This is a genomic window from Renibacterium salmoninarum ATCC 33209 (genome assembly GCF_000018885.1).
Lineage (GTDB): Bacteria > Actinomycetota > Actinomycetes > Actinomycetales > Micrococcaceae > Renibacterium > Renibacterium salmoninarum.
The window spans coordinates 2,734,913-2,789,309 of the sequence record NC_010168.1; the positions used below are offsets into that span (position 1 = coordinate 2,734,913).

Annotated in this window: 55 protein-coding genes, 3 tRNA genes and 12 pseudogenes (2 of these 70 cut by a window edge); 30 read left to right on the forward strand and 40 right to left on the reverse strand. The window is 56.7% G+C overall.

Annotated features, from left to right (window positions below; all coding sequences use genetic code 11):
- Positions 1–123 carry the final stretch of an OFA family MFS transporter gene (locus RSAL33209_RS13460; RefSeq protein WP_041685820.1) on the forward strand. It extends 1,254 nt beyond the left edge of the window, so only the last 123 of its 1,377 coding nucleotides appear in the window; its start codon lies off the left edge, out of view; its stop codon occupies positions 121–123.
- Positions 124–245: 122 nt separating this feature from the next.
- On the opposite strand, the gene RSAL33209_RS19380 is transcribed toward RSAL33209_RS13460, so the two are convergent.
- The 3 genes from RSAL33209_RS19380 to soxR are packed head-to-tail and all read right to left on the reverse strand — an operon-like array spanning position 246 to position 1,592.
- Positions 246–536, reverse strand: coding sequence for an SDR family oxidoreductase (locus RSAL33209_RS19380; protein WP_267895908.1), 291 nt, complete (start codon positions 534–536; stop codon positions 246–248).
- Positions 490–1,107, reverse strand: a complete 618-nt coding sequence (locus RSAL33209_RS13465) for an SDR family oxidoreductase (protein WP_267895909.1) — start codon at positions 1,105–1,107, stop codon at positions 490–492. Before RSAL33209_RS13465 ends, RSAL33209_RS19380 begins: the two co-directional genes overlap by 47 nt.
- A gap of 23 nt (positions 1,108–1,130) precedes the next feature.
- Positions 1,131–1,592, reverse strand: coding sequence for a redox-sensitive transcriptional activator SoxR (gene soxR, locus RSAL33209_RS13470; RefSeq protein ID WP_012246428.1), 462 nt, complete (start codon positions 1,590–1,592; stop codon positions 1,131–1,133).
- 245 nt (positions 1,593–1,837) lie between these two features.
- Here soxR and RSAL33209_RS20115 point away from each other — a divergent pair.
- The 3 genes and pseudogenes from RSAL33209_RS20115 to RSAL33209_RS13485 form a co-directional block, all read left to right on the forward strand.
- A pseudogene (locus tag RSAL33209_RS20115) lies at positions 1,838–2,116 on the forward strand (MFS transporter); the annotation flags it as partial.
- 52 nt (positions 2,117–2,168) lie between these two features.
- Entirely contained in the window at positions 2,169–3,122 is a 954-nt protein-coding gene (locus tag RSAL33209_RS18955) for an MFS transporter (protein WP_012246429.1), read from the forward strand.
- 350 nt (positions 3,123–3,472) lie between these two features.
- Positions 3,473–4,546, forward strand: coding sequence for an IS3 family transposase (locus RSAL33209_RS13485; RefSeq protein ID WP_012243778.1), 1,074 nt, complete (start codon positions 3,473–3,475; stop codon positions 4,544–4,546).
- 27 nt (positions 4,547–4,573) lie between these two features.
- Here the strand turns inward: RSAL33209_RS13485 and RSAL33209_RS13490 are convergent.
- Positions 4,574–5,270, reverse strand: a pseudogene (locus RSAL33209_RS13490) (carbohydrate ABC transporter permease); the annotation flags it as partial.
- Positions 5,271–5,288: 18 nt separating this feature from the next.
- Positions 5,289–6,647 carry an ABC transporter substrate-binding protein gene (locus RSAL33209_RS13495; RefSeq protein WP_012246433.1) on the reverse strand — a complete coding sequence of 453 codons (1,359 nt, stop codon included), beginning with the start codon at positions 6,645–6,647 and terminating at the stop codon, positions 5,289–5,291.
- 178 nt (positions 6,648–6,825) lie between these two features.
- Between RSAL33209_RS13495 and RSAL33209_RS13500 the strand changes: the two genes are divergently transcribed.
- The 7 genes from RSAL33209_RS13500 to RSAL33209_RS13530 all read left to right on the forward strand — a co-directional run bounded on the left by RSAL33209_RS13500 (position 6,826) and on the right by RSAL33209_RS13530 (position 13,743).
- Positions 6,826–7,866 (forward strand): LacI family DNA-binding transcriptional regulator, encoded by a 1,041-nt coding sequence (locus RSAL33209_RS13500; RefSeq protein ID WP_012246434.1) that lies wholly within the window; start codon positions 6,826–6,828, stop codon positions 7,864–7,866.
- 25 nt (positions 7,867–7,891) lie between these two features.
- Entirely contained in the window at positions 7,892–8,713 is an 822-nt protein-coding gene (gene nadE / locus RSAL33209_RS13505) for an ammonia-dependent NAD(+) synthetase (protein ID WP_012246435.1), read from the forward strand.
- Positions 8,704–9,615: a hypothetical protein gene (locus RSAL33209_RS13510; protein ID WP_012246436.1), complete on the forward strand. Its 912-nt coding sequence runs from the start codon at positions 8,704–8,706 to the stop codon at positions 9,613–9,615. The genes nadE and RSAL33209_RS13510 overlap by 10 nt, the downstream gene beginning before the upstream one ends.
- 129 nt (positions 9,616–9,744) lie before the next feature.
- A complete protein-coding gene (locus RSAL33209_RS13515; protein WP_041684822.1) occupies positions 9,745–10,434 on the forward strand; it encodes an ABC transporter ATP-binding protein in 690 nt (229 codons plus the stop codon).
- Positions 10,431–12,062 carry a DUF6297 family protein gene (locus RSAL33209_RS13520; protein WP_012246438.1) on the forward strand — a complete coding sequence of 544 codons (1,632 nt, stop codon included), beginning with the start codon at positions 10,431–10,433 and terminating at the stop codon, positions 12,060–12,062. The genes RSAL33209_RS13515 and RSAL33209_RS13520 overlap by 4 nt, the downstream gene beginning before the upstream one ends.
- Positions 12,063–12,107: 45 nt before the next feature.
- Entirely contained in the window at positions 12,108–12,911 is an 804-nt protein-coding gene (locus RSAL33209_RS13525) for an exodeoxyribonuclease III (protein WP_012246439.1), read from the forward strand.
- 1 nt (position 12,912) lies between these two features.
- A complete protein-coding gene (locus RSAL33209_RS13530) occupies positions 12,913–13,743 on the forward strand; it encodes a DUF8083 family protein (RefSeq protein WP_012246440.1) in 831 nt (276 codons plus the stop codon).
- A gap of 3 nt (positions 13,744–13,746) precedes the next feature.
- Here RSAL33209_RS13530 and RSAL33209_RS13535 read toward each other — a convergent pair whose 3' ends face one another.
- From RSAL33209_RS13535 to RSAL33209_RS13560, 7 genes and pseudogenes are all read right to left on the reverse strand, one after another.
- Complete coding sequence (locus tag RSAL33209_RS13535) at positions 13,747–14,181, reverse strand: DoxX family protein (protein ID WP_049759002.1); 435 nt, start codon at positions 14,179–14,181, stop codon at positions 13,747–13,749.
- A gap of 101 nt (positions 14,182–14,282) precedes the next feature.
- A pseudogene (locus RSAL33209_RS19795) lies at positions 14,283–14,585 on the reverse strand (substrate-binding domain-containing protein); the annotation flags it as partial.
- Between the two features lie 12 nt (positions 14,586–14,597).
- Entirely contained in the window at positions 14,598–15,410 is an 813-nt protein-coding gene (locus RSAL33209_RS13540; protein ID WP_325050061.1) for a LacI family DNA-binding transcriptional regulator, read from the reverse strand.
- Positions 15,352–15,606 (reverse strand): hypothetical protein, encoded by a 255-nt coding sequence (locus RSAL33209_RS13545; RefSeq protein WP_012246444.1) that lies wholly within the window; start codon positions 15,604–15,606, stop codon positions 15,352–15,354. Before RSAL33209_RS13545 ends, RSAL33209_RS13540 begins: the two co-directional genes overlap by 59 nt.
- Positions 15,603–16,472: a carbohydrate ABC transporter permease gene (locus tag RSAL33209_RS13550; RefSeq protein WP_012246445.1), complete on the reverse strand. Its 870-nt coding sequence runs from the start codon at positions 16,470–16,472 to the stop codon at positions 15,603–15,605. The genes RSAL33209_RS13545 and RSAL33209_RS13550 overlap by 4 nt, the downstream gene beginning before the upstream one ends.
- Complete coding sequence (locus tag RSAL33209_RS13555; RefSeq protein WP_012246446.1) at positions 16,469–17,509, reverse strand: carbohydrate ABC transporter permease; 1,041 nt, start codon at positions 17,507–17,509, stop codon at positions 16,469–16,471. Before RSAL33209_RS13555 ends, RSAL33209_RS13550 begins: the two co-directional genes overlap by 4 nt.
- 80 nt (positions 17,510–17,589) lie before the next feature.
- Positions 17,590–18,877 (reverse strand): annotated as a pseudogene (locus RSAL33209_RS13560) (ABC transporter substrate-binding protein).
- Between the two features lie 315 nt (positions 18,878–19,192).
- Here RSAL33209_RS13560 and RSAL33209_RS13565 point away from each other — a divergent pair.
- Positions 19,193–20,796 (forward strand): annotated as a pseudogene (locus RSAL33209_RS13565) (glycoside hydrolase family 13 protein).
- A 144-nt stretch (positions 20,797–20,940) separates the two neighbouring features.
- On the opposite strand, the gene RSAL33209_RS13570 reads toward RSAL33209_RS13565, so the two are convergent.
- Genes RSAL33209_RS13570 through RSAL33209_RS13590 form a run of 5 tightly spaced genes read right to left on the reverse strand, consistent with a single transcriptional unit; the run spans position 20,941 to position 23,228 of the window.
- On the reverse strand, positions 20,941–21,552 hold the full coding sequence (locus RSAL33209_RS13570) for a hypothetical protein (protein WP_012246452.1): 612 nt from the start codon (positions 21,550–21,552) through the stop codon (positions 20,941–20,943).
- A complete protein-coding gene (locus RSAL33209_RS13575) occupies positions 21,549–22,220 on the reverse strand; it encodes a DUF6286 domain-containing protein (protein ID WP_012246453.1) in 672 nt (223 codons plus the stop codon). The genes RSAL33209_RS13570 and RSAL33209_RS13575 overlap by 4 nt, the downstream gene beginning before the upstream one ends.
- Positions 22,217–22,606, reverse strand: coding sequence for a hypothetical protein (locus RSAL33209_RS13580; protein WP_012246454.1), 390 nt, complete (start codon positions 22,604–22,606; stop codon positions 22,217–22,219). Before RSAL33209_RS13580 ends, RSAL33209_RS13575 begins: the two co-directional genes overlap by 4 nt.
- Positions 22,603–22,794: a DUF2273 domain-containing protein gene (locus tag RSAL33209_RS13585; RefSeq protein WP_012246455.1), complete on the reverse strand. Its 192-nt coding sequence runs from the start codon at positions 22,792–22,794 to the stop codon at positions 22,603–22,605. Before RSAL33209_RS13585 ends, RSAL33209_RS13580 begins: the two co-directional genes overlap by 4 nt.
- Positions 22,791–23,228, reverse strand: a complete 438-nt coding sequence (locus RSAL33209_RS13590; RefSeq protein WP_012246456.1) for an Asp23/Gls24 family envelope stress response protein — start codon at positions 23,226–23,228, stop codon at positions 22,791–22,793. Before RSAL33209_RS13590 ends, RSAL33209_RS13585 begins: the two co-directional genes overlap by 4 nt.
- Positions 23,229–23,424: 196 nt before the next feature.
- On the opposite strand from RSAL33209_RS13590, the gene RSAL33209_RS17650 reads away from it, so the two are divergent.
- A complete protein-coding gene (locus tag RSAL33209_RS17650; RefSeq protein WP_012246457.1) occupies positions 23,425–23,625 on the forward strand; it encodes a DUF6191 domain-containing protein in 201 nt (66 codons plus the stop codon).
- On the opposite strand, the gene RSAL33209_RS19800 is transcribed toward RSAL33209_RS17650, so the two are convergent.
- The 4 genes and pseudogenes from RSAL33209_RS19800 to RSAL33209_RS13600 form a co-directional block, all read right to left on the reverse strand.
- Complete coding sequence (locus RSAL33209_RS19800) at positions 23,622–23,786, reverse strand: 3-oxoacyl-ACP synthase (RefSeq protein ID WP_012246458.1); 165 nt, start codon at positions 23,784–23,786, stop codon at positions 23,622–23,624. The genes RSAL33209_RS17650 and RSAL33209_RS19800 overlap by 4 nt on opposite strands.
- Positions 23,779–23,904, reverse strand: coding sequence for a 3-oxoacyl-ACP synthase (locus RSAL33209_RS19805; RefSeq protein ID WP_012246459.1), 126 nt, complete (start codon positions 23,902–23,904; stop codon positions 23,779–23,781). Before RSAL33209_RS19805 ends, RSAL33209_RS19800 begins: the two co-directional genes overlap by 8 nt.
- A gap of 66 nt (positions 23,905–23,970) precedes the next feature.
- Positions 23,971–24,837 (reverse strand): annotated as a pseudogene (locus RSAL33209_RS13595) (beta-ketoacyl-[acyl-carrier-protein] synthase family protein).
- A gap of 112 nt (positions 24,838–24,949) precedes the next feature.
- Positions 24,950–25,318 carry a hypothetical protein gene (locus RSAL33209_RS13600; protein WP_041684823.1) on the reverse strand — a complete coding sequence of 123 codons (369 nt, stop codon included), beginning with the start codon at positions 25,316–25,318 and terminating at the stop codon, positions 24,950–24,952.
- Here RSAL33209_RS13600 and RSAL33209_RS13605 point away from each other — a divergent pair.
- A complete protein-coding gene (locus RSAL33209_RS13605) occupies positions 25,317–25,544 on the forward strand; it encodes a hypothetical protein (protein WP_041684824.1) in 228 nt (75 codons plus the stop codon). The genes RSAL33209_RS13600 and RSAL33209_RS13605 overlap by 2 nt on opposite strands.
- Before the next feature lie 102 nt (positions 25,545–25,646).
- On the opposite strand, the gene RSAL33209_RS13610 is transcribed toward RSAL33209_RS13605, so the two are convergent.
- The 3 genes from RSAL33209_RS13610 to RSAL33209_RS13620 form a co-directional block, all read right to left on the reverse strand.
- Positions 25,647–25,722: transfer RNA gene (locus tag RSAL33209_RS13610), tRNA-Phe, on the reverse strand.
- 39 nt (positions 25,723–25,761) lie between these two features.
- Positions 25,762–25,835, reverse strand: a tRNA-Asp gene (locus RSAL33209_RS13615).
- Positions 25,836–25,891: 56 nt separating this feature from the next.
- Positions 25,892–25,964 (reverse strand) — tRNA-Glu (locus tag RSAL33209_RS13620).
- 123 nt (positions 25,965–26,087) lie between these two features.
- Between RSAL33209_RS13620 and RSAL33209_RS13625 the strand changes: the two genes are divergently transcribed.
- From RSAL33209_RS13625 to RSAL33209_RS13635, 3 genes are all read left to right on the forward strand, one after another.
- Positions 26,088–26,627 carry a GNAT family N-acetyltransferase gene (locus RSAL33209_RS13625; protein ID WP_012246463.1) on the forward strand — a complete coding sequence of 180 codons (540 nt, stop codon included), beginning with the start codon at positions 26,088–26,090 and terminating at the stop codon, positions 26,625–26,627.
- Between the two features lie 38 nt (positions 26,628–26,665).
- A complete protein-coding gene (locus RSAL33209_RS13630) occupies positions 26,666–27,070 on the forward strand; it encodes a metallopeptidase family protein (protein WP_012246464.1) in 405 nt (134 codons plus the stop codon).
- A 163-nt stretch (positions 27,071–27,233) separates the two neighbouring features.
- Positions 27,234–28,646: a C40 family peptidase gene (locus RSAL33209_RS13635; RefSeq protein ID WP_012246465.1), complete on the forward strand. Its 1,413-nt coding sequence runs from the start codon at positions 27,234–27,236 to the stop codon at positions 28,644–28,646.
- On the opposite strand, the pseudogene RSAL33209_RS13640 reads toward RSAL33209_RS13635, so the two are convergent.
- Positions 28,643–29,092, reverse strand: a pseudogene (locus RSAL33209_RS13640) (universal stress protein); the annotation flags it as partial. The gene RSAL33209_RS13635 and the pseudogene RSAL33209_RS13640 sit on opposite strands and share 4 nt — an antisense overlap.
- On the opposite strand from RSAL33209_RS13640, the pseudogene RSAL33209_RS13645 reads away from it, so the two are divergent.
- Positions 29,090–29,379, forward strand: a pseudogene (locus RSAL33209_RS13645) (NCS2 family permease); the annotation flags it as partial. The pseudogenes RSAL33209_RS13640 and RSAL33209_RS13645 overlap by 3 nt on opposite strands.
- Before the next feature lie 64 nt (positions 29,380–29,443).
- Here the strand turns inward: RSAL33209_RS13645 and RSAL33209_RS13650 are convergent.
- A complete protein-coding gene (locus tag RSAL33209_RS13650; RefSeq protein WP_049759003.1) occupies positions 29,444–29,977 on the reverse strand; it encodes a DinB family protein in 534 nt (177 codons plus the stop codon).
- A 427-nt stretch (positions 29,978–30,404) separates the two neighbouring features.
- Here RSAL33209_RS13650 and RSAL33209_RS13655 point away from each other — a divergent pair, with 427 nt between their 5' ends.
- The 3 genes from RSAL33209_RS13655 (at position 30,405) to RSAL33209_RS16580 (ending at position 36,093) form a co-directional block, all read left to right on the forward strand.
- Positions 30,405–31,679 (forward strand): hypothetical protein, encoded by a 1,275-nt coding sequence (locus RSAL33209_RS13655; RefSeq protein WP_145962094.1) that lies wholly within the window; start codon positions 30,405–30,407, stop codon positions 31,677–31,679.
- Positions 31,680–31,779: 100 nt separating this feature from the next.
- A complete protein-coding gene (locus RSAL33209_RS13660; protein ID WP_012246471.1) occupies positions 31,780–33,474 on the forward strand; it encodes a beta strand repeat-containing protein in 1,695 nt (564 codons plus the stop codon).
- Between the two features lie 84 nt (positions 33,475–33,558).
- Positions 33,559–36,093, forward strand: coding sequence for a hypothetical protein (locus RSAL33209_RS16580; RefSeq protein WP_145962095.1), 2,535 nt, complete (start codon positions 33,559–33,561; stop codon positions 36,091–36,093).
- A gap of 173 nt (positions 36,094–36,266) precedes the next feature.
- Here RSAL33209_RS16580 and RSAL33209_RS13690 read toward each other — a convergent pair whose 3' ends face one another.
- The 5 genes and pseudogenes from RSAL33209_RS13690 to RSAL33209_RS13705 form a co-directional block, all read right to left on the reverse strand.
- Positions 36,267–37,016 carry an SDR family oxidoreductase gene (locus RSAL33209_RS13690; RefSeq protein WP_012246473.1) on the reverse strand — a complete coding sequence of 250 codons (750 nt, stop codon included), beginning with the start codon at positions 37,014–37,016 and terminating at the stop codon, positions 36,267–36,269.
- A gap of 25 nt (positions 37,017–37,041) precedes the next feature.
- A pseudogene (locus RSAL33209_RS13695) lies at positions 37,042–37,882 on the reverse strand (spermidine synthase).
- Complete coding sequence (locus tag RSAL33209_RS19810; RefSeq protein ID WP_012246476.1) at positions 37,846–38,031, reverse strand: O-methyltransferase; 186 nt, start codon at positions 38,029–38,031, stop codon at positions 37,846–37,848. The pseudogene RSAL33209_RS13695 and the gene RSAL33209_RS19810 overlap by 37 nt, the downstream one beginning before the upstream one ends.
- A 30-nt stretch (positions 38,032–38,061) precedes the next feature.
- Complete coding sequence (locus RSAL33209_RS13700) at positions 38,062–38,508, reverse strand: O-methyltransferase (protein ID WP_325050063.1); 447 nt, start codon at positions 38,506–38,508, stop codon at positions 38,062–38,064.
- Between the two features lie 2 nt (positions 38,509–38,510).
- Complete coding sequence (locus RSAL33209_RS13705; protein ID WP_012246478.1) at positions 38,511–38,813, reverse strand: thiamine-binding protein; 303 nt, start codon at positions 38,811–38,813, stop codon at positions 38,511–38,513.
- Positions 38,814–38,870: 57 nt separating this feature from the next.
- Here RSAL33209_RS13705 and RSAL33209_RS16585 point away from each other — a divergent pair, with 57 nt between their 5' ends.
- Positions 38,871–39,074, forward strand: a complete 204-nt coding sequence (locus RSAL33209_RS16585; RefSeq protein ID WP_012246479.1) for a TetR family transcriptional regulator — start codon at positions 38,871–38,873, stop codon at positions 39,072–39,074.
- A gap of 12 nt (positions 39,075–39,086) precedes the next feature.
- On the forward strand, positions 39,087–39,446 hold the full coding sequence (locus RSAL33209_RS16590) for an SbtR family transcriptional regulator (RefSeq protein ID WP_012246480.1): 360 nt from the start codon (positions 39,087–39,089) through the stop codon (positions 39,444–39,446).
- A gap of 27 nt (positions 39,447–39,473) precedes the next feature.
- On the opposite strand, the pseudogene RSAL33209_RS17230 reads toward RSAL33209_RS16590, so the two are convergent.
- The 3 genes and pseudogenes from RSAL33209_RS17230 to RSAL33209_RS13730 form a co-directional block, all read right to left on the reverse strand.
- Positions 39,474–40,739, reverse strand: a pseudogene (locus RSAL33209_RS17230) (IS3 family transposase).
- 103 nt (positions 40,740–40,842) lie between these two features.
- On the reverse strand, positions 40,843–41,235 hold the full coding sequence (locus tag RSAL33209_RS13725) for a DoxX family protein (RefSeq protein ID WP_012246481.1): 393 nt from the start codon (positions 41,233–41,235) through the stop codon (positions 40,843–40,845).
- A gap of 12 nt (positions 41,236–41,247) precedes the next feature.
- A complete protein-coding gene (locus RSAL33209_RS13730; RefSeq protein WP_012246482.1) occupies positions 41,248–43,080 on the reverse strand; it encodes a glycoside hydrolase family 15 protein in 1,833 nt (610 codons plus the stop codon).
- Between the two features lie 84 nt (positions 43,081–43,164).
- Between RSAL33209_RS13730 and RSAL33209_RS13735 the strand changes: the two genes are divergently transcribed.
- Entirely contained in the window at positions 43,165–44,172 is a 1,008-nt protein-coding gene (locus RSAL33209_RS13735) for a LacI family DNA-binding transcriptional regulator (protein ID WP_041684831.1), read from the forward strand.
- 78 nt (positions 44,173–44,250) lie between these two features.
- Positions 44,251–45,294 (forward strand): NAD(P)-dependent alcohol dehydrogenase, encoded by a 1,044-nt coding sequence (locus RSAL33209_RS13740; protein ID WP_049759005.1) that lies wholly within the window; start codon positions 44,251–44,253, stop codon positions 45,292–45,294.
- Here the strand turns inward: RSAL33209_RS13740 and RSAL33209_RS13745 are convergent.
- Positions 45,280–46,143, reverse strand: a pseudogene (locus RSAL33209_RS13745) (glycerophosphodiester phosphodiesterase family protein). The gene RSAL33209_RS13740 and the pseudogene RSAL33209_RS13745 sit on opposite strands and share 15 nt — an antisense overlap.
- Positions 46,144–46,195: 52 nt before the next feature.
- Between RSAL33209_RS13745 and RSAL33209_RS13750 the strand changes: the two are divergent.
- Positions 46,196–47,467, forward strand: a complete 1,272-nt coding sequence (locus RSAL33209_RS13750; RefSeq protein WP_012246488.1) for a DUF445 domain-containing protein — start codon at positions 46,196–46,198, stop codon at positions 47,465–47,467.
- A gap of 7 nt (positions 47,468–47,474) precedes the next feature.
- On the opposite strand, the pseudogene RSAL33209_RS20120 reads toward RSAL33209_RS13750, so the two are convergent.
- From RSAL33209_RS20120 to RSAL33209_RS13780, 5 genes and pseudogenes are all read right to left on the reverse strand, one after another.
- Positions 47,475–48,328: pseudogene (locus RSAL33209_RS20120) on the reverse strand (5-oxoprolinase subunit C family protein).
- Positions 48,325–48,951, reverse strand: a complete 627-nt coding sequence (locus RSAL33209_RS13760; RefSeq protein ID WP_233494214.1) for a 5-oxoprolinase subunit B family protein — start codon at positions 48,949–48,951, stop codon at positions 48,325–48,327. The pseudogene RSAL33209_RS20120 and the gene RSAL33209_RS13760 overlap by 4 nt, the downstream one beginning before the upstream one ends.
- Entirely contained in the window at positions 48,935–49,699 is a 765-nt protein-coding gene (locus tag RSAL33209_RS13765; protein ID WP_041685838.1) for a LamB/YcsF family protein, read from the reverse strand. Before RSAL33209_RS13765 ends, RSAL33209_RS13760 begins: the two co-directional genes overlap by 17 nt.
- A gap of 863 nt (positions 49,700–50,562) precedes the next feature.
- Positions 50,563–50,982, reverse strand: a complete 420-nt coding sequence (locus RSAL33209_RS13775) for a hypothetical protein (RefSeq protein WP_012246493.1) — start codon at positions 50,980–50,982, stop codon at positions 50,563–50,565.
- Positions 50,983–51,023: 41 nt separating this feature from the next.
- Entirely contained in the window at positions 51,024–51,659 is a 636-nt protein-coding gene (locus tag RSAL33209_RS13780) for an alpha/beta hydrolase (RefSeq protein WP_012246494.1), read from the reverse strand.
- Positions 51,660–51,754: 95 nt separating this feature from the next.
- Here RSAL33209_RS13780 and RSAL33209_RS19815 point away from each other — a divergent pair, with 95 nt between their 5' ends.
- The 4 genes from RSAL33209_RS19815 to RSAL33209_RS13795 form a co-directional block, all read left to right on the forward strand.
- Complete coding sequence (locus tag RSAL33209_RS19815; RefSeq protein WP_325050064.1) at positions 51,755–52,228, forward strand: cation diffusion facilitator family transporter; 474 nt, start codon at positions 51,755–51,757, stop codon at positions 52,226–52,228.
- Complete coding sequence (locus RSAL33209_RS19820; protein WP_325050065.1) at positions 52,191–52,766, forward strand: cation efflux transmembrane domain-containing protein; 576 nt, start codon at positions 52,191–52,193, stop codon at positions 52,764–52,766. The genes RSAL33209_RS19815 and RSAL33209_RS19820 overlap by 38 nt, the downstream gene beginning before the upstream one ends.
- Before the next feature lie 214 nt (positions 52,767–52,980).
- Positions 52,981–53,796: a type IV toxin-antitoxin system AbiEi family antitoxin domain-containing protein gene (locus tag RSAL33209_RS13790; protein WP_041684832.1), complete on the forward strand. Its 816-nt coding sequence runs from the start codon at positions 52,981–52,983 to the stop codon at positions 53,794–53,796.
- Positions 53,797–53,978: 182 nt separating this feature from the next.
- Positions 53,979–54,397, forward strand: the 5' portion of a protein-coding gene (locus RSAL33209_RS13795) for a helix-turn-helix transcriptional regulator (protein WP_233494215.1). The gene runs 478 nt beyond the window's last position; only the first 419 of its 897 coding nucleotides appear in the window; its start codon is at positions 53,979–53,981; its stop codon lies off the right edge, out of view.

A 54,397-nucleotide genomic window follows, 5' to 3' on the forward strand; every position in this document is an offset into this window, starting at 1 on the left:
AACTATCAGCCCGCCTTATTCACCATGGTGGTGCTGCTCGTTATCGGCTTCGCCGCCAACCTTCTTGTTCGACCCTTTGCCGCAAAATTCCATGAAACCCCCGTTACTCAGGAGTCAGTATGAAAACTTCATCACCGGCGCTTATTACCTTGGCGTGGCTGCTCGTTGGCGCACCACTTGTTTAAGGCATTGTGCAGAAGCTCATCAAAGTTGCGGCCCTTTTCCACTAGCCAGCACTTAGAGCGCTAGAGCCGAAAACCGCCTTCTGTGCTGAGTATCTGCCCCACCATCCAACGACCTTCGTCGCTGGCCAACCACGCAATTAATCGTGCCGGATCCTCTGGGACACCGACGCGGCCAAACGGCAAGGTCTTCAGATAAGCGTCGAAATCGCCCAGCGGGCGGTCCGATGTTTCCGGATCCATATAACCGGTATTTACCGGGCCAGGATTTACCGTGTTGAGGATAATTCCGCGACTAAGCAGCTCGCTAGCTACTGTGGCCGTCAGCCCGGCCAGCACAGATTTTGAGGCCACATAGGAGACTTCGCCCGGCCGCGGGCCGAGTGATCTGGCCAGAGGTCAGCCAGATCACTCGGCCCGCGGAAAACTCATCTTGTGGCACTCGAATCTGCTGCACACCCGGCTGGGTTCGCATTGCTTCCCGTGGCGCGAACTGCTCGGCAAAGTATCGAGTCAGCAAGAGCGGCGATCGGGCATTGACCGTCCAATGCGCGTCCAAGGTCTCCGCCGTCATGTCAAAAATCGAACCGTCTTGCCCGGTACGCGCGTGATTGCAGATCAGAATATCTAAGCGGCCTAACGCTTCGGCACCAACTTCGATCAGTTCAGCAGCCGACGTCGGCTGGCTCAAGTCTGCGCTCAGGTCACCGAAAAGCGCGCCTGCTATCTGCTCGGCCCGAATTCCAGCACACACTTGGGCAAGATCGTCGCCACCCCATTGCTGTTGCTCATCATGCGCCCGGTAATGCTGAATGAAGATCTTAGCTCCGTCGGCAGCAAACCTGCGTGCGATCGCATAGCCAATGCCACGCCGTCGAGAAACACCAGTGATCAGTACATTGCGTCCTTGCAACGGAAAGTTCATAACAATCACCCTAGCGTTGCGAGCTAGCTTTCTAGATCTAGCGGCGGGAGCTTCCGCGCGCCAGGGCCTTCCTGACTCAACGCATCTCCAGGGTTAATGACTCGACAACGACTCAGAGACAAACAACCGCAACCAATACAGCCAGTCAGCTCGCGCTCAAGTTGCTCGATTTCCAGCCGACGCGTTTCCAAATGCTTTCGCCAACGGGCCGAGATCCGCTGCCAATCGCGTTTTGCCGGCATCCGATCATCTGGCAGCGCTTCGAAGACTTCAGCGACCTCGGCAAGGGGAATACCCATCCGCTTAGCCACTTGAATCAATGAAATTCGCCGTAAGGTGTAGCGCCGGTAGCGCCGCTGATTACCGCTTGTTCGCTGTGAGGAGATCAGCCCTAGACTCTCGTAAAAGTGCAGCGCAGACACTGCAGCCCCGGTTCGCTCGGCCACCTCGCCTACGCTGAGCAGATCTGTTGGTGTTAGGCGCATTACGACCTCTTGACCTCAAGTTAGCTTGAGGTTCTAGATTAGCAGACATGACTGATTCTCTCGTTTCGAATGATCCCAATGGGCCAGGCCCAAGCGGTACCGCTCAAGCTCCTCGGTCTCCGAAGAAGCAGGCGAGCCCCGGCAGTTGGGCAGACTTGCTCGGACCACAACATTTAGCCGCGGCATTGGTACTTGCTGGCGGCGTAGCGCTCTACGCGATGAACGTCTACGTCACTGCCGCGTTGATGCCATCGGCAATTTTAGAGATCGGCGGCAACGAATACTATGCCTGGGTCGCCACTTCGTTCTTGGCAGCTTCCGTTATTGCATCGATGTTAGTCAATCGGCTGCTTAGCTCGTTCGGGCCGTCAAAGGCCTATGTGATTGCCTTTCTGATTTTTTCCGCAGGTTCTTTGATCAATGTGCTGAGCCCGAGCATGCAGATCTTCCTGCTGGGCCGGATCGTGCAAGGCTTCGGCGGTGGATTATTGGCTGGCCTTGGTTTCGCAGTGATCCGCTCGGCACTCCCCGCCCGCCTTTGGACTAGAGCAGCGGGTCTGGTCTCAGCCATGTGGGGTGTGGGGCGTCGGCAACCTCATTGGGCCAGCTTTGGGTGGCTTGTTCGCGCAGCTTGGTTGGTGGCGTGGTGCCTTCGGCTTACTCGTCGTCGTCGGCTTGGTCTTAGCTTTCCTCTCCAGAAGCGCTTTATCGCATCAAGCCGATGCGGGAACTCAACACCCGCCGCTACCGTGGCTGTCGCTTATCCTGCTCACGCTGGCAGCCGGTATGTTCAGCGTTACCTCGGTACTCCCCCGGGGTTTGTGGACCATCGGTGGGTTACTCGCTGGTGTTGCGCTGATGGTCGTCTTTGTGTTGCGAGATCGCACAGCAAGCAGCACCGTGTTGCCAAAATTTACCTATCTCAAAGGCAATAAGCTCAAATGGATTTACCTCACATTGGCTGCTTTGAGCGCGGGCGCAATGACCGAAGCTTTCATTCCACTCTTTGGCCAGGAATTAGGCGGCCTCATGCCGTTGCTAGCCGGGTTCCTGGGCGCCGCACTATCGGTAGGTTGGACTATTTCGCAACTGTTCAGCGTCAATTTGGACTCCGCAAAGGCAAAGCGAGCCGTCCGACTACTGGGTCCGCTGCTGTTAGCTCTCGGTTTGCTGGCCTACGGCCTGCTAAAACAGCAATCAGCGGATGGCTGGCTTGTGCTGCTTTGGGCGGCAATATTGTTTGTTTCCGGTGCCGGTATTGGTATGTCATTCCCGCACTTCAGCGTCGCCGCAATGAGCAGCACTGACGATGAAGAGGAAGGCCGCAAAGCCGCAGCGGGCATCAGCACTACTCAATTGATTGCCAATGCAGTTGCTTCAGCCTTTGCCAGAATCTTGGTCAACCTGGGTGCGCCGTCTGTAGTCGATTCAGCTCGCTATATGGCATTTGGCATCGCGGCCGTTGCGCTCCTTGGTGCCATCGCCTCCTTCGTTTCCCTCCGTCACTCGAAGCCCAACTCGAGCGTCTAAAGCGGCTTCAAGGAGAAATTAGGCCAAAGCAGAGTCAATTTTCAGTGAGAACTGTTTTCATCTTCTCGTTAGGCACACTGAATCCACTCATGACGAAAGATGGGTCTCTGAACCGTTACCGGTTTTATGCCGCTTCCTTTTGAGTTTGGAAGGAAGTATTGATGGTTATGAATCGGAAGTTTTCGCGGGAGGTTCGGGACAGGTCGGTGCGGCTGGTTTTGGATCATCTCCAGGAGTATCCATCGTTGATGGCTGCTTGTGCTGCTGTGGGCGGCAAAGTCGGGGTTGGGAAGGAATCCCTACGTCGTTGGGTGAGGCAGGCCTAAATTGATGCCGGGACCAGGGTAGGGATGTCCACGACGGAATCGGAGCAGGTACGTGCGCTCAAACGTGAGAATCGTGAGCTGCGTGAGTCGTTAGAGATTGTGAAGGCTGCGTCGGTTTTCTTCGCGGGGGAACTCGACCCCCGCGAAGCATTGATCAGGGGATTCATCGATGAACAACGCTTCCTTGGCTGGGCAGTCGAGGTGATCTGCAAGGTCCTGCGTGGCCAGGGCTTAACGGTCACTGCCCGGACCTACCGTAGTTGGAAGGTCTCCACCGCTTCGGTCCGGGACATGGCAGAGGCTTCGGTTATGGATGCGTTGCTAGGAACGGTAGGGACACCGGAGGGAATGTACGGGAGGAGGAAAATGACGGCTTGGCTGCGTCGGAAAGGATTCGAGGTCTCTTACCGGCAGGTGAACCGGCTCATGAGCTTGTTGAGTTTGAAAGGCCGGGTACGGGGCAAAGGTGTGCGCACCACGGTGCCGGACCGAAACCATGACCGTGCCCCGGATTTATTGGATCGGTGCTTCACCGCAGCTGGCCCAAATCAGCGCTGGGTTGCGGACTTCACCTATGTGCGCACCTGGGCAGGTTTCGTCTATGTCGCGTTCATCATTGATTGTTTCTCCAAGTACATCGTGGGCTGGAACATCTCCACGATCAAGGACACCGCCCTGGTGAGCACAGCACTCAGGATGGGCTTATGGCAGCGGACACGCACCAGGCATCCGGTCGCAGAAGGGCTGATCCATCATTCCGCCGCCGGGTCCCAGTACACTTCCTTGCATTTCGGGGAAACCCTGACTCTGGAGGGCATCGCAGCATCAATCGGCTCTGTCGGGGACGCCTACGATAACGCCTTGGCCGAGTCCACCATCGGCCTGTTCAAGACTGAAGCCGTCCGAGAAGATTCTCCCTTCCGCAACGGGCCGTTGAAAACCATCGATGAGGTTGAATGGGCCAGCTTGGCCTGGATCGATTGGTACAACAACGACCGCCTACACACCAGCATCGGAGACATCCCACCGACAGAACACGAAGTAGTGTATTACGCTAAAGAAACCATCCCGGCCCAACCGGTGCAGGGACTCGCATAAAAGCGGCAAGAAACCGGTAACGGTTCACAGTACAAAGGGCAGTGTGAAGTTATTGATGTGGTGCAACAGCCCCACCAGAATCGCTAGCGAAAGCGGCCCCTTGAGATAAGGGAAAATAACGTAACGCAGTTTTCGCCACCACAGTGCACCATCGAGTGCCGCAGCCTCATGCACTTCGTGATCCACCGACTGCAGGCCGGTCAGCGCCAACATGTAAATGAACGGCCAGGAAGCCCACACCTGAACAATCACCAAGGTCCAATAACTATTGGGCCCGTTGAGCCAAAGACCGGCATTGATGCCAACGCCACTCAGGGCATGGTCGATCACACCGCCAGGCTGGAACATGGTCCGCCATACTGTTGCCACCACGAAGGCCGGCAACACATCAAGGAATCAAAAAGATCGAACGAACCAAGCCGCGGCCGCGAAACTTATTCTGCGTAGCTAACGCAGCGGCAATTCCCAAAGGCAGCGTAATAATCATCACCAGTACCGAGTAAGAAACACTCAGCCAAACCGAGTGCAATAACGGCGTGGCGGTAAGCGCCTCAACGATGTTTTGAATGCCAATAAATGGCGCACTTATCCATTTGCGAATCGTGTACTGATCTAGATCTAGCGTCGCCATATAGATGCTGAGCAAAAGCGGCAGCAGAATGATAAAGACCATGAGGACGCCACCCGGCGCTAGCATCCACAGCGGTCGATTCCGCTGACTAAGCGGTTCATTCGGCATTCCTTAGCCTTTTCCAGCACGATCGAGAGATTTCTGCGCCTTCGACTGCGCGTCCTGTAGACGCTGCTTGAGTACCGATTCGCTCACGCCGCCGCCGGAAAGTTCCGGAATTGATTGCACGACGACGTTGGTCAGCGCCAATTGGATGTTTCCCCAGGCTCCGGTGAACGGCGTCGCATGCGATTTAGTCGCGGCATCAGTAATCAGGCCAAACAAGGGGTTGTCGATGGCCTTCAGACCATCAGCATTTGCCGGCAAGTCACCGAAAATCTTGTTGTAATTCAGCTGCTCGTCCTTGGACGTAATGAGCTTGATGTAGGCAAAAGCCAAATCTTTGTTCTTCGAGTAATCTGCAACCACCAAGTTGTCGCCGGAGAGAATGCTGGCCGCTTCGACGCCGTTACTTGGCCGTTCGGTCTGCCCCGGCGCTACCGTCGGCATCAGCGCGAACGCGTACTTATCCTTGATCGGTGAGGCATCGAGGGTTCTGGCCGCGGTCGCCGTCGTCATGGGGAAGAGCCCGGTCTTGCCTTGCGCGAAGGCAGCGAGCGCTTGGCTGTTATTCCAGCCGATTGAAGCCGGGTCAACCACTTTGTCTTGGTTTAGCCAACCAAAGTAGCTCTCATAAGCCTTCTGCACGGCCGAGTCGTCAAGCTTTGCCTGGTTACCGTCCACCAACGGATGTCCGGCTTCAGCAGCCATGGCCCAAATGAATTTCCAGGGATCAAACCCGTCCTTATAGCCCACCGCCATGCCGAAATTTCCATTACCAGTGAGTTTTTTGGCTTGTTCGGCCAAGCCATCCCAAGTGCTTGCGGGCTTATCCAGCCCAGCTGCTTTGTACAGTTCGGTGTTGTACGCCATCACAAACGGCCGACTAACGAAAGGCACACCAACTTGGTTCTTTTCGTCCGGGCCAGAAATGCCAAGAGTTGCCGGGTTGAACCGGTCCTTGCCGCCCACTTTTGCCCATTCGGCGTCGCCAAGCTTCACAAAGGCACCGGTGGCGTATGCGGTCGGTGTAAACGTAGTGCCCAAGCTGTAAACATCGGGGCCCTGACCTGAGACCACGGAGGTCTGAATCTTGGTCAGTTCATCATTGGCACTGGCGAAGGTCTCAAACTTTAGTTCCGCCCCAGTCTGCTGTTTGAACTTGGCCGCGATATCCGTCATCCAGTTCTTTTGCTCTTCGGGATAGCCGGTGTTTACGTTGACCAGAACATCGAGAGTCTGGCCCTTGCCGTCAACAGCTGCGTTGCTGTCCGTTGTGCTACCTGATCCACCACAAGCGCTCAGCAACAGTGCTGAGGCCGCCACGGCAGCGATCAAGGTGAAGCTTTTCTTGTGTAGGACTTTCTTCACATTCGCTCCTCGGTTGAGGGGGATTTCCCCCGGAAACCGGCCGAATTCGGTGCGAGGGATGACTCCGGCCGTTGCCCGAGTCTAGAAATGCCCGACAATTCATGGCAAGCGTTTGCCATAAATTGCCATTTGCCTTTCGGGGTGTTTCGATTGGCTCACCGATAGAAGGTGGCAAAGCATGGCACACCCCGAACGACCCGGATCAGAACCGGTCACCATCAAGGACATCGCGGTAGCCGCTGGCGTGGCCACATCGACTGTTTCTCGGGCTCTGAGTCGGCCGGATCGAGTCAACCCGCGCACTCGAGAAATGATTGAAACTCTTGCCGCCGAGATGAACTATGTGCCAAGCACCCAGGCGCGAGCACTAAGTTCGGGCCGCACTGGCGCTGTTGAACTCCTCGTGCCAGATGTGACGAACCCGTTTTACTTTGACATCATTCGGGGCACCCAACATCAGCTCAAGGCAGCTGGTTACACTCAACTGCTCGTAGACACTGAAGAGTCTGCTGAGGTGGAGTCCGAGGCCTTAGCTAAGCTCCGGCGGACCTGCGACGGCGTCGTCCTCGTTGCCTCTCGGTTGAGCGATGCGGCAATCATCGAGGCCGCCCAGCTATCGCCGATCGTGACGATCTACCGCGGCATTCATGGTGTACCGACGGTCATCATTGATACGCCTGATTCAGTGGGTCAAGCATTGGAACATCTCGCGTCTTTAGGGCATCAACACATTGCCTACGCCGCCGGGCCGATCGGTTCTTGGTCTAATGCGCGTCGGTTACGTGCTGTTGAAGAGCACGCCGCCCGACTCAATCTTCGCATCAGCCGCTTGGGGCCCTTTGCGCCCAAAACGACGTCGGGCGCTGCGGCGGCAGATGCGGCTTTGCACTCGGGCGCGAGCGCAGGCATCGCTTTCAACGATCTGATCGGCATTGGCATGCTGCAACGGTTCGCTGCTCGAGGCGTCCGGATTCCTCAGGACTTCAGCCTGGTCGGTTGCGATGACATCTTCGGTGCCGACTTCTGCAATCCGCCGCTAACCACCATCACTGCACCGGTCGAACAAGCCGGCCGCGTTGCGATCACGATGCTGCTCAGCCGAACTGCGCCCAGCACGGGCGCTGGCGGCATTCGTGAGCTTGCCGTGCTGCCAACGCATCTGACCGTCCGGCAATCCACCGGGCCAATTCGTGAATCTGCTACCGAGAAACTTGGTTGAAACCTTCAGGTAGTACGCTGGCATTATGCGCGAACTCCAGGCGAAAATCATTGCTGAACTCGGTGTGAAACCTACTATTGATCCGGCCGCTGAGGTGACCAAACGGGTCGATTTCTTGGTCGATTACGCCAAAGCTACTCGGACCAAAGGGTTCGTACTGGGAATCTCTGGTGGCTTGGACTCCTCGCTCGCTGGCAAATTAGGCCAGCTGGCCGCGGAAAAGCTGCGGGCAGAGGGCCTCGATGCTAGCTTTACTGCCGTTCGGCTGCCGTACAACGTGCAACACGATGAAGCGGATGCGCAGGCGGCTTTGGCCTTCATCCAGCCGGACCGCTCCTGGACGTGCAACGTGGCACCAGGTGTAGACGGTTTGGAAAAAGAATACAAAGCCACTACCGGTGAGCAGCTCAGCGACTTTAACCGTGGGAATATCAAGGCGCGGGCGCGCATGGTTGCCCAGTACGCCTTGGCTGGCGAGCACGGATTGCTGGTGATTGGCACCGACCACGGCGCGGAATCGGTCACTGGATTCTTTACCAAATTTGGTGACGGCGGTGCAGATATCTTGCCGCTTTTCACCTTGAACAAGCGGCAAAACCGACAGCTATTGACCTATTTGGGTGCAGCTGAGCGGATCTATCAAAAAGTTCCCACCGCAGACTTGCTAGATGGCGTACCGGGCCGAGCCGACGAGGATGAACTGGGCCTGAGCTACGACGACATTGACGACTACTTAGAGGGCCGCGAAGTCTCAGATGCGGTAGCTGAAGCCATCGAAAAACGGTTTCTGGCCACTCGGCACAAGCGCACGGTGCCGGTAACTCTTCTTGACGACTGGTGGAAGTAGCTCCTGCTTCCGGGAAGAAACATGCTGCGGTGCCGCAACGGCTCAGCGCTGTCAGCATCGAGTCCCGGGCCTTTGCGCTAGCCGTGCTGGTTATGGGGGTACTTACCCTGGTCGCCTTCTTATTTTTCCTTTTACTCGGCGAGCACCCGCCACTTTCTGGGGACAGGTCGGTTGGACAATTTGCCTCCCTGGGTGCCGCCGTCGTCGGCCTGGCAGTTTTTGCCTTGAGCTACTTACGATCGTTGCAGCGACCGGAGTCCGCCTGGTTGCGTAAAACAGCACTTGCACGGCGGATTCTAGATGTCTCAGCGCTGTCATTCACCTACGCGCTGATCGCTTTTATGCTCTGCCAAGCCATATTTTCGCTTTTTCAGCGCGCATTTTCTGGCCTGACATTGGAGCCGCTTGCGGGCAGCCTTTTCGTGGGCATTAGCTGCGCAGCAACCGCCTACACCGTCTCACTTTCTGGTGCCCGGATCACCACGTATTCGCTCTCCAACTTACTGGCCGCGTTCTTGCTCACCGGGGCCCTGACCGCGATGATCACGGCGGATAATCCCAGTTGGTGGCAGATCAATTTCAGCGCACTCGGTGCCGTAAACAAAGGGTTTGCTGCCTACACCTTCAACGCCACGCTCATCTTTTCCGGTCTGGTAATTATCACCCTCGCCTCCTATATGACGCGAGATTTACGGCGTTGGGCTAAATTTCGGCATGCCAAGCTTGTGAATGCTAAAGCGGTGCAATGGATGCTCATTCTGCTCGGTGGATTCCTGGCCGGCGTGGGACTTGTTCCGGTGGATGCGTTCAAAATTCTGCACAATTTCTTTGCCACCGGCATGATCTTTGTCTTCGTGGCACTGGTGGAAGACTCCGCGAACACGCCACAACAAATAGCCTGAATCCGCAGCTAGGTCCCAGCACTTTAGTCACTTCAGTCACAACTGCATCGCTATCTGTTGTGGAGTGTTCCGGGTGCTGTTGTGGAGTGTTCTACGCGCGGCAACAAACCGTCCGATAAGCTCAGCCCTATGTCCCGCTCCCCCGTTTCGCTCAGAGTCAGCGATCTCAAAGTTGGTTACGGCAAGAAACAAGTCTGCGGAGAGGTCTCCTTTGGGCTTGGATCCGGTGCGTTGGCCTTCGTTGGCCCCAACGGTGCCGGAAAATCCACCGTAATGCGCACCGTCGTGGGCCAATTGCCAGCACTGGCCGGCACCGTGCTTCTCAACAAAGCAGTAGTTGATGATCGGACGCCTGAGTTCCGCCGGATGGCAGCCTTGGTTTTCGACGACGACGCCTTCTTCCCCGAGCTAACCGTCGGTGAACACCTGACCATGGTGGCGGCAGGCCACGGGGTCAACGATCCGGTGGGCGCCGTCGACGCCGAGTTGGAATTTTTCCAACTCACCGAGCACGACGACTCCCTAGTTTCAAGCTTGTCCTCTGGCCAACGCCGAAGGCTGCTGCTAGCTGCCGCATTTGTCCGACCGCGCAGCCTGCTGGTTTTGGATGAACCAGAGCAACGCTTGGACACGCACATGCGCCGGGCGCTGGCATCCCGGGTGGCTGCCTGCGCCAAAGCTGGCGAGACGGTGCTACTGGTGACGCACGACCCGGAATTCCTCACCACCGCGTCTAAAAAGGCGCTCTACATTGCGGACAAAGTTGAGAGCCTCAGCGCCCAAGACGCTGCTGAACGAATCCAGGCGATGCCAGCATGACCGAGCAATCCGAGGTACCAGCACAGGCGCCCGAAAACCAACACGACGCCGAGCAAAACGAAGAGCTCACCGCCTCCGAGCTGCGCGGATACATCCGCAAGGCCCCGCTGACCCGGCAAACCGTCGGTTTTTACACCATCTTCAGCGAGGTTTACGTCACCGTGTTCGGCATTGCCGTGCTGTTGGCAATCTCGTTTTCGCTCGTGTCAAAAATTCGTGACACCTACCTAGAAGACTCCGCGAAAAGCGGCCCGAATCTGTTGATCCAACCGCTCACCCCGATCGTATCGGTCAACATTGCCTGGGCTTTGCTGGCCTTGGTAACGCTAAGCGCCGCGGTGCTACTGATCGGCAGGCTGGGACCAGCGCATTTGGACCCGCCCCGCACGCAATGGTTGCTGCCTTTACCTGTTTCCAGAAGTTCACTTTTACGACCAATGGTGCTGCGCTGGGCCTATTTGAGCGCTGCGCTAGGCGCGGTCATTGGCATGTTTCTGGCCATTGTCGAGCCAAGTGAACTCACAGCAAGCAAGATCACCTTCACGGTGCTGAGCTGCATCGGATTGTTCCTTTGCGGCTTCGCGGTGGCTCAGGCCGCGCAGAATCTAGCGGGCTCCCGGTTGCTGAATCGGATTCTGACCGGCCTTTTGGTGCTCTTAGTTTTGCTCGGCTTGATCACTGCGTTGGGGCTGCCGATTACTGGGTCTTGGCTTCTGTGGCTGCCCACTAGCTGGCCAATAGTCGCCGCTACAGGGCAAGTTTGGCCCGTAGCGCTGTTGCCGGTGGGCATCGTCGCTTGCGTTGCCGTTTTGCCCGGACTGGGCCGGATTACCAGCACATCGCTGCGGGAACACTCTGCACGCTCATCATTGATTCAATCCAGTATTCAATCGATGGATGCGAGCGCGTTTTCTTCATCGTTTTTGGGTCAAAGTACCGGATCGCGCCGTAATTTAGCCAAGAATTTGCTTGCCAGCAGTCCATCCGCGGTGCTCATCAAAGCGGATGCCCTCCGTTATTTGAGGCATCCAGGTCGATTGCTTGGCCTGGCTGTGCTGGCGGTTATCCCGGCGATCCTGCATTCGTTCACTGGTGGTCAAGACGCGGGCGTTACTCTGGTGTCGCTTTTGGTTTGCGCGCTGATGGCAAGCGGCTCAATGGCCAGCCCGCTCAAACTCAATGCTGGCAACCCTATTCTGGACCGCCTGCTACCGATTCCGTCGGGCTCAGCAAGGCGTCTGCACTCGGCAGTTCCGGCAATATTGCTCTTTGCCTGGGCCGTTGTGGCATTCGGTTTGCTCTGGCTCACGGGCGTGGGTTCGCCAATTTTCTTCATCGCCGGCATCATCGCTGGGCCTGCGTTAGCTGGTGCGGCCATCCGCGGTGCTTATAAAAAACCCGTCGATTGGTCCCGGCCAGCAATCGCGACCCCGTTTGGTGCCCTTCCGCCAGGTGTGGCTGCTCAGTTCTTTGCTGGACCCGATGTGGCGGCAATTTCCATGGCACCGGTACTGATCAGCCTTATCGCTGGCGCTGCGCCGACTATTTTGATCCCGGTGCAGCTCGGATTGAGTCTGCTCATGTTCTTGATCTTGACTCGCAAACGCGATGAGAAGCCCGAGCAATAATCTCGCGTTAAGCATGCTGTCCCCGCCAACAGGTATGTTGGAAGAGTGAAGATTGCCACCTGGAATGTGAACTCGTTACGAGCCCGTGCAGACAGAGTCGAAGATTGGCTCCGCCGCACTGATATTGATGTGCTGGCTATCCAAGAAACCAAGTGCAAAGACGAGAATTTCCCTTGGGAACTGTTTGAAAACAACGGTTATGAGGTTGCGCATTTCGGCTTCAGCCAGTGGAACGGCGTGGCGATCGCCTCCAAGGTAGGCCTTGACGACGTCGAACGCACCTTCCCCGGACAGCCCGCCTTTGGTAAGCCAGGCGTTGAGCCAGAGCAAGAAGGCCGTGCAATCGCGGCAACCTGCGGCGGCGTGCGGGTTTGGAGCCTCTACGTACCAAATGGTCGAGCCCTCGACGATCCGCATATGCCGTACAAACTTGAGTGGCTACGTGTGCTCAATGAAGAGGCCAAAGGTTGGCTCGCCAAGGACCCAAACGCCCAGATCGCGCTTGTGGGCGACTGGAATATTGCACCTCAGGATGACGACGTGTGGGACGTCAAATACTTCATTGATGAGGGGTTGACCCACTTTAGTGCACCCGAGCGGGCGGCTTTCCAGGCCTTTGAGGCCGCCGGCTTTACCGACGTCGTCCGGCCGAGCCATCCCGGCCCCGGCGTGTACACCTATTGGGATTACAAGCAGCTGCGCTTCCCCAAAAAGGAAGGCATGCGCATTGACTTCATTATGGCGTCACCAGCTTTAGCAGCAAGAGTGGTGCATACCGAGATTGATCGTGAAGAGCGTAAAGGCAAAGGTGCTTCAGATCATGCGCCAGTTATTGCAGAGCTGAGCTGAAATGTCTGGCGAGTTGTACTTGGGGCATAGCAACTTACCGTTCCTCTCTGCGCTGCGCCTGTATTTACCGCTTACTGAGTTCACCGATGTTGAACAGACGCTCATTGAACGCAGCGCCCCGCCCAGTGAGGATCGAATGTATGCCGATCTTCGTGAGCTCAACGATTCGCTAGGCCGCGTTGTTCGTGCTGGCCCAAGCACCTTGCCCACGGCCGCCGCGGAACGCTTCCGCAGCCTGCAAATGGTCGAAGACGGCCCGGTTTTGTACAGTCTGAATCAGGTTCATTTCCGCTCAGCCAAAGCGGTCGAGGCCTTCCGAGACGGCCCAAATAACAGGCTGGCCGAATGGCTGTTCAGTGCAAAAGTCGTTGAGGAAATGCATGAATTGGCCGCCACAGAACGACGCGTACTCACCCGCACCTCCACTTGGGGCATCCCCTTTAGCTGGTTCGTCTTAATCTCAGAATCAGACCGAACAGAAGTTGTGGAATCGCGAAGCCGCGTAATCACGGTGCGGGTTCAAGTTCCCTTAGCCACCGCGAAACAGCGGCTCGTTTCCGGAATTGCGAATCTCGAAGTGGCTGCACCGGAACTTGATCTTTTGGACGAACTCCGCGAGCTGCACGACTGGCTTGCTACCGTGCCCGAGCTGGCCGTCGTCGAACTGGACTATGGTGCAATCGCGGACCGCATTTATCCGGATGAATCACCAATGGACGTCCGGCTTGGTCTGGAGTGTATTGCCGAGGGAGATCTCACCGGGGCGGCCGCGGCGTACCGACGGCTCGCCTCCCGGTGGATTCTCATCCGTCAATTGGCCAGGGCTTCCTAGCGCTTAGGCCAGCACTGCTTTGAGCCGCTTGCTGCGGCCAAACAGTAGGCCGTCCAGGGCGAATTTTCCTGGGCCGGTCAACGCGAGCGTGGCGCAAATTGCGGCCAAAGCGAGGACGTATTCGTAGCCGCCCTTGCCTGCGAAGAAGCCTTGCGGAGCGTGGACTGTTACCAGCGCGCCGATCATATCAATGACTAGTAATACTGCGATTGGCCGGCTCAGGAGGCCAATTACTAGCGCCGCACCTCCGATTAACTCAAGCCCGGCGATGAACGGTGCGGTCACTGAAGGTGCCGGAATACCCATCGCGGTAAAACCATCTGCGGTGGCCGGGATTCCATCGCTAAATTTTTGCCAGCCATGCATGATGAAAATGATGCCGGTGACTACGCGTAGTACCAACAGGCCTAAAGGGGCTGAATTCTTATTGCTTGCCATGGGGCGTGCTCCTTCGTTGTGGGGGTGAGTCGTCTCATGGAACTCGTAGAACACCCCTTGCGACGGAACGCAGCCTGGTTAGGTTCACCCGCATGGCGCGTTCACAGCTTATTCCCGGTTTCAGCCCGTTCGTCACCCTGCCCAACGGTTCGCGATAGCAACAACTCGAACGGCGCGGCCACACTGTGCACCGCACCCTCGACGCCGTCGAGTTGGCGAAGTAACATCCCAGCGGCCACTCGGCCCTGCGCCACCGGATCTTGCCGTACCCTGGTTAGTCCGGCTGGAGCCGCGAATTCATGGTCATCAATGCCAATCACGGACAGATCCTGAGGAACCTGAATTCCACGCCGCTGCGCTTCCATCAGTACGCCCAGAGCCATCTCGTCGGATGCGCAGAAGACCGCCGTCGGGCGTCACTGCGGATCGCCAAATTCGGGCCGGTCAAACAATCGCGCTGCAGCGTGAACTCCGCCAGCTACCGTGCAGTCGCCATTGAGCTCCCACTCGGGCCGCAAGGCGAGCCCAGCAGCAACAATGGCGTCCTCAAAGGCCCGGTCTCGAAGCTTAGGCACCGCGAAGTTCAGCTCATCTTCCTCTTCGCCCAAGACTTGCGCGATTCGGGTATGTCCCAGCTCAATGAGATGCCGGGTAGCAAGTTGCGCAGCCGCGTAATCGTCAATACAAACTTGGTCGAACCCTTTGACCGGCCCGCCCAACGCGATCAACGGAATCTCCGTGCGATGCAGATGTTCCAATTCCGATGGCCGCAAAGCAAGGCAAAGCACCACCAGAGCGTCGATTTGCTTCCGCAGCATGGTGTGCTCAAACAACCGTTCTCGGCTAACTCCATAACCACCCAGGCTGATCAACATCAAGTTGTACTTCTGCGTATGCAGCTCGCTGTCCACGCCTTCGATCGCGCGCGCAAAAAACCATCGGCTCACATACGGCGCCAGCACGCCGATGGTGCGAGTACGTCCAGTAGCAAGACCGCTCGCTGCCGAAGATGCCACGTAGCCCATGTCTGAGGCCAGCGCCAGAACCCGCTCTCGCGTCTTCGGGCTGACTCGCGGCAATCCGCGGATCGCGCGCGAAACCGTAGCCGTTGAGACATTGGCGGCAGCCGCGACGTCTTCAATGCTGGTAGCGATGGTTCGGCTCCTGACCTTAGTTTCGGCTTTTACGCTGTAGCCTGGCCCGGAAGCGCAAAAGTAACACCATGACAATCACGACGGCGGCCAGCAACAGTGCCCAGCCCAAGGCCGGACCACCAGTAAGTTCCAACCAGACCACAGTAATCAACAAGACGATTCCCCAAAAACCGAGGAATCCGATGCCCATATCAAGATGCTCAGCAGCACGTCCTTTGGGCGCGCCCTGTGGCGGTGGCTTTGGCCCAGCGTTTTCCGTGGACCAACTCATTTCACACCACCGGCGGTCAATCCAGCCACGATCTTACGCTGGAAGACCAACACCATAATCACCAAGGGCACCGTCACAATGGTTCCGGCCGCCATCACGGCGGTGTACGGCTCTTGATGCGGCTGCGCCCCAGCAAAGGAGGCAATTGCCACGGTCACGGTTTTGGTCGCGTCGTTGCTGAGCTGGCTCGCGATAAGGAACTCGTTCCAAGAGGCAATAAAAGCCAAGATCGCAGTGGTAAATACGGCCGGGGCCGCGAGCGGCATAATGACTTTTCGGAAGGCTTGCCCCTGCGTGCAGCCGTCCATTCGGGCAGCTTCTTCTAGCTCCCACGGCATCTCCCGGAAGAACGACACCAGGGTGTACACCGTCAGCGGCAGCACAAAGGAGATGTTCGGAATGATCAGCGCTTGGTACTGGCCAATCCAGCCCCAATCGGTAAACAGCTGAAACAGCGGCGTAATCAGCGCGACACCGGGGAACATCGAAGCGCCCAAGATCAGGCCCAAAACAATGAACTTGAACCGAAAGTTCAGCCGGGCCAACGCATAAGCGGCAAATACGCCAACCAGCAAGGCGATCACCGTCACCACAACGCCAATCAGCACGCTGTTGAACAACGCCAAGCCAAAGTGATTGCCACGGTCCTCAGAGAACGCAGTGATGAAGTTATCCCACGTCGGCGCTGTTGGCACTGGCGTGGTTTCAAAAGTAGCGTCGGACGGTCGGAACGCCGTCACCACCATCCAATAAAACGGGGCCAAGCACCAGAGCACAATAATGATCGCTTGGATATAGGTACGCCCCTGCGCCCAACGGCTTCGGTTGGTGGATTTAGCATTCACGGGAACTGTTGCGGTGCTCATGCTGCGCCCACCTTAACTTTTTTGGCTTCCTTATCAAGGCCTGAAGACTGCACCGCGTTCGCGCCGAGGAAGCGAATGAAGATGAAGGCAACTAAGAACACCACAATGAACGTGATCGTCGACAAGGCTGAGGCCAAATTTTGACCTTGACGTATTTGTTCAACCACCAACGTGGAGAGCGTGTCCGTGTTGTTCGCTCCGCCGGTAAGAATCGCCGGTAGGTCGTACATCCGCAAAGCATCCAAAGTACGGAACAGAATCGCAACCATCAAGGCGGGTTTCACCATGGGCAAGGTGATCATTCGGAAGCGTTGCCAAGCATTTGCGCCGTCGACCTTTGCGGCTTCGTAGACTTCAGCCGGGATCATTTGCAGGCCAGCGAGGATCAGCAAGGCCATAAACGGCGTCGTCTTCCAGGTATCGGCCATAATGATTGCCCATTTGGAGGGCCACTCGGAACCTGTCCAGAGAATCTGAGTGCCAAAGATCTTATTGATGACGCCGTCAAAGGCGAACATGAAGAAGAACAGTTTGGCGGTTACCGCGGTCGGAATTGCCCATGGCACCAGAACTGCGGCGCGAACCAGGTCGCGGCCTTTGAAGGTCCTCGCCATGATGAGCGCCATCCAGAAACCAACCACGGTTTCTAGCGCCACCGTGATCACGGTGAAGAAAAACGTGTTCCCCATGGCGGACCAAGATTGTGCGCCTAGCTGGCCGGGCGCAAAATCTTGGAATCCGCCACCGGGCGCCGGGCATTGTTGCAGCACCCAAGAGACATAGTTTTGGAATCCGGCAAAGCCGCCGGCCTGAAAGAAGCCATTGGCATCCAGACCAGGATTTTGTTCAAAGGACATCACTACGGCGGACACCACCGGATATCCAATCACCACGGCTAGCAGAATCAGCGTTGGCGCAAGCAGCCAGCTGGCCCAGCCAGTTTGCATTTTTTGTTTACGGTCGCCGTTTGGCGCGCCTCGGCCCTTGGGGCCTTGCGAACTCGCTTCGGCATCGACGTCGTCGGCTATGACGGACATGCCTCCTCCTTCATCTGCCGCGCCATCGCGGCGAAAGTCCTTGGCCAGCCCCTAGCGGAGACGGCCCAGCAGCCTTTCAGCTATTTAATGCCCGCCGACTGCATTGCGGTCTTGATGTCAGAAATCGCCGGATCCACTGATTTGTCACCCTTGAGCGCAGAGAATGCGTTGCTCTGGATCGCCTTAGTGACTGCCGGGTAGAACGGCGTCACTGGACGCGGAACAGCGTTTTCGATCGAGGTCTTCAACGCCGGCAAGTAAGGCAGTTTTGCGGTCAATTCCGGATCGTCGTAAAGCTTGCTCAGTACGGGAGCTGCAGATGCCTGCGTGACGTAAAGCTTCTGCATCTCTTCCCCGGTGACAAACTTGACGAAGTCCAGGGCGGTTGCTTTGTTCTTCGAATACACGCTCACACCCAAACTGTGCCCGCCAAGGGTAGATGCACCCGGACCGCTTGCGCCGGGCAGCGGGGCAACGCCAAAGTTGTCTTTGACCGTGCTGGTGCTGTCGGTAGTTGCCAGGTTGTAGACATAGGGCCAGTTGCGCAAGAAGAGCAGCTTGCCGTCTTCGAAGGACTGCCGTCCTTGTTCCTCTTGGTAGGTGATGGCCTGTTTCGGGATATTGCCATTCTTATAGGCGGTGGCCAAGTTCTCTAGGCCCGCTTTTGCCTTATCCGAGTCGATGGCTACTTTGCCGTCGTCGCCAATGATTTGGCCACCGGTAGAGTTGATCGCCTCCGCAGCGTTAACCGTCATAACCTTCGTACTGCGCGAATTGGCCGGCAAAGCAGTCAATGCCATTGGTCTTGGCAATTGAGCACATACTCATCATCTCGTCCCACGTTTTGGGCGGCGTGGGCACTAGATCTTTGCGGTAGTAAAGCAACGCACCGTCCGAGATCTGCGGTGCCGCGTAAAGCGTGTCCTTATAGGTTGCGCTCTTCACGGTTGCTGGCAGCATTGCGGAAGTATCCAGTGCCATCTTATCTTTGAACGGCTGCAGCCAACCCTGTGCAGCAAATTCTGCGGTCCAAACTACGTCAACGCTCATCACGTCGTAATTCACGTTCTTCGTTTGAAGGTTTTTGACCATATCGTCGTGCTGTTGGTCGGCGTTGTCAGTAAGTTCTTTGAGGGTCACGATCTGGTCTGGATGCAGTGCATTCCATTTCGCCACGATCGGTGCCGCGATGTTCGAGTTGTCTTTGCCTTGAACGTAGGTGATGGGGCCCCGACCGTCTAACCCGTTCTGCGCGTCGCCGCCTCCGCCAGCGGTTCCACCGCCCCCGCTGCCGCCCCCACAAGCCGCCAGACTAACTGCTATGACGCCCACCGCGAGTGCGGGGGCAAGTGCTTTCGCAACCTTCATGCTGATACTCCTCATTGAGTCGTCCGAACCAGCAGCTCCTTGAACCTGTCCAAAACCTGGCCGGAATCTGTGAGATGCGTAGTTGAGTGATGCGGATCATCCTAGTAAGCTGCTGCGAGAAAGTGCAAGCGTTTACGCAAATCTTCTAAAATTCTACTGAAAGGCTTTTTTGTGAGCCAGGCCACATCCAGTACGAAATATGCAACCAATAGTCGCGAATTCGAAGACGACGGCGCCTCCGAGCACGCTTGGTGGCAGGATGCGGTCATATATCAGATCTATCCGCGCTCCTTTGCTGACGGTAACGGCGACGGCATGGGCGACCTCGCAGGTGTCACTTCCCGCTTGGACTACCTCAAGACTCTTGGTATTGATGCCATTTGGCTCTCACCTTTTTACCGCTGACCACAAGCCGACGCCGGCTATGACGTCGCAGATTATCGCCAAGTAGATCCGCTGTTCGGTTCGCTAGATGACTTCGATCTAATGCTCGCCGAGAGTCACGCACGCGATCTGCGAGTTATTGTCGATCTTGTACCTAACCACACCTCAGATGAGCACGAATGGTTTGTTGAAGCGCTCACCGCCGAGCCTGGATCTGCTGCGCGCGAGCGTTACATTTTCCGTGACGGCAAAGGTGAAAATGGCGAGTTGCCACCCAACAACTGGCAGTCGATCTTTGGCGGCATAGCGTGGACTCGGGTACTGGACGCGGCGGGCCAACCCGGCCAGTGGTATCTGCACCTTTTTGATAGCAAACAGCCCGATCTGAACTGGGACAACCCTGAAGTACACGCCGAGATGGCGTCAGTATTGCGTTTCTGGCTAGATCGCGGCGTAGACGGCTTCCGGGTTGATGTAGCCCATGGCATGGTCAAGGCAGCCGGCCTCCCCGATTGGGACGGCGCGGCGGCAATGGTGGAAGGCGATTCCGGCGATAGCGCGATGAATCCGCCGTCGCCGTTTTTGACCAAGAAGGCGTCCACGAGATCTACCGGGCCTGGAATAAGGAGCTCAAAGAATACGACGGCGATCGGATGTTGGTTGCCGAGGCGTGGGTTGAGCCGGCGGCGCGATTAGTCCGCTACATTCGCGAAGATGAAATGCAGCAGGCGTTTAATTTCGAGTTCCTGCTTGCCGGCTGGGACGCTCAACGATTCGCAGATGCGATCAGCAATTCACTAGCTGCTGTCGCAGTGGTTGGTGCACCAAGCACTTGGGTACTTTCCAACCACGACACGGTTCGGCAGAGCACCCGGTTCGGCCTGAGCGACCCGACTACCCTTCCGAAGGGTATTTCAGCCTCAGACGAGCAGCCGAATGAGCAGCTTGGGCTTGCCCGAGCCAGGGCCGCAACAGCAATAAAAACGGCTTTGCCGGGCTCGGCTTATGTTTATCAAGGCGATGAACTCGGCCTGCCGGAGCACACCACGCTGGCCGCTGAGGTTCGACAAGATCCCGCTTTCACCCGGACTGGCGGCCAAGAAATCGGTCGCGACGGCTGTCGGGTACCTTTGCCCTGGCAAGCTGAGAAACCAGGCTATGGTTTCTCCGGCGGAGCCACCGCAGAACCGTGGCTGCCGCAACCGGAATCATTCGGCCGTTACGCGGCCAATCTTCAAGAAGGTGCGCCGGGATCGACCTTGGAGTTGTACCGTCAGCTGCTCAAGCTGCGCAGGAGCGAACAGCTTGGGCTCGGTAGCCTGCTCTGGGGTGAGCTGAACGACCCGCAGAACGGTGTACTGAGCTTCGAGAACGGAAGGGTGACCGTGCTCGCGAACTTTAGCCAAACCGCAGTCGAACTTCCAGCGGGGAAAACAGTCTTACTGCACAGTGCCCAGTTGCACAGTGCCGAGTTGCACAGTGCCGAGGCTACGCCGGGAATCTTGGCGCCAAACAGTACAGTCTGGCTGCACTAACTCACCACCCGAACTAACCCTGCTACTTCCGGAACTAACTCCGCTCCGGATGCATTTTCGGCATGGGGATGCGCGTTTTGCGGTTGAAAGCGCATCCCCATGCCGAAAATGCATCCCAAGCTGGGGGAAGTAGGGCACCTGACGTCAGTGAACGCGCTCGGCCTTCGTGAATCGGGCGCGGGTTCCGGAGCCGATGCTTAAAAGAACCGGGGTGCGTTGACCCAGCAATTCATCGAGTGCGCCAACTAGCTCGGAGACTTCAGCTGCGACTTTGTGCGGGGCAACGCCTTGCCTGGGCAGTACCCGGATCTTCAATCCTGGCTCGCCTTTGACCTCGTAAGTGGTGACTGTTGCACCGAGCAATTCTGGGCGTTCATTTAATGCCTGACGCAGTAGCTGTTCCGCCACGCTGCCGTTGATCGAGACCAAACCATCAGCCTCACCCTGATCATCAGCAGCTGCCAAAATTGTGGTGCGTCCGCGGCCTTGATTGGCTACCCAAGCGATCATGCCAATGATCAGCAAAACCAGTACAACGGCGACGCCAATCCAGATCAGCGAGCTATTCTGCCCAGAAATCGCAGTGTTAGCTGCCACCTCACGCAGTTGCTTGACCAATGGTCCTGCCCAACCCTGCCACCAGGAAGCGAACCCGGGAAATGCAGACAAAGCAACGGCGAGTGCACCAGCAGCAAGTAAAACCAAACCAAAAAGCGCCAGGAGGATGCGGTTGGCTACCCGAGGAGTCTCGTTCATACTCCGATCACCCCCGTCGCAGCAACGTTGACTCGAACTTGTGGAAGCGGTTTTGGCTGCATTGATTCAAGTTCATTTTCAATCGCGGCTTTGATTGATTCACTGTTCAATGCCACACCAGAAGTGGGCCGAACGTTGACCACCACATTGTGCTGTGAAACCACAACCATAACTTGTTCCTGGGTCACTCCCGAGGCCAATCTGGCCCTGCGCGCCAGCGCTGACGCAATAACTTCGTCATCGACGACGACGGCGATCCGCGGGTCAACGAGGGTATGCCGGGCACGCCGTCCCGGTCTGACCGCCTTGAGAAAAAAGATCAAGCCAAACAAAAGTAATACGGCGCCGATCACACCCAGCAGAACCGGCGTCATGCCCTGCGGTAATTGGGCTAAGCGGTCCAATGCGGTTTGCGGGTCGATGAGCCATGCTGGCTGATTAACGATTCGTAAGCCGCATTCCAACAATGCGTAGATCGACAGAACCGTGATGATAAAAGCTGCCACGCCGGAAATTATTGCTCGAGACGAAGACAACTCGCGGCGAACTGCACGAGTTAGGTCGAGGGATTTGCCACCCGCAGGTGCTGGCGTCGAACCAGACTGGTTTTTCGGCGCCGCCGGTTCTTCTTCGGGCCTAAACTGCGCCAAGACATCCGTTGAGCTCACGAAACACCGCTTTCAGTGACTAGTCGTACTCCGGTGATTCGGATATCGACCTTGCTGACATCAGACCCGGTCAAATAACTGACCTTGTCTAAAACGGATTTTTTTGCGGAAATGGTTCGCGCCCAAATAGAGCCTCCGCTTTGAATTGCCGGGCTGCGTTTAGTGACCAAATCCGCAAGCGAAGGCACCACAACGGGCGTGGCCAAAGAAATTGCTAGCCGTCCGGCGTCGTCAGAAAAACTGACGCGCACCTCATTCGCCTGCACGCCGAAGTTCTCAGCCGTTGCTGCTTGAGTCACACTAGTCAACGCTTGAGTGCTGATCCTGTTATGGCCGGCCAGTGCGTTTTCTGCAAAGCTGCTGGGCTCGGCACTGGCAATGCTCATGAGGAGGAGCGCCGTCCGGTCAAGGCATCGAGTACCCCTCGCAGATCAAGCTTGCCATCCGCTGCGCGGCCCAAAATGGCGCCAACCAACATAAAGATCAAGGCAATCAGGAAACCCCAAAAGCCAAAAGCGAAGGCCATAAAAGCCAAGAACGCTCCGGCCCCGATGCCTATCAAGGTGAAATTCATGACGACTCCCCGCTGGATGGTTGCTGCTTTTGTTCGGCTGATTTAGGTACGTGTACGTCATTGATCTCGACGTTAACTTCTATGACCCGCAAGCCCACAAGTTCTTGAACGGCGCGATAGACCGCCACCCGGACTTGGTTGGCCACCTCTTGGAGCGGTTTGCCATACTCGGCCACTAAGTCGACGTCGACTGCTACCTGAGTTTGACCGACCTCCACGCGCACACCCTGAGATAAGTCCGCTGCGCCAACAACCTCGCGAATGGCACCAATAGCGCGTGTGGAACCGGAGCCGAGTGAGTAAACTCCGGGCACAGCACGTGCGGCAATTCCGGCTACCTTGGCCACTGCGGAATCCGCAATCACGGTCCTACCGTCGATTGCTGGTTCAACCGGGCTGATCGTCTCGGGGACATCGGGAACGGGGTTACTCACTGGGCCTCCTTCGGCGGCTGGACGTATCTTTTGACCTTACAGCCAAGACTACTGCCAGCCCAGCGAGGGTTACTGGAACACCCCTGAGGATTCAGCTCATTTAATGCTCATAAGATTCGCACAGCGGCTAGAGCCCTACTGCCGAGGCACTAATTGAGAGACAATAGGGCTACGACGAATCGTGTGAGGAGACGCTATGAGCAGCCCATTTGGCGGCGGTATGGGTTTTGTCGACTCAATCTTTAACCCTGGCCGAGCGCATCAACTGGAAGAAGAAACCAGACAACTGATCCTGCCTGTCATCGTGGAGACTCCTGGTGAGGGGCCGAAGGACCGTGTTCTGGTCGATTTAGACGCTGGGGTAGTTGTGATTCGCGCCCAGCCCGCTGACGACTAATTTAGGCTCAACACCACGGTTGCATTGTGCCCACCAAAGCCAAAGGCATTTACTACGGCGTGGGCGGAACGATGCGGCCTTAGCGTGGTGACAATATCGAGCGAGATTTCCGGGTCAACTTCGGTGATGTTTGTGGTTGGCGGGATCACTTCCTCAGCCATGGACTTCAGAGAGACGATCGCACTTGAGAGCGCCAGAAGCGCCCAGCAGATGACCCGTCATCGACTTAGTCGAAGTCACCGCTACCTCCTGGCCAATGGAATCTTTGATCGCAATCACTTCGTTCAGATCGCCCAGCGGCGTGGAGGTAGCGTGTGCATGAATAAAATCAATATCCGTGCCAGCTCACCCAGCTATGCGTAATGCTGCACGGATCGTGCGGGCTTGGTTTGCCGGGTCAGCCGCAACAATATCGTGCGCGTCCGAGGTGACCGCGGTACCGTCAACAAAGCCATGAATTTTCGCACCCCGCGCCTTCGCGAAGTCCTCACGCTCTAGGACCAGCATCGCGGCGCCCTCGCCCAGCACGAAACCATCACGATCCTTGTCGAAGGGACGAGAAGCCGTCGCTGGATCATCATTGCGTTTAGACATTGCCCGCATTTGGGAAAAAGCCGCCACGGTAAGCGGCATGATGCAAGCTTCTGCGCCACCGACCAGGACGACGTCGGCCGAGCCAGACAAGATCATCTCGCGACCCACGGCAATCGCTTCGGAGCTAGATACACAAGCGCTGACAGTGGTCCGGGCACCGGCCTTAGCGCCGATATCCATCGAGAGCCAGGCCGCAGCACCATTGGCCATCAGCATCGTGACGGTATGCGGAGATACTCTGCGAGCGCCCGAATCACTGCGAGTGTGCTCTTGCTCAATAGTGGTTGTGAGGCCACCAAGGCCGGTGCCAACCACCACTGCGAGCCGGAACGAGTCAACTTCTGGTGCGCCAGCGTGCGTCCATGCTTCCCGACCCGCGATCAAGGCGAATTACTCAACTCGGTCAAGCCGGCGCTGCTCTCGAACTGAGAGGCTTTCTTCAAAGCCAGCATCGACTGTCCCTGCGATCTGTACCGGGAGCTCTGCGGCCCAGGTGGGATCAAGTTTTTTGACCCCGGGAACGCCGGATCGCATGTTTTGCCACATTTGATCGGCTGAACGCCCCTGCGGTGTTATTGCGCCAAGGCCCGTAATTGCTACCCGCTCGTGAGTTGCCATCTCCCAAGCTTTTCACGTTCACCCACTGAATTGGTGATCACGCCATACACAAGGTTTCGAGCCAGATTGAGGCCGCATCCAACAAAACTATTTCGGCGATTCAGCGGCTGAGCTACCCCTTGGGCACGAACCCATTGCAGTTGGCGGTAAGCCAATCGCTAATGGGTTTGAACATCGCAGTAATTTTGTCTGTGTTTTCAGCCTTGGTGGCCTCGTCCGTACCCGCAGTTGCCTCGATCGTCTCAAATGCGCCGTTCAGCGAGGCCGGAGTGGCACCCTTCAGCTCTGCCACAGCATCTTTTACTTGCTGCACAGTGCCCGGCTTGAGCGATTCAATAGAGGAAGCCAGCGGCGCAGTGAACCCGATACCCATCCGAACAACTGTGGCTTTGCACTCGGCAGAGAGGCCCGCGAACTTAGGCTCAGCGGCAAAACGCTCGTTCATTTGAACAAGCAATTCAGACTTGGGGTTTTCAGGCATGCCTGTGCCTTTGTCAGCATTATTAGCCGAGGATGACTGCATAGCGCTTGCGCTAGATCCCGCGGAATTATTGCCAGAGGATGAATCCGGGCTGGAACAGGCGCTTAGAGCGAGCGGCACCGCGATGATCGCGACGAGTGCGGCCTTGCTGAAGGTCGATTTCATAGTGTCCTCTGAATACACGCCTTCGTCGGCGCGGGGGAAAGTCAATACGCAAGAATTATAACAAAGCTGGGAGAAAGCTGTGCTCGTTGAGCTTTCGTCCGCCACGCGTAGTTTTGCGGTGGGTTAAACGAAAAAACCCCCGGAATTCCGAGGGCTTTTTAGATGGTGGCTCCGACCGGCGTCGATCCGGTGACCTTTCGATTTTCAGTCGAACGCTCTACCAACTGAGCTACAGAGCCTTGGTGAACTTGCCACCGGATTCCCCGAAAGGAACCTAGCGACCCTGACGGGACTTGAACCCGCGACCTCCGCCGTGACAGGGCGGCGCGCTAACCAACTGCGCTACAGGGCCTTGCTTTTTACAAGGCTTCCAGCTTACCAGCTCTCACCGGATGCTTTTGCCGTGCGTACCCCCAACGGGATTCGAACCCGTGCCGCCGCCGTGAAAGGGCGGTGTCCTAGGCCGCTAGACGATGGGGGCCTTGGGACATTTCGAACACAATTGTTTTCGCAATGCGTCTCGAAGTGAACCTCTAAAACTATAGGGCCTATTGACCGATTCCGCCAAACTGAGTGTCTTGAAAGCGCGGACTAGTCTGAATTCATGGAAATTTCGCAGCCGACTTCGCGCGATGCAGAAGCGATCAGTCAGGTAGTCACCAGCGCTTTCGACGACGGCGGCAGAGTAGCCGAATTAGTGCTTCAATTACGCCCGCTCTGGTTGCAGGGCAAAGGTTTCGAGCTCGTCGCCAAGGCTGACGGCGGTCAGATCGTCGCACATATCGGGTTCACGTGCGGGTATCTAGACGATCCGACCCGGCTTGAGCAGGTACTCGTTTTGAGCCCGCTTTCAGTTGCGGCTGCTCATCAAGGCCAAGGTTTCGGCCTCGCAATGGTCAAAGAAGGCCTTCGGGTAGCTGAAACGTTCGGCGTCGAACTTGTCTTTCTAGAAGGCATTCCTGCCTTTTACCCTCGTCTGGGCTTCGTGCCGGCTGGGCCTGAGGGCTTTATCAAACCGTCCGTTCGTATTCCGGATGAGGCTTTTATGGCCAAATATTTGGCCACTCCGTCCCGTCAGTTAAGCGGAGCTTTGATTTATCCAGAGGTCTTCTGGGCGACCGACTCTGTAGGGCTGCGGGAATAGCGCCAACCCGAACATGACTGAGCGCCTAGGCTGGCATCATGAATGATCTGCTTGCTTCGCTGCCGCGCTTTGGTCGTTATGAAATGTCGCTGGAAGATTTCGAAGCAGCCGTGGACGACGCCGTGGATCAGATCCCCGCAGTTTTGGCCGCGGTGATCAACAACGTCGCGATTGTTGTGGAGGAGCACTACATTCCGACTGCCGATGAAGATCCTCATCTTGTGCTCCTAGGGCTTTACCAAGGCGTGCCGCTCACTGAACGAACAGAATGGTCTGATGCCGGCAATTTGCCGGACAAAATCAGCATTTTCAGGCAGCCAATTCTAGACATTTGCACTAACCGGGAAGAGGTCGTCCAAGAAGTCCTAGTGACCGTGATCCACGAAATTGCGCACTTTTTTGGCATCGACGACGCAAAGCTGCACGAACTCGGCTGGGGCTGAATAATGCGCGACACGCCGCAAACAACACTGGTAAATGACACCAGTGTTGTTTAAGTTAAAGATGTAACTAGTGTTGCCAAAGTGACATTAGGCCGCGTAGCCTCAAGATTGATGTGTGGACGCTATACCTGCGTCTACCGACAATCTGCAGTGAGGTTATCTGATGAGAATGACGGCTCCGGCAAAGCACGTAGCTAGTTGCGCCTTGGCACTGACCACAGGAGTTGCCCTCATTCTTGGCGCTTCTTCCCTGCCGGCAATTGCCTCTCCCAACGCCTCGCAACCAAGCCTGCTGCCGCAGACGATCCGTCCAACCACGCCAGACATCCCCTCTGCGGACGACATTGCGCAGGCCAAACAAAATGAATCAGCCACTTCGTCAGAGGTCGGCAAAATCGAAAGCATCATCAGCTCGGCAGCACAGAATCTGCAAAGCGCCACCGCAACTACGATGCGAGCGAACGACAGCTATTCAAATGCGCTTGTGACGCTGGATGATTACCAGAACAAAGCAGCAGCAACCCAAGCTAAAGCTGACCAGGCAGCGGCTGCCTCAGAAAAAGCCCGCAGCCAGGTAGGCCAGCTTGCCGGTGAGATTTACAAAAATGGCGGCATCAATACCAGCCTGCCGAATCTGCTCACCAGCACTAAGTCGGCAGACGTGTTGTACCAAGCTGCTACGTTGATGGCCATTACGGAAAACCGCAATCGGAAACTCGATAACGCGCAAACTACCGCAGCAACCGCGAGTTCGCTCAAGGATGCCGCCGAGCAGTCGCGCAAAGCCGCCGACGACGCCGCAAAGGCAGCTGCCGATGCGAAGAACGCAGCAGCGTCGGCCTATAACGCACAAAACGCCATCCTGACGCAGAACCAGGAACAGCGCACAGTTTTGGTCGGCCAGCTGGCCACTCTACGGAATACGACGTCAACCCTTGAAGACCAGCGAATCAGCGGCCTTGAGGCACAGCAACGGCAAGCGCAATTGGATGCAATTGCGGCTGCCTCAAAGAACAAACCAGTGCCACAAGGTCCTAGCGGTGGTAACGGCGGGAATACCGGACCTGGCGGCAATCCGCCGCCACCCGTTGTTGTGCCGCCGCCGGTCGTTCCGCCAGTCAACCCGCCACCGGTAGTTCCGCCGGTTAACCCGCCACCGGTAACACCTCCGCCACTGACGCCCCCCGTGACCCCGCCGCCGTCAGGCGTTAACACCAGCGGAATGGTCAATTTCATGATGTCCAAGGTCGGCGGCTCATACGTATGGGGTGGCACTGGCCCAGGCTACGACTGTTCTGGCCTCATCTGGGCGGCGCTCCGTTCAGTCGGTGTCAACATTGCCCGCACTGGTACCGCGCAATTCTGGAACGCGCCGACTCGGGTGCCGATTTCACAAATGCAATACGGCGACATTTTGGCTTTCAACGATGACGGCGCTGGCAATTTCTCGCATGTGGGCGTCTACATCGGCAATGGCCAAATCGTGAATGCGCTGAATCCGCAGCAGGGCATCATGGTCAATAGGTTGGTGGACCTACGTGGGCTGGTCCTGTACGGTTATGCCGCTCGGTACTAAACGTTCCCGAGCAATGGTCCAAAGTCAGCGCGGTTGGTAAGGCGTAGATCGTCTTGGTCTTTGACCACCATCACGGGGCCTTTAGCGTGATGTAGCACGCCGTCGGTAGTTGAACCGAGGAGCATGCCAGCAAATCCGCTGTGCCCCCTAGTACCCAGCACCACAAGTTCAGATACTTTACTGGCCCCGATCAGCACCTCGATCGGCGGCCCGTCCAAGACGTCCGCGCTGACCTTCAACTCGGGAAAATGACTCTGAATCCAGGCTTGCCCTGCGGCAAGCTGTACCTCGATATCAGCAAAGAGTCCTTGCCTGTCCAAAGGTGCTGGCAGCCACGCCATCGCTCCGTTATAAGGCGGCACAGCGCACACCAAACGCAGCGCGAAGCCGTTGCGAATTGCTTGCTCTGCGGCAACCAAGACCGCGTATCGTGCTTGCTCAGAGCCGTAGCGCCAGCCCTAGTAGTCGTGGGCTTCATGATGGTTTCGCAAGTAGGAAAGATTGATTGGTCAGAACTGGGGAATTGCCATCCCAGCGTTTTTGACCTTCACGCTGATGCCGTTCACATACTCGATTGCCAACGGCTTGGGCGCAGGGTTCATTGCTTACGTCGTCATCCGCACGGTGCAAGGCAAAGCCAAAGAGATTCACCCATTGCTCTGGGTAGTCGCAGCGGCGTTACTTGGTGTTCTTTGGCATTGGACCTATCCAACAGGTTCTTGGCCTGAGCTAGCCGAAGCTAATTCTTATTGAAATTGCTGAGCGACCTGCTCAAGTTTGCTCTGGTACTCCTGCCACTAAGCTTGATCAGCCGATGGCATATTGTCATTGCCCTCGCGTAGTCCCACCGAGCCGTCAATAATTTCGCGAAGCACATCAGCGTGCCCGGCATGCCGAGTAAGGTCCGAAATAACGTGAACCATGATCTTGTGCAGTGTTACTTCGCTGCGCTCTTCGGGCCACCAAGGCACCCATCCGATTGCTGAGAGATCAAGCGCATCGATGGTTTCATCCGCGAACGCCCAAACCCTTCGGTAAAGCGTCACCACGTCGTCACGACTTTCTGACGCCGTGGCCCACATATCCGCATTGGGCTCGGCATCTTCATCAAGCCAAGGATAGATCTCGTCAAAGGGTCGGCCGAAGGTGTCACCAAAATATCCCAGTTCGACGCCGGCAGCATGTTTGACTAGACCGAGCAGGTTGGTGCCGGTTTTGGTCATCGGTTGGCGAATCTGCTGTTCCGAAAGCCCTTCGAGCTTCCAGATTAAGGCTTCACGAGCCGATTGCAGATAACGATGAAGGTCCGATTTCGGCTCTGATCCAGTCATGGCGGTCAGCCTAACATCGAGCACCGACCACGACGTGTTGCCACATCTGATCACCGGCGAGCTCTGGGGAAAACTTCAGCGCCCATGATTAAGCAGGTTTTAATCGAATTCATCATGGATAAAGCCAGAACTTCTCGGTCGGATGAAATAAGTATTTCATTAATACTTTTCAGATTAGTTCTTTAGCCATCCCAAAATTTCGATTCTCCAAAGTAATAGATAAGCCTTCGCATTTACTACCGTTTTGGGTGAGCACTAGGATAATCGCAATTGAACACCGGCCAATTCAGGAGCAGTTGCGGTCGAATATCTAGCCGATCAGTTATCTGATCGGCTAGATATTCGCTCCACTTATAGACCGATCCAAAGTTGCGCCATAATCTGATCTTGTATCGACGCACGCCCATGAGAGGGGGTGAATCGCATCATGGTGATCTCAAGAGGGGATTCGAGCGCGGGGGACAGCCTCAAATCCACGGTTCCAGCACGACGTCGCGCTAGCAGTTCGGCATTCCGTAAGACTTTACGTCTTGCCGCCATCACCGGAGCCACTGGCTCTGCGATCTTCCTCATTGGCGTACTCGGAGCACAGTCAGCCAATGCGGCCACTCCCGATTCCACGAGCGCAGCGTCGCAAAGTGCGTCGACAAGCGAAGGCCAAGGATCCGGCGGCCTATTAGGTGCCATCGGAAACACCCTGCAGGGTACGGTAAAAGTCCTAGAAAATTCGGTTGGCAGCCTCCTCGCACCCACCCCAGCCACTCCCCCGATGCACGAAGCGAAAATTTCCGGGCAACCTGCGGCAGCCGTCGCCACTGTGGCCTCCACAACACCCTCGGCGACGCTGTCCTCAACACCCTGGCCAACCGCGCCGAGCACGCTGATTCCAGCAGTTGACGACAAACCCGCACTCAGCGCAGTGAAGCCAGTTTTGACCGGTGTGAGCGATGTGTTGTCGCCGGTTCTTACCCCAGTTACAAACACGATTCGGCCAGTAACTTCGACCACTCAGCCGCTCGTTGGCGGCCTAGTGAAAACAGTCACCGCGACTGTTCAAGGCGTCACGGGAACCTTGATTCCGACGGTAGAGAAACTTCCTATTTTGGGTCAGGTCCTCTCCCCGGTGATCAAAAGTTTGACGCCAACGCTGAACGGTTTGCTTCCGGAACTGACTTCAGATGTTCCGTTAGTCAAAGACCTAACCGGCTCGCTGACATCTCAAACGGGCGGGTTGCTGCCTACGGGTACTCCAAATCTGGTGCCGCCAGTAGCGCCCGCAACCCCCGTAAGCACGCCGCCGAGAGCACAGCCGCTAGCTCCCGCCGTCGAAACTGTAGTTGCGCCTTCGACGATTGTTGAGCCCGTTGCGGAGCTACCCGCAGCTGTTCTCGCGCACTCGTTTGTTCATCAGATTTCCTCCTCCGCTATCTTCGCGTATGAGGTTCCCGTTTCGAATGAAGCAACTGGTTCAGCCCCGCAGGGCCCCTTGGCTCCGCAACCGATTGAACCTATCGCAGCTCCCGCTAGTGGAACTTCCTCAGCGGGTAATGGCAGCAGCTCCGCCGGGTCCGGTGCGAGTGCGTCAGCCACATTGTCAGATATCTTCGCTATGCCCATCAGCGTGCTCTCGGGAACCGTTGGCGTGCCCGCGCTAATCCTCCCTGAACCGCTGGCATACGACCCCGGATCATCTCCCGACTAATTGACGAGAAACGCCGAATTTCTTTTTCGGTAAAAGCAGCAAACTCTAAAAATAGTTTGATTTCGCTTTTTCTCATCAATTCAGTCAGGAGACTCTTTTCATGCGACCGTGCTTACGCAGGACCCTGTGGGGATCCTTGTTTACCGGAGGCATCATTGTCCTCGGCGCTGCCGCAGCTAATGCTGCAGAGCAGCCACCTACTGATGGAGCGAATAACTTAGCAAGCACCACTTCGGCGCCTGCTACCTCGGCACCAGCATCGGGATTGAAAATCAATATCCCGGTCAACCTGTCGGGTAACGCAATTAGCGTTATCGGTAACTCGACAGCTAACGGGCCAACTGCTCCAAGCGCACCTGCAAATGATGGGTCGATCAATCTTCCGATCAATCTTAGCGGGCACGCAATCAGTCTCCTCGGGACCGGAAACCAGGCAAAACCTGGTACCGCTCCCGCGGCGAATGCCGCGCCACAAGTCGGCTCGACGGTACTTGGTACCTCGACCCTCGGCGGGCTTCTCCCAGGTCTAGAACAAATAGTTAGCATCAATGTTCCGATCGCCCTCAGCGGTAATGCCTTGAGCGTGATCGGCTATTCCGACGCAACGTCGGTTGCTCCGGCAGCCGGCCCCGCCCCGACGTCGCCTACTACCGGATCCAAGGTAGATGGCGACACGATTGGGCAGGCAACATCAGGCGGTCTCGGTGTTTTCAACGGTTGTCAAGCAGTTGCTAACGCGAATGCGCCAGTCACTGTTTCTGGCAATGCGGTGTCATTGATCGGCAACTCCAAGTCAAACGGCTCACAGGTAGGCGCCAATGGCGCTCCTGGGGCTGGCGGCGGGGCGTTGACCGGCGGTGACGTGGTTGGTCAGACCACTTCAGGTGGGGTTGGTGCATTCAACGGCAACACCGCTAACGCGGATGCTGCTGCGCCGATCACAGTGTCCGGAAATGCTATTTCTGCAATCGGTAACTCGAAGACGAAGAACTCCCAGGTCGGCGGCGGACCCGCTAACGGCAATGGTTCTTTGAGTGGCGGAGACACCGTCGGCCAAGCAACTGCAGGCGGAGTTGGTGCGTACAACGGCAACGTGGCCAACGCCAACGCCAAAGCACCGGTAACGGTGTCTGGCAACGGCGTCTCGCTGCTGGGCAACTCGAGTTCTGAAAACTCCAAGGTAGGTGTTCCGAACCCGGCTGCGACCGGTAATGGCGCCCTAGCCGGTGGAGATTCCGTACATCAGGCAAGTGGTGGCGGTATTGGTGCGTACAACGGCAACCAGGCTCAGGCCAACGCCGACGCACCAATCACCGTATCGGGCAACGCCATTGGCCTAACCGGAAACGCCGCATCGAAGAACTCCACCGTTGGTGGCGCTCAGACGGTTCCCGGCGTTGGAAACGGCTCATTGGCCGGCGGCAATAGCAACGACATGGTGACTGCAGGTGGCATCGGCCGCTTCGTCGGTAACCAAGCTGACGCTAATGCCAAGGCTCCGTTGACCATTTCCGGTAACGCGATCAGCGCTTGCGACGCCGAGTCTAACGATTCGACCGTTGGTGGCGGCACTCCTGGTATCGGCGCACTCGCGGGCGGTGACCGCGTTGGGCAGGCAACTGCTGGCGGCATCGGCGAGTACAACGGCAACCAGTCTGTAGCCAACGCCAAGGCTCCGATCACGATCTCCGGTAACGCCATCTCGGGTCTTTCGACTGCCCGTTCCAACCACTCAGTTGTGGGCGGTAACGGCATCGGTAACGGTAACGTAGGCAACGGATCACTGGCTGGTTGAAACACCACCGGACAAGCTACTCAAGGTGGCATCGGCGAGTACAACGGCAACACTGCCGACGCCAATGCTAAAGCTCCTGTGACGGTGTCGGGCAACGCCATCTCGGTGCTTAACCAAGCACAAACCGACAACTCGCTGGTTGGCGGCTCGACGACGTCGGGCAGTAACGGCGCGATGGCCGGCTGCGATTCCGTTGGGCAGGCAACTGCTGGTGGTGTGGGTGCATGGAATGGCAACCAAGCGGTGGCAGATGCCAAAGCTCCGTTGATCATCTCCGGTAACTCGATTTCCGGTCTGGATGATTCAGAGTCCAAGGGCTCGGTTGTTGGTGGCACCACCGGTGGCAACACCGGTGGCAACACCGGTTCATTGGTAGGCAGCGACAGCACCAGCCAAGCTACCGGCGGTGGCGTGGGAGCCTTCAATGGCAACCAAGCTGTAGCTAACGCTAAGGCTCCGATCCTCATCTCCGGCAATGCGATCTCCGCAGTGCGGCCGTCCCAGTCCACGAACTCTGTGGTTGGCACCTCCGCAATCAACGGTTCGCTTGCAGGCGGTGACACCACCGGTCAGGCAACTGCTGGCGGCGTCGGTGCATTCAATGTCAACCAGGCAGTGGCAAACGCCAAGGCTCCGATCGTCGTCGCGAACAACGCCGTTTCTGGCTTGGGCGAGGCAACCTCGAAGGATTCCTTGGTTGGAGCTAGCACTGGATTGGCGACTGGAAACAACGTACAGCAAGCTAGCACGGGCGGCGTCGGCGCATTTGCTGGTAACAACGCTTCGGCTAGCGCTAAGCTGGTTCCGGTTTGGTGCGACAACCAAGTGAACCCGCTCGCGGGTGCAATCGCTGGTGCTTGCAAGGTTGGTTCGGTTCTGAACCCAGCTACCCCGGTTCTTCCGGGAGTTCCTGGATTCGGTGGCGATCCACTTCAGATTGCTACTCCGGATCCGATCGGCAGCATCTTGCCAATCAAGGGCGGTTCGCTGGATTCGGTTATCCGGTCCATGCTTCCTGAAATTCCGGCTGTTCCGGCGATCAACGGCTCCGGCCCAGTTCCTTCGACTGACGGCACCCCCGTTGTTCCTGGAGCTCCGGTTGTTCCGACCGATCCTCGGGCAATCGACCTGGGTAAGGTAGTCAACGGCCTACTCCTGGGCACGCCAGGCGTCGTCGGACAGATCACTCGTCCGATCCTGCCGAGCATTCCTCCGGTAACTGCAGTTCCGACGCAGCCCACCGATACCACCACTGTTCCTACCGTGCCCACCACTGTTCCGGCTGCGCCGGGCCTTGGCATCATCGGACAGCTCACTGGTGGTCTCCTGGGCCAACGTCCCGTTCCGGCTTTGCCGGTCGGCGGTTCACCGGTTGGAGTCGGCTTGCCGACCCTGCCTGGCGTGCCGGTACTGTTCCCGGTTGGTCCGATTGGACCGCTTGTAAGCAATATTGGTCAGACCCTTCCGGGCCTAGATGACGTTGCCAACTTGATCCCAAGCCTCGGAAACATTGGGGGGCTGGGGAACTTGGGTGGCACCATCAAGGGGCTGGTTCCGACGCTGCCGAAGATTTGTGATCTGACCTGCAACGGCGGATTGGGCGATCTGGGCAAAGTCATTGGAGGCCTATTACCGAATATCCCTGGTACGCCCGGCACCCCAGGACTGCCAACCCTCCCGGGTCTTCCCGACCTGGGCGGTTTGTCCGGTACCGGCACCCCCGGAACCAACCTGCCAGGCCTGCCCAGCATCGGCGGAGTCCTTACCGGTCTTCCGGTCATTGGCGGACTATTCGGCAGCGGCACCCCTGGAACTACCGTCCCCTGCTTGTCCGGCCTCGGTGGTTTGCTCGGCGGGGTGTTGCTGGGAAAAGCTGTAGGACCTCTTGATCTTGGCAAAGTCATTGGCAGTATTCCTGCCGCCGGCGATGCGCTAAAGACCATTGGGTCCGTGCCGGTAGTTGGCAATATCGTACAAAGCCTGCCGGTTATCGGCGGCGTGTTTCAAGGCAGCGCCCCTGTTCCAGGCCAACCTGGAACACCGGCACTGCCGGGTCTCGGCGATCTCGGCGATCTCGGCGATCTCGGCAAAACGATCCAAGGGCTGCCCGTCCTCGGTTCAGTTGCCAATTTGTTGAAAGACCTCCCATTGATTGGTGGTGTTCTGAACGCCTTGCTGGGCGCAACCCCGCAAGGTCCAGGCACCAACCCTGGAACGAATCCGGGCACTAATCCCGGAAACAATCCAGGAACGAACCCTGGCGGCAATCCAGGTACCAACCCCGGTACTGTTCCGGGGAATGGGCCCGGCTCCAACGACACCGGGGCTCCGGGCGTCAATGGGGTCGGCAATATCGGATCCAGCGGTCTGGGTACCGGAGTGGGCGGAAGTTACTCCCCGTCAAACCTGGTAGCCGGAACCGCAATGACGATCTATCGGGTATCCGGTAGCTCCGTGGAGTTTGGTTCATTGGCAAAGGTGGCCAAACTCCCGAGCACCGGTGCCGCAGATTCGTCCTTGGCCGGTATTGGAATGGGCACGCTTGCACAGCGAGCAATGCTGCTGGCATTGCTCGCTGTGAGCAAACCTAAAAAAGTAGGCCAGCCGGCAACGCGCTAGCCTGCAAGGAATGGCGGGGCTGCTTCTCACTGGGCGGCCCCGCCTTTTCCTGTCCGGACTTAGAAGTAGGTCCCACTGCACCAGGGCCTTCGATGGGGCAAAGTAATTACTTCCCGCTGGACCTCGCGACTCAGCGGGATAACCTCAATCACCGAACTGAGTCAGCTGGATCCTTACTTGGCGGACCAACCGCCGTCGACCGTGTAACTCGCACCGGTCACCATTGCGGCCATCGGCCCGGCTAGCCAACCAACAAGAGATGCAACTTCCTCTGGCTCGACAAGCCGTTTGATGGCGCTTTCGGTCAACATGATCTTGGCCAAAACTTCACTTTCCTCAATGCCATGAAGCTTGGCCTGATCGGCAATCTGTGCCTCGACTAGCGCCGTCCGAACGTAACCGGGATTGACACAATTGCTGGTAACCCCATGCTCACCGCCCTCAAGGGCAGTCACTTTTGAGAGACCTTCAAGTCCGTGCTTGGCCGTGACATAGGCACTTTTGAAAGCCGAAGCTCGTAAACCATGCACCGAAGACATGTTAATTATTCGGCCCCAACCTCGACGATACATTCCCGGAAGTACCGCTCGAATAAGCAAAAAGGGGGCGTCAACCATAATTGTTTGGATTCGTCGGAACATCTCGGGTTCGTAAGACTCGATTGCGGCAACCCGTTGAATCCCGGCGTTATTGACCAAGATGTCAAAATCCAGGTCGATGGATTCCAGCACAGATGTCTCTGAAAGATCTACTTGCCAGACTTCTCCGGAGACAGCCGCCGCAAGTTCCTCGGCGGCCGAGATATCAGCGATTGTTACCTTCGCGCCCTGAGAAGCAAGTTCCCGGACGACGGCGGCACCGATGCCGTTCGCTCCCCCGGCCACTAATGCTCGGCGTCCAGCAAGGGGTCCATCGATTCGCATTGTTGCCTCCCAAAGTAATTCCTAGTTAGTCCTTGAACACCGATTGGTTATAGGCGAATTCGCGAACCTGGGCATCGCTCCATAACGTGGCGGGCATTGCGCCAGCTAACAACTTTCGGGGCAACCCTGAACCGACGGCCAAGGGCAGATCTGATACGGCAATCACCAGATTGCCGTACCGGCGTCCTTTGAGCATCGGCGGATCGGCGATGATCGCCACATGCCTAAACGCCGCCGCAACGGTCGCCGCTTCCCTTCGCGCATTCGCCAACGCCGGTGAATCGCCACAATTAAGCAGGTAAATTCCTTCGGGCGAAAGAACTCGTTTCACCTGCGCCGTGAACTCTTCAGTCAGTAGAGGTGCCGGTGTAAACCGGCCAGAAAATACGTCACGGATTAGCACATCGCGACTGTTTTCGGTCAAAGACGTGGTCACTTCGCGCGCTTCGCCAACCCTAGATCTTGAGGAGCGGAGCTTTCGGCAGCCCAAACCACTCCCGCACATAGACCGCCAGCTGACCATCTATCTCCACCACGGCGTTGCGAGATTCCAGGTATTTTGCCACCAAGTAACGGGCAACCGAGCACGCACCACCACCTAGGTGTAGCGCCCGGAGCCTCTGATCCGTGCCCCACCGGTCTTCAATCAAGCTGACCATCCAGCGCATGTATTCGAAATCTAGCCGCAAGGGATCTGCGAGGTCGATATGCGAAGACTGCATTCCGTTGATCTTCAGAAGCCAGCTGTTCGGACTACCGGGCTCCACTTCAAGCTCGGCCAGGCCGCTGTCGATTTTGTACTCACCAGCGACGGGTTTAGCAACCACTTTCACGAACGCATCACGGCAATAGCAAATCCATCCCAACCTTTTGAGCTGGCCGTCTGAACTGCGGTGGCGTCGAATGACGCTGAAGAACCCAAAAATTCTAAGGTTTGCCGAATAGCCAATGCGTCGCCGCTCGCTTCTGGATCCAGAAAAGCGCCTTCCCAAATGACGTTGTCCACTACAACCACCGTGCCGGGCCTACACAGCTTCAGCGCGTACTAGAGATAATTGACGTTATTTCCTTTATCCGCATCGATAAAGATGAAATCGAATGGTCCGGTTAGCCCGGCAAGCGTGTCTAACGCCGCACCGACCCGAATCTCTACTTTCTCGCCTACGCCTGCACGGTCGAGGTTCTTCCGAGCCACCGCGGCATGTTCAGGTAGGAACTCGCAGGTCAGTACGCTGCCATCAGCTGGAATTCCTCTGGCCAGCCAAATGGTCGAATAGCCGGCCAAGGTTCCAATCTCCAGCACCTTTTTAGCTCCAGATATTTTTGCCAACAACATCAGGAATTTTCCCGCAGTCGGTGCCACCTCGATTGCGGGCATGCCAGCAGCCTCCGCGGCAGGACTAACCGCCAGCAAAGCTGGATCGGCCTTTATCACGACCTCACTCAAGAAATCTTCGACGTCGCGCCACTCGTTTTTACTGAGGTGATCCATCATCAGCTATTTTCGATTGCTTTTTCCAGGCGCTGCACTTTAGCCGTCAACTCGCCGGTGTGCCCTGGGCGGATATCTGCTTTCAAGACCAACGAAACTCTTGAACCAAATGCTCCAACGGCTTCGGTGGCTCGCCTAATAACGTCAAACACTTCGTCCCATTCACCTTCAATAGTGGTGAACATCGAATCTGTCTGATTGGGTAGGCCTGAATCACGAACAATCTTGACGGCGGCGGCAACCGCATCATGAACAGAGCCGTCAGGATTAGCTGAACTAGGGGCTACAGAAAAGGCAACAAGCATGCTTCATGCTGACACGTCCGCGTCTTTTGCGCCACAACCTGGCATTATGCTGAGTCCATGCTTGATGCCGCAGCCCCGCGACCTCGCCGCGCAGACGCCACCCGGAACAACGACCGGCTCATTGCGGCGGCCCGTCTTTGCTTCCGAATCGAAGGACCCGACGTTTCTCTGCAAGCCATTGCTAAAGAAGCTCGGCTAGGCGTCGCCACGCTGTTCCGCAATTTTGCTGACAAGGATGAGATGATCCTCACGGTCCTTTAAGAAGAGATCAATTTGCGAGTCAGTCCGCTCATCAGGCGAGCTCTTACCGATGAGAATCCGCTGCGCGGTATGGCTTATGTCATCAACGCGATGATGGGCGTTGCCAGCCGGGAGGCGAATATGATGGCGGCAGTTAGCGCCCGTCGACAGATCATGGCCGGCATTGCGACCCCCGTTCTGGGCTCACTCTTCGAACTGCTTAAACGAGCGCAAGCTGCAGGCCAAATTCGTGCAGAAATTGGCATGGGTGACTTAGTCGTAATTCTCGCCATGGTGCTCAGCGCGGTGGAAAGCACGCCGTCGAAATCTAAATCTTGGCGACGATTCGGCCATATTTTGGCCGATGGACTGCTTAACCCATCAGCACACTGAATCGCCCCGGTGTGTCCGGAGGGTTTCTCAGACGATGAGCCTGTCGGCGGCTGCCGTGCTCTGGTAGTGATTGTAGTAGTGGTTTTCTAGCTCTACTGGTGGGATGTCTCCGCAGTACTGGTAGAGCCTTCGGTGGTTGTACCAATCGACCCATTCAGCGGTGCCGATTTCGACTTCTTCTAGAGTCCGCCAGGGCTTGCCGGGTTTGATCAGCTCGGTCTTATAAAGCCCGTTGATGGTTTCCGCCAAGACGTTGTCGTAACTATCACCCACAGAACCGATCGAGGGGCGGATACCGGCCTGGGCCAGGCGTTCGGTGAAGGCCAAGGAGGCGTATTGAGCCCCGGCATCGTGATGATGAATCACCCCGGAAATCTCAGCCCCGGCCCGTTCACGACTCCAGATTGCCTGATTAACTGCGTTGAGCACTAGCACGGTGTTCATAGAAGCACTCGCTGACCAGCCCAGGATCCTCCGAGAGTAAGCATCGATCACGAAGGCAACATAGACCCACCCGGACCAGGTCGAAACATAGGTGAAATCAGCTACCCATAGCCGATCCGGTGCCGTTGGTGTGAAATCACGGCGGACCAAGTCCTTCGCTCGGGCCGCCTTCGAGTCTTTGATCGTGGTGCGTTTGACCTTGCCACGGACCGCACCCTGTATGCCAAGTAACCCCATGAGCCGTTCTACCGTGCACCTGGCCACCGGCACACCTTCACGGTTCATCGCCAACCAGACTTTCCTGGTGCCGTACACCCCGTAATTAGCGGCATACACCTTCTGGATCACGGGCTTGAGCACCTCATCACGTTGTTCTCGGTGAGATCGTGTTTTATCCACCCATTCGTAGTACGTGGACGGGGTGGTCTTCACCCCGTCCCAGTAAGCACCTGGCAGATCGACTCGACACCCCACCGCAATCCATTATTCTCGCGGTGACCGGCATGGTCCTTGATGTATTTCACGATCAGTGTTGTGGCGGTCGAGTTCGACCGCGAAAAAAGCTGAAGCACTCCGAAGGATCGCGTTCGCCCGTTTCAGCTCAGCGTTCTCACGCCGTAACCGTTTCAGCTCGGCCGATTCCGTGCTCGTTGTTCCAGTTCTAGTACCAACATCGATCTCGGCTTGCCGGACCCATTTACGCACCGTTTCCGGCACACCCACACCCAAAAGCTGGGCAACTTTTTGCATCGCCGCCCACTCCGAAGATGCACCCTCCATCTCCGCCACCATGCGCACCGTACGATCCTTCAACTCCTGCGGATACCGTGTCGTAGTTTTCCCTGCCATGTCCTGATCCTCTCAAACAAGAAAGTCTCCGGACACACCGGGGCGATTCACCCAGGGCACTGCCGGAGGCACCGGAATTGAATTGGTTTCCCGAAGTAGATGCTTAGCGCCGGGCCCGCCAAGCCAGCCAAATCAGTGGCACCTGCAAGGGAAGTCGAACAATGCCAAATACTTTTTCTTGCTCGCTACCTTGAGGGCCAAATGCGTATTTAAGCTGCGAAATATGGCCCGCAGTAAAGGCCACAAACATCGCAGCAGTACCTTTTGCCGCAAATTTACGAGTGGGCGGTAGCAAAAGACCTACGGCTGCCACCGCTTCAATCGCGCCGCTCAACGCAACCCAATCGGCCCGACTAAGGAGCGCGAAATCGCCTTGCGTATCAGTTGAAATGCTTCGCGGCACAACGGGATAGAAGAATTTTGGGTCCTTGAAGTGTTTTACCGCACTAGCACTCAACAAACCTGCCAAAGACAAAGCTGCCCAGGGTAATTTCATTCGTTGCTCTCCTTATATCGCTTTACTAGCGGAGCTTAGTCTTTTGGACGCAAGACTCAGCGCATCAGCGGCTCTGACCAGGGTCAGATGCGAAAAAGCCTGCGGGAAATTGCCCGCCATGCGTTGTTTATCCATGGCATATTCTTCGCTCAGTAAGCCCACCTCATTACACAGACCGACCAATTTTGCCATCAGCTTGTTCGCCTCGGGCTCTCGACCGCTGTGCGCATATTGCTCAACTAGCCAGAATGAACACGCCAAGAACGGATACTCACCAGGCTCCAAACCATCCAGCCCGGATTCTGTGCGATAACGCAGCAGCAGGCCGTCTGAATCCAAAAGCTCTTCTTCCATTCGGGCAACCGTGCCAAGCATCATCGGATCGTCATATGCCACGAACCCTACCTGCGGTAAGACCAACAGTGACGTGTCGGTTCGAGAGTCACCATAGGTCTGAGTGAAGCTGTTGAGCTCGCGATTGAATCCTTTACTCAGGATCTCTTCGCGCAATTGATCTCGTAGCTTCTTCCAGCTTTCTTCTGGCCCAGGTAAACCGTGTTGCCGGATTGCACGCAACCCGCGATCAAACGCCGCCCACATCATCACCCTGGAATGCGTGAAATAGTGCGCTTCGCCGCGCATCTCCCATAACCCTTGATCTTTTTCATCAAAATGCCGCTCAACAAATCCAAGGAGCGATCTTTGCAAGGGCCAAGATAGGTAATCTTCGGCGGCACCAGTCTGGCGCAGTCTGTCCAGAGCCACCATTACTTCGCCGACGACGTCGGCCTGGTATTGCTCCACGGCACCATTGCCAATTCGAACCGGGGTTGAGTCTTCATAACCTGACAAATGGCTCAACTCTTCTTCGGCTAGATGCCTTTCGCCACCGAGGCCATACATGATCTGCAGGTCCTCGGGATCGCCTGCAACCGCACGGAGTAACCAATTGCGCCAGGTCAACGCTTCTTGTTCATAGCCGTGCGTCAGCATCGCTCCCAACGTTAATGCGGCGTCCCGCAGCCAACAGAAGCGATAGTCCCAGTTCCGTGCGCCGCCAAAATCTTCCGGGAGCGACGTGGTCGCCGCAGCCACAATGCCGCCGGTATCTTCATGAGTTAATGCTCGAAGCACTAGGAGCGATCGGCGTACTTCTTCGGCGTAAGGCCCGTCCTGCTCACAATCCGCGGCCCAGCTCTGCCAACGTTCCGTGGTGTTTTGCAACGCTTGATCAACGTTTATGGCCCCCGGTATTTGCCGATGGGAGGGATACCAGACCAGCTCGAAGTCCATTTTCTGCCCGGCTTCGATCAAAAAGTCGTCCGCGTGCCGATGATCCACTGCGACGGGCAATCTGGGGCCGCGCAAAGCCAACGCGGAGGGGCCAGCGATCGCAACCAACACTTCGACGTCGTCGGCATCTTTCCATCGCGAGACCCAAGGAATCGTTCGAGCATAATCGAACCGCATGATCAGTTCTTGCCGGACGAGAACGCTTCCCTCAATACCCTCGACGCGGCGAACAATGGAAGCTCGCCGATCCCCCAACGGCATGAAATCCGTGATCCGGACTCGTCCCTCAGAACTCTGCCAATCCGTCTGCAAGACAAAGGTGTTTTCCAGGTAGGACCGCTTAGTGACGACAGCGTCGGCAGCCTCGGGTGCCAAAAGCCATCGACCGTTCTCCTCGCTGCCCAGCAAGGAGGCAAACACTGACTCAGAATCAAATCGGGGGAAACAAAGCCAGTCAATGCTCCCATTGCGCGAGACCAAGGGTCCGGTGTGCAGATCCGAGAGCAAGGCATAGTCTTCAATACGCGACGCCATCATCCTACTCAACCACATCAGGCTTTGCTCAAGCTGAATACGATGACGAATTGCGATTGAAGATGGTCTGCTTTTTGCAATGATTTGCGTAAACTTATCGCCATGTCACAGCGCCTTGCCGAAGTAGCGCACAAAGTCGGGGTCTCAGAAGCCACCGTCAGCCGCGTATTGAACAATAAACCCGGGGTTTCGCCATCCACCCGTGAAGCGGTTCTTACCGCGCTGGACATTTTGGGTTACGAGCGTCCCACCAAATTGCGGGGAGAACGCGCACGGCTGGTCGGCTTGGTCTTGCCAGAGTTGCAGAATCCGATCTTCCCGGCCTTCGCTGAGGTTGTGAGTGGGGCGCTCGCTCAAGGTGGTTACACACCGGTGCTATGTATCCAAACCGCTGGCGGGATCTCTGAGGCTGACTATGTGGAGTTGCTGCTGCAGCAGCAAGTTTCCGGGGTAGTGTTTCTGGGCGGCATGTACGCCCAGCAGGACTCGTCACATGATCACTACCGCCGACTCATTGAGCGCAAATTGCCCACGGTTTTAGTCAATGCTGCCGCACCAGGGCTGGAATTCCCCACCGTTTCTTGCGACGATGCCGTTGGCATGGAGCAGGCCTTTGGCCACCTTGTGCAGCTGGGACATCGAAAAATTGGTATTTTGCTGGGACCAGCGGACCACGCGCCGTCGCAGCGAAAATTGGCGAGCGCCAGATCTATTGCTGAAAAAGCAGGGCTTGAACTTTCCGATGACTTAGTCGTGCATGCGCACTATTCGCTTGAGGCTGGTCAGGCCGGCGCAAGCAGGTTGCTTCAGTCTGGCGCAACCGCGATCGTTTGCGCTTCGGATCCCATGGCGATTGGAGCAATTCGGGCGGCTCGTCGTTTGGAGTTGCGGGTGCCACAGGACGTATCCGTTATTGGGTTCGACGACTCTGCCCTGATGAACAGCATTGACCCGCCGTTAACCACGGTTCGTCAGCCAATTGAACCCATGGGAAAAATGGTGATCAAGTACCTGCTCGATCAAATTGATGGCAGTTCGCGCGCCAGCGATGAGCTGCTTTTTGAACCGGAGTTGGTGCTTCGCGCATCAACCGGACCCGCACCGGTCTAAATCATTTCGTGCTCAAACGTCAGCGGCAGCTGCTGCAAAGGATAAATTGTTTGCATACAAAATGACCTGCCGACCGTGATGACCGCCAGTGTGCTGACTACGGAGTTAGCAATTGTGCTGGAGCAGCGGCCCGTCCCCCTGCCGTCAGCTGACGAAGTGCTGATAAAGGTTTCTTCGGTTGGAATTTGCGCCTCAGATGTGCATTATTTTCGTGAGGGCCGGATAGCGAATTTCGTCGTGGATTCGCCAATCGTGCTCGGTCACGAGGCTGCTGGAACTATCGTTGCCGTTGGCAGTGCGGTCGCAGTCTCCCGAATTAGCCAACGAGTCTCCATCGAGCCGCAGCGTCCGCAACTCCATTCAGCTCAGACGCTTGCCGGACACTACAATCTAGATCCGCAGATGGCGTTTTATGCCACGCCTCCGGTTGATGGCGCGTTTGCGGAATACGTCATCATTCAGTCGCATTTCGCCCATTTAGTGCCGGATTCGTTGAGCGATGATGCCGCGTCACTTCTTGAGCCCCTTTCGGTAGCTGTCGCTGCCGCGCGAAAGGCCGCGCTGACGGTTGGCGACCGGGTTCTGCTCTCAGGAGCCGGGCCTATCGGGCTGGTTCTAGTTCAAGTAGCTAAAGCCTACGGAGCCGCTGAGATCGTGGTAACCGACCTCGACGCTGGCAGGCTGAACCTCGCCGAGAAACTGGGCGCGACCTCGGTGTACGACCCGCGCGCCGTCGACCTCTCCGCTGAACCAAATTTTGATGTGTTCTTTGATGCTTCCGGCGCCGCCGCCGCGGTTCAAGCCGGAATTCGAAGCCTTGCTCCACTAGGTCGAGCGGTTCTCATTGGCATGGGCGCGGATGAGTATCCGCTACCGGTATCCACCATTCAGAACCGAGAACTCACCGTGACCGGCGTTTTCCGTTACGCCAATACCTGGCCAACTGCGATCAGTCTGGTCGAGCGCGGTCTAGTAAACCTGGATATTTTAGTCAGCGGTCACTTTGGGCTTGAATCGGTTCGCGAAGCATTGGAAACTTCCAGCGCAGCATCGGTCTTGAAAAATATGGTCTTGCCCGGACTTCCCGTTGCACAAGCCCCCAGCTCCTCAACGGCGGTTTGAATCCAACAACGCCCGGATTTCGGCAGGTCTATTCGTAGTTACTTCCTGGACGCCGAACTCGATGCACAGCTCTAGGCCCGCTTTTTCGTCCACGGTCCACACCCGGAAACTTCGTCCGGCGTCTAGCCACTGCTGAGCTTGCGCCGGCTGCGCACGTAAGTACGCCACTCCCGGACCCGCAAGACCGGCGGAACCATCATTGAGCAACCGAACACCGTCATCCATGGCAAGTTGCATTGCGGCGGCAGCCCCAGCGGCAGCCAATGCGCCTAGACCCAGCTCCTTAAGGACTTCCGCTACGTCCACCTCCGCGATCAGCTGGCATAAGTGCGCTGCTGGCACGGTGCGTGAGAGGTAGCGCATTGCACCGGAATCAAAACTCATGAAGGAGATCTGGATATTGGCCAAAGTTGAGCTCTGCGACAACCAACCGCGGCGCAACAACAACTTTAAGGTGCGCTCTTCCAGGTCATCACCAAAGGGGTTCGAATGTTTGAACTCAATAGCCAGTCCGATCGGCCGCCCCGCCGCGAGCAAAATGTCTACTAGTTCATCCAAGGTCAGAAATTGTTGTGATGGGGCGCCTTACTCATCAGGAACATCAACGCCCTTCCAGGATCTGAAATCCAGCTCACGCAGTTGCGCCAGAGCATGCTCAGCGACCGCGCCGGTGCCATTTGAGGTTCGGTCCACAGTGGAATCGTGTAACAGCACAACTTTTTGATCTGCGGTCAGGTGTACATCGCATTAAACACCGTCGGCACCATCAGAAATTGCTTGTAAATATGCGGCACGAGTGTGCTCGGCATACTGGGCGCTCGATCCGCGGTGAGCATAGATGAGATTCATTCCTCCAGATTAGCTGGACGTTGTGAAGCCCGACTTAACCTAGGCTTACGGTATGGAGCCGCTTGTGGGGGACGTGTTGACCGAAAAGGACGATGAAAAGCGGCGCGCGCTGCGGCGCATGAAGACGCTTGCCTTGAGCTTGCTCATTGTGGCCGCAATCGTCTTTGTTTTCTCATTTTGGTTGCAGCGCCAATACCCATGGCTGGAGTACGTTCGTGCCGCCGCCGAGGGCGCCATGGTCGGCGCACTCGCTGACTGGTTCGCAGTTACCGCGCTGTTCAGGTATCCCCTTGGCCTCAAGATTCCGCACACTGCCATCATTCCCACGCGCAAAGACGCGATTGGGGCTAGCCTTGGCGACTTTGTGGAAAGCAATTTTCTCTCCGAATCGGTGATCCGAGAGAAGCTAACCTCTCTCAATGTGGCGCATCGGCTGGGTAGCTGGCTCTTGAAGCCAGCTTCGGCGGAACGCCTTGCCTCTGAGGGTGCCGTGGCAATCAAAGGTGCCATGGAAGTAATGCGCGACGACGACGTGCGCGATGTGATCGAGTCGATGGTCCAGCAATATTTGCTTGCACCACCATGGGGGCCGCCGATTGGTCGCTTGGCCGGGCAGGTATTTCATGACGGCCATCACCGGAAACTGGTTGACCTCTTAGTCGACCGCGCAGTCGATTGGGTGCAAAACAACCAACAAGCGATGACTCGAATTGTTTCCGACCGCTCGCCGTCGTGGGTGCCCGGCTTTGTCGATGATTTGGTGGGTGATCGCGTCTATAACGAAGCGCTCAAGTTTGTGCGCGCAGTTCAATGCGACCAAAATCACCAGGTGCGTCAGGCACTAGATGAGTATCTTTTTAAACTTGCTGATGACTTGCAACACGATCCGGCGATGATCGAGCGCGCTGAAGAGATCAAAGCCCAGGTACTCGATTCACCGCGTGTGCGCGAACTCGCCGGGCGCACGCGGGACACGGTAAAACAGGCCTTGCTTACCGCCGTCGACGATCCGGAAAGCGAACTTCGGAAGAAGTTCGTCGCGGTGATTCGTGAATTCGGTACTCGGCTTGTCGACGATACTGAGCTTGCGGCAAAGGTCAATGGCTGGATCACTGGAGCGGCGGCCTATGCGGTTCGCAATTATCGGCACGATATCGCCTCGATCATCACTGACACCGTGGAACGCTGGGACGCGCAGGAGGCATCGAACAAGATCGAGCTTCAGGTAGGCAAGGATCTGGAGTACATCCGGATCAACGGTACGGTTGTTGGCGCGCTGGCTGGTTTGCTGATTTTCACGCTGGCTAATCTGGCCTTCGGCTAAATTTCGGCTAAATAAGGAACCGAATCTGCTGGCCAGGGCCGGCTTGCGCCAGGAGGTTTAGATCTGTGTGACGGACGACGGCGATCACCGGGTAGCCGCCGGTGACCGGGCGATCGGCCAAGAAGATCGTCGGCAAGCCCGACGGCGGCACCTGTAGTGCCCCGGTCACCATGCCTTCGCTGGGTAACTGGTCATGCCGGGCAAACTTTAGCGGCTGCCCGGAGAGGCGTACGCCAATCCGATTGCTATCGGCAGTCACCGTCCACGACTTCCTGGCCAAGGCTTGCCACGATCCGGGCGCAAACCAATCGAGCCTCGGTCCGGGAGTAATTCGAAGCGAGATCGGTCGGTCTGGCATCGGCGGATCACGGAACAAAGAAGACCCTGTTACCACCGTTGAGTTGGGCTCCCCCGACGAAATCACATCGCCAGCTTGCAAAGGCGCTGGTCCCATCCCCGCTAGTACATCTCGCGATCGCGATCCGGCCAACAGCTCGGCAAGCACTCCCCCGAAACAGCAAGATAATACCGAAGGCCGGCATCGGCAACAGCTAGCGAAAGCTTCGAGCCCGCGCGTGCTGAAATTGCAGTATTCATCGGCACCGCTACCCCATCGAGCAGCACCGATCCATGCGCGCCAGTCACCGCAATCTCCGCCGGCTGATTGAACTCAGCGATAAAACTGCCGATCAGAATTTCCAGCCCGGCGTCCGTATCAAGGTTTCCAACTAGTTGATTTGCCGCAGTCAATGCAGCTTTATCCAGAGCCCCACCCGGGCCAAGCCCCCAAGAAGCCGCACCCGGTCGCCCTGAATCTTGGATCAGCGCAAGCGGACCCGGACTAATAATCCTTAGGCTCATAGCGCCCGAAAGCGCACGGTGGCACCTGGGGTGATCAAAGCCGGATTACTCGAATTCCCAGCATCCCAAAGCTGCGCGGAAGTCCGGCCAATCAGTTGCCATCCTGCCGGTGAAGACGTTGGATAAATAGCGCTAAATTCGCCCGCTAAGGCCACCGAACCGGCCGGAATCGACGTACGGGGCGTGTTTCGACGCGGCACCCGCAACCGCTCGTGGTCAGTCACCAGATAGGAAAATCCTGGCGCAAAACCGGTAAAGGCTGCCGTCCAACTTGAGGAGGAATGCAACTGGATCACCTCAGCAACAGAAAGTGAAAGATACTGCGCCACTTCTGCCAAGTCTGGGCCGTCGTAATGTACATCGATAATGATTTCAGGACCGTCTTTAGCAACTTGAGCTACTGGGTCCGCCGATTCAATCCACCGAACAATTTCAGCTTGCGCAACGCGTTCCGGATAAAAGGTGATCAAGATGGTGCGAGCAGCTGGCACCACATCGAGCACGCCCTGCGGGAAAGACGATAACGCGCGGTAAAGCGCCAAAACTGCTTGCAAGTCCGGGAGCTCAGCTAGTACCGCAGAATCGCCACACGGCAGTAGCAGCATTTCAGTTGAACCGGACAAGTTGCACCCCTGCTGATTCAAGTGCGGCTCGGACGCTCTCCGCCATCGTTACCGCCCCTGGCGTATCGCCATGCACGCAGAGTGAATCCGGCTGAAGCTGGACTAAGGATCCGTCTATTGCCTCAACCACGCCGTCTGCGACCAGCCGAACCGCGCGGTCCGCAATAGCCGGAACATCGTGCAATACGGCACCCGGCTGATTTCGCGGCACCAAGCTGCCATCCGGCATGTAAACACGGTCAACAAATGCCTCACGGAAAAAGGGAACGTCTGCGGCCAGACAAACTGACTCGATCTGCGATCCCGGTAAGCCTAATATCGGTAGGCTTTGCCGAAAATCCCGAACAGCGGAAGCCACCGCTTGCGCCTGAATAGCGTCAACAACAATCCGGTTGTACAGCGCTCCGTGCGGTTTTACGTAGGCCAGCTCTCCGCCCACGCTGCGCAGAATTCCATCTAATGCGGACAACTGATACAAAACATCGCCATAAAGTTCCTCGGCAGAAACGTCCATCGTTCTGCGTCCAAACCCGGCTAGATCTCGATAAGCGGGGTGCGCGCCCACAGCCACACTGCGCTCAATGGCCGTCCGCGCTGTGCGCAACATCATGATCGGATCGCCAGCATGGAAGCCACAGGCCACGTTGGCGCTGGTAACCATCGCAAGCAGCGCGTCGTCGTCGCCCATTGGCCAAGAGCCGAATGACTCACCTAAATCGCTGTTCAGATCAACGCGTAGCTCAGACATCGTCAGCCTTTTTCGCCCCGGCAGTTTTGCCGTGATCGCTTTGAGCGGCCCGGTCAATGACGGGCGCGGGCCAGGTGGTAGCGCAAGGTTTCCGGTCAGGACCAGCGGTGGCGGGCCAAAAGCAATTTTGGTCGCACGCACAACTGACCGGCCCATCATCAGATTCCCAGCTCCGCCAATCACGGCCCCGATACCGAAAGGAACTAACCGCCCAAGCATCGCACTGCCCTGATTGAGCACCATACGTTTGATGAACATCTTTTGGATTCGGTTGCCAACCATTTTCATCGCGCTTGCTGGCACATTTTTAGTCAGAGCCGAGCCCCAGGCACTGACGGGGCTGGCACCTCGTCCTAACGCGTGACCTGCGAAGGACTGCATCAAAGCAGTTCCCTCTTCGCCGAGCATAATCGCCATTACCGCGGTGCGGGCGCGTTCCGGATCCTGCAAATGGACGCCGTGTAACTCCGCAATCGAAAGCGCATACAACGCCGTGGCTTCCATAAAGATCACGGTGGCGGCAGCAGAGATGCCCAGCGAAGCAATGGTGCCGATGCCAGGAATTATTGCCGTAGCGCCAATCGCGGCTCCGGACCCAGTCACCGTGTTGATGAACTCGCGATCCAGCTTGAGCGACAGTTCAGCCGGGGAAGCATGCGGAAACTTTCTCCGCAACCGCCGTAAATTGGCTTGCACTACGGGACGTTGACTCTCCACTGCCTTTTGCAAAGCTGATTGCAGGGCAGGTTTAGCTTGTCCGTCGGCAGTAAAGACTGCGTCCGCGGCGATTTTAACTGCCTGATTCGACCTGCTTTTTGCCATGCATCCAGCTTAGGCGACGCGGGGCGCCCTGTTGGAACTGCCTATTTGGCAGATATCAAGCCTACGACGACGAAGATCAATCCCAGTGCCGGAAGAATATAAGCCCCAATCATTACTGGAATGAAGAACAAGGTTGATTTTGGCGCGTAAAAAACGGGCCGCCCGGTATTTGGGTCCACTGCTTGTACGGTCTGCTGCGTCATGGTGACGCCGTGTTCGTTAACGTACGGTTGAGCCAGTTGCTGATTGATGGTCACCGGTCGCGGTTTATCCATTTTAGGCAGCAAGAATTTTGCGAAAAGGAAGGTCAGAACTCCGCTCACAATGAGCCCAATGCCAATCAGCATTGCCGGAGTTTTGCCTCGTCCAGCGTTCAAAGCACCGCCAAGTGCCAAAGTCGGCAGCATGCCGAGAATAACGCAGAGCACAACTAAAATTCCCCAGCGGGACCAAATGACCATTTCAGAATTTTATATATTGAATTGATTTTTGCAAATTCCCGCTATGACGTGGGTTTGAACGGCAGATGAACAGTTAAAAATGAACTTGCGTCAATCAGCGCCGCTGCCCCCGTTGGGTGCCCCATACCTTCATAAAGCTCTTCGTTCAACAAGGTATTTTGCGCTAGCCATTCCTTGGTAAATTCAACCGCATCCGGGTTTATGACCAAGTCAGCTTCATCCCTAGCCCAGAAGAACGGTTTTTTGGACTTAAGCGGCTCAAGTGCGGCAAGAAGATCATTGTCCAAGACAAACCCGGATAGTCCGACGACGGCGGCAAAGTAGTCCGGGCGCAATCGCAACAGGGTGCTAGCCATTCCCATTCCTTGAGAATGTCCCAGTAAGCTCACGCTGCTGAAATTGAAAGTAGCCATTTCTGCATCAAGCCAGGCAAAGACCTTGTTCGCTGCCGTAACCACATCGGCAAAGTCATTGTTCAGGAAATAGTCCAACAAAAACCAGCCATACATCTGGTCCATATCGAAGGGCCCACGAATCGCAGCACAAGTGAAACTCGGCGGCATCGCCGCGAACCGCGTCGCCATCGAATTCTCATCTGAGCCGTATCCGTGCAGCATCACCAATAAGGGGGTTCCAACACGTTCAGACTCGGGCTTGGACCAGAGTGCATTGAGCATGGATCCAGCCTACGACGCAATCCGGCCCAGAGGCATACGCTATTCCCAGCGAACCTAGCCAGAGCGAATTGGGTGTCGGCAGCTTTGGAGGAGCAATGAACGAGCAGACACCCGGCACCGAACCTGACGGCGCACCGACACTATCCAAAGTGATTGCCTTAGCTGGTAGTGACGATGACACCGGGAAGGAAAGCACCTTCACGGTGATCCTGGCCTTTGCCGCAAACCTAGTAATTGCGATCGCGAAGTCCATAGCTGCGGCGTTAACCAGCTCGGCCTCAATGACTGCTGAGGCGGCACACTCCTGGGCCGATGCAGGTAATGAGATATTTTTGCTCGTCGCGGACCGCCGATCGCAGAAACCAAGGGATGCTCGGCAGCCAATGGGCTACGGGCGCGAGGCCTACGTCTGGTCGATGTTCGCAGCCTTTGGCTTATTCACTGCCGGTGCAGTCGTTTCAATAATGCACGGAGTCCAGGAGTTGTTCAGCCCGGAGCCGGCTAGCGATTTCTTGATTGCCTATAATTGTCTTGGCAGTCTCGTTCGTGCTGGAAGGAATCTCGTTTAGCCAGGCGTACCGGCAGGCCTGCAAGACGGCGAAAGCGCTCAACACGAGTACTTTGGAGCACGTCGCCAAGAGTTCGAATCCCACCCTGCGCGCCGTATTTGCTGAGGACGCGGCGGCATTGATTGGCTTGCTCATCGCGTTCTTGGGCATCTTTTTACACCAGCTGACGGGCTCGCCCATCCCAGACGCACCTGGCTCGATCGCCGTCGGCGTGCTGTTGGCGGTAGTCGCCGTGGTGCTCATCGACCGAAATCACCGTTTCTTGATCGGCCAATCGCTGAGCCCAGAAACCGAAAAACTCGCAGTTGGGCTGCTATTGCAGCGGCCAGAAATTGATCGAGTAACTTACATCCATCTGGAATTCGTCGGGCCAAGCAAGCTTTACGTCGTTGCTGCGGTAGATATGGTGGGCAATGAAGACGAAGACGACGTCGCAATTCGATTACGTCGGTTGGAGCGCGAGTTGGAAAACCTTCGCTACATCGAAGAAGCGGTAATTACCTTATCTACCAAGGATGAGCCGTCACTTTCTGGTTGATTTTTTCTGACCGTTCCTCCCCACTACCAGCACAGATTTCGTGGGGCATAACGGGTTCTCCCCAATTTTGAGAGCTGATAGCGGGCCAGGAGTGTCCGCTACGAAAACGTGGCTGTACTCCTCCACAAAAGCGCCAAGTAGCAAATACCTCACATGGTTTCGTGTATCGAAAGCTCTAGTCTGGATCTCAGCTTCCCGTGGTCAAACTTCAGACATGGCAAATGTGACTGAAGTTCTACTAATCAATGGCGGTTGCGCAAGGTGGAAGCGGCTAGCCCAAGACGGCGTCACTGGCAGGGTGCTCCGCCGCGCCCTAGATTCGGGAGAGGTCATTAGATATGCGCGCGGCGTTTATGGCTTGCCAACGGTAAGCCCGCTCCGAATCAAAATGCATGAATCTGGGGGCGAGCCCGCCTGCCTGACTGCGGCAAATGAGCGAGGGTGGTGGGTGTTGAACCCGCCAAAAACGCCGCATATTTCGGTCGATCACGGCGGCCAGACTATCGACTTTGTCAAAAACCGAAGTCGGCTACCGCTTTCCGCTTTGGACGTCATGATCCAAGTCCTCAAGTGTGCACCCGAGCTCGACGCACTAGTTACCTTGACCTCTGCGGTCCGGAAGAAGGAGATAAATCTCGCCGAATTGCTGATCCGCATTCGTGGTTCCCGCTTAGCGCGAACTCGCGCCATTGTGGCGAGAGTCGACCTACATGCAGAGTCTGCGCTTGAAGTCGCATCTAGATACCATCTTGAAAATGCCGGCTTCGTAGTGACTTCTCAGGTCTATTTACCGGGAATGGGCCGAATGGATCAGTGCATCAATGGCGTCCTAGCGTTGGAGCTGATGGGTCGCGAATTTCACCTTTCCGCGGCCGCATTTAATGAAGATCTGCGTCGATTCAATGCGTACACCACATCAGGGATCCCGGTACTTCGGGTTGGCTACGCGCAAGTAGTCCACAGCCCCGAAGAATTCTTGAACTTAGTGCACAGAGCATTGGCAACCATTGCGGAGGCCGTGCCCCACTGAAGCACGGCAAATGTGGGGCGCGCTGGTTCCTCCCCGCAGACGGCGTTTTTGTGTGGGGAGGAAGATCCGGTCATTTTTTGACCTAAAGATAAGAAATACTTACCCCATGGCAAATACCAGCTCGCGAACGCTCCGAATTGCTTTCGCTTCTGCAGCATCATCGTTTCTGGCCAGGCAATGATTTGGCCGAAAAGCTGGAGGTCTCGCTTCGCACACTCCGACGCGACGTTGAGCGGCTTCGGGAACTTGGCTACCCCGTTGAGGCTCGTCGCGGCACTGACGGCGGCTATCAGCTAGCGGCTGGCGCGTCGCTACCACCATTAGTGGTCGACGACGAAGAGGCAGTCGCGCTGACGATCGGGCTGCGCCTGGCCGCACAGGGTGCAATCAACGGAATCGAAGAGGCCTCGATCAGTGCTTTGGCAAAGGTTATCCAGGTAATGCCTGCTAGGTTAAGGCGCCGCGTGGAAGCACTACAGCTTGCCACGGTGCCTTCAGGATCGGCTCCCGGCCCGGTCGTGGACGCTACCGTGCTCACCACTATTGCGCAAGCCTGCCGAGATGAAGAACGGCTCGACTTTTCCTACACAGCTCATAATGG

Excerpts from the sequence above, each read along its gene's own strand:
- RSAL33209_RS13485 (WP_012243778.1), top strand. The coding sequence starts at position 3,473 with ATGTCCACGACGGAATCGGAGCAGGTACGTGCGCTCAAACGTGAGAAT.
- soxR (WP_012246428.1), bottom strand. The coding sequence starts at position 1,592 with ATGCGCCTAACACCAACAGATCTGCTCAGCGTAGGCGAGGTGGCCGAG.
- RSAL33209_RS13530 (WP_012246440.1), top strand. The coding sequence starts at position 12,913 with ATGTCTGGCGAGTTGTACTTGGGGCATAGCAACTTACCGTTCCTCTCT.
- RSAL33209_RS13520 (WP_012246438.1), top strand. The coding sequence starts at position 10,431 with ATGACCGAGCAATCCGAGGTACCAGCACAGGCGCCCGAAAACCAACAC.
- RSAL33209_RS13500 (WP_012246434.1), top strand. The coding sequence starts at position 6,826 with ATGGCACACCCCGAACGACCCGGATCAGAACCGGTCACCATCAAGGAC.
- RSAL33209_RS13725 (WP_012246481.1), bottom strand. The coding sequence starts at position 41,235 with ATGAAATTACCCTGGGCAGCTTTGTCTTTGGCAGGTTTGTTGAGTGCT.
- RSAL33209_RS17650 (WP_012246457.1), top strand. The coding sequence starts at position 23,425 with ATGAGCAGCCCATTTGGCGGCGGTATGGGTTTTGTCGACTCAATCTTT.
- RSAL33209_RS13625 (WP_012246463.1), top strand. The coding sequence starts at position 26,088 with ATGGAAATTTCGCAGCCGACTTCGCGCGATGCAGAAGCGATCAGTCAG.
- RSAL33209_RS13630 (WP_012246464.1), top strand. The coding sequence starts at position 26,666 with ATGAATGATCTGCTTGCTTCGCTGCCGCGCTTTGGTCGTTATGAAATG.
- RSAL33209_RS13730 (WP_012246482.1), bottom strand. The coding sequence starts at position 43,080 with ATGTGGTTGAGTAGGATGATGGCGTCGCGTATTGAAGACTATGCCTTG.
- RSAL33209_RS13600 (WP_041684823.1), bottom strand. The coding sequence starts at position 25,318 with ATGCCTGAAAACCCCAAGTCTGAATTGCTTGTTCAAATGAACGAGCGT.
- RSAL33209_RS16585 (WP_012246479.1), top strand. The coding sequence starts at position 38,871 with ATGCTTGATGCCGCAGCCCCGCGACCTCGCCGCGCAGACGCCACCCGG.
- RSAL33209_RS13545 (WP_012246444.1), bottom strand. The coding sequence starts at position 15,606 with ATGAGTTGGTCCACGGAAAACGCTGGGCCAAAGCCACCGCCACAGGGC.
- RSAL33209_RS13690 (WP_012246473.1), bottom strand. The coding sequence starts at position 37,016 with ATGCGAATCGATGGACCCCTTGCTGGACGCCGAGCATTAGTGGCCGGG.
- RSAL33209_RS19815 (WP_325050064.1), top strand. The coding sequence starts at position 51,755 with ATGAACGAGCAGACACCCGGCACCGAACCTGACGGCGCACCGACACTA.
- RSAL33209_RS13780 (WP_012246494.1), bottom strand. The coding sequence starts at position 51,659 with ATGCTCAATGCACTCTGGTCCAAGCCCGAGTCTGAACGTGTTGGAACC.
- RSAL33209_RS13705 (WP_012246478.1), bottom strand. The coding sequence starts at position 38,813 with ATGCTTGTTGCCTTTTCTGTAGCCCCTAGTTCAGCTAATCCTGACGGC.
- nadE (WP_012246435.1), top strand. The coding sequence starts at position 7,892 with ATGCGCGAACTCCAGGCGAAAATCATTGCTGAACTCGGTGTGAAACCT.
- RSAL33209_RS13570 (WP_012246452.1), bottom strand. The coding sequence starts at position 21,552 with ATGAACGAGACTCCTCGGGTAGCCAACCGCATCCTCCTGGCGCTTTTT.
- RSAL33209_RS13635 (WP_012246465.1), top strand. The coding sequence starts at position 27,234 with ATGAGAATGACGGCTCCGGCAAAGCACGTAGCTAGTTGCGCCTTGGCA.
- RSAL33209_RS19800 (WP_012246458.1), bottom strand. The coding sequence starts at position 23,786 with ATGGCTGAGGAAGTGATCCCGCCAACCACAAACATCACCGAAGTTGAC.
- RSAL33209_RS13765 (WP_041685838.1), bottom strand. The coding sequence starts at position 49,699 with ATGTCTGAGCTACGCGTTGATCTGAACAGCGATTTAGGTGAGTCATTC.
- RSAL33209_RS13790 (WP_041684832.1), top strand. The coding sequence starts at position 52,981 with ATGGCAAATGTGACTGAAGTTCTACTAATCAATGGCGGTTGCGCAAGG.
- RSAL33209_RS13535 (WP_049759002.1), bottom strand. The coding sequence starts at position 14,181 with ATGGCAAGCAATAAGAATTCAGCCCCTTTAGGCCTGTTGGTACTACGC.
- RSAL33209_RS13580 (WP_012246454.1), bottom strand. The coding sequence starts at position 22,606 with ATGAGCATTGCCAGTGCCGAGCCCAGCAGCTTTGCAGAAAACGCACTG.
- RSAL33209_RS13775 (WP_012246493.1), bottom strand. The coding sequence starts at position 50,982 with ATGGTCATTTGGTCCCGCTGGGGAATTTTAGTTGTGCTCTGCGTTATT.
- RSAL33209_RS13585 (WP_012246455.1), bottom strand. The coding sequence starts at position 22,794 with ATGAATTTCACCTTGATAGGCATCGGGGCCGGAGCGTTCTTGGCTTTT.
- RSAL33209_RS13735 (WP_041684831.1), top strand. The coding sequence starts at position 43,165 with ATGTCACAGCGCCTTGCCGAAGTAGCGCACAAAGTCGGGGTCTCAGAA.
- RSAL33209_RS13550 (WP_012246445.1), bottom strand. The coding sequence starts at position 16,472 with ATGAGCACCGCAACAGTTCCCGTGAATGCTAAATCCACCAACCGAAGC.
- RSAL33209_RS13465 (WP_267895909.1), bottom strand. The coding sequence starts at position 1,107 with ATGAACTTTCCGTTGCAAGGACGCAATGTACTGATCACTGGTGTTTCT.
- RSAL33209_RS13650 (WP_049759003.1), bottom strand. The coding sequence starts at position 29,977 with ATGACTGGATCAGAGCCGAAATCGGACCTTCATCGTTATCTGCAATCG.
- RSAL33209_RS13655 (WP_145962094.1), top strand. The coding sequence starts at position 30,405 with ATGGTGATCTCAAGAGGGGATTCGAGCGCGGGGGACAGCCTCAAATCC.
- RSAL33209_RS13555 (WP_012246446.1), bottom strand. The coding sequence starts at position 17,509 with ATGTCCGTCATAGCCGACGACGTCGATGCCGAAGCGAGTTCGCAAGGC.
- RSAL33209_RS13660 (WP_012246471.1), top strand. The coding sequence starts at position 31,780 with ATGCGACCGTGCTTACGCAGGACCCTGTGGGGATCCTTGTTTACCGGA.
- RSAL33209_RS13750 (WP_012246488.1), top strand. The coding sequence starts at position 46,196 with ATGGAGCCGCTTGTGGGGGACGTGTTGACCGAAAAGGACGATGAAAAG.
- RSAL33209_RS13740 (WP_049759005.1), top strand. The coding sequence starts at position 44,251 with ATGACCGCCAGTGTGCTGACTACGGAGTTAGCAATTGTGCTGGAGCAG.
- RSAL33209_RS13700 (WP_325050063.1), bottom strand. The coding sequence starts at position 38,508 with ATGGATCACCTCAGTAAAAACGAGTGGCGCGACGTCGAAGATTTCTTG.
- RSAL33209_RS13515 (WP_041684822.1), top strand. The coding sequence starts at position 9,745 with ATGTCCCGCTCCCCCGTTTCGCTCAGAGTCAGCGATCTCAAAGTTGGT.
- RSAL33209_RS13605 (WP_041684824.1), top strand. The coding sequence starts at position 25,317 with ATGCCTGTGCCTTTGTCAGCATTATTAGCCGAGGATGACTGCATAGCG.